The organism is Kitasatospora sp. NPDC018619 (assembly GCF_044391605.1).
Lineage (GTDB): Bacteria > Actinomycetota > Actinomycetes > Streptomycetales > Streptomycetaceae > Kitasatospora.
In genome coordinates this window covers 137,510-194,657 of sequence record NZ_JBISAI010000008.1, presented here as the reverse complement: position 1 = coordinate 194,657, position 57,148 = coordinate 137,510, and the positions used below count along the sequence as shown (strand labels likewise).

The 57,148-nt window shown below is 74.0% G+C and carries 49 protein-coding genes and 1 riboswitch (1 of these 50 only partly in view); of the genes, 16 read left to right on the top strand and 33 right to left on the bottom strand.

The features are described from left to right. Positions 1-1,884, bottom strand: the 5' portion of a protein-coding gene (dnaE, locus tag ACH5AR_RS15085; protein WP_396301823.1) for a DNA polymerase III subunit alpha. The gene continues 1,650 nt to the left of window position 1, outside the view; the window shows 1,884 of its 3,534 coding nt (coding positions 1-1,884); it begins with the start codon at positions 1,882-1,884; its stop codon lies off the left edge, out of view. A 280-nt stretch (positions 1,885-2,164) separates the two neighbouring features. On the opposite strand from dnaE, the gene ACH5AR_RS15080 reads away from it, so the two are divergent. Together ACH5AR_RS15080 and ACH5AR_RS15075 are read left to right on the top strand one after the other, a co-directional pair. Then, positions 2,165-2,737: a TetR family transcriptional regulator gene (locus ACH5AR_RS15080; protein WP_396301822.1), complete on the top strand. Its 573-nt coding sequence runs from the start codon at positions 2,165-2,167 to the stop codon at positions 2,735-2,737. A 38-nt stretch (positions 2,738-2,775) separates the two neighbouring features. Continuing rightward, entirely contained in the window at positions 2,776-3,744 is a 969-nt protein-coding gene (locus ACH5AR_RS15075) for an alpha/beta hydrolase (protein WP_396301821.1), read from the top strand. A gap of 64 nt (positions 3,745-3,808) precedes the next feature. Here ACH5AR_RS15075 and ACH5AR_RS15070 read toward each other — a convergent pair whose 3' ends face one another. The 3 genes from ACH5AR_RS15070 to ACH5AR_RS15060 all read right to left on the bottom strand — a co-directional run bounded on the left by ACH5AR_RS15070 (position 3,809) and on the right by ACH5AR_RS15060 (position 8,213). Continuing rightward, positions 3,809-4,387 carry a dienelactone hydrolase family protein gene (locus tag ACH5AR_RS15070; RefSeq protein ID WP_396301820.1) on the bottom strand — a complete coding sequence of 193 codons (579 nt, stop codon included), beginning with the start codon at positions 4,385-4,387 and terminating at the stop codon, positions 3,809-3,811. A gap of 164 nt (positions 4,388-4,551) precedes the next feature. Then, positions 4,552-5,334 carry an ABC transporter permease gene (locus ACH5AR_RS15065; protein ID WP_396301963.1) on the bottom strand — a complete coding sequence of 261 codons (783 nt, stop codon included), beginning with the start codon at positions 5,332-5,334 and terminating at the stop codon, positions 4,552-4,554. 89 nt (positions 5,335-5,423) lie between these two features. After that, the gene (locus ACH5AR_RS15060; RefSeq protein WP_396301819.1) at positions 5,424-8,213 is read right to left on the bottom strand and encodes an alpha/beta fold hydrolase; all 2,790 of its coding nucleotides are present in this window, start codon (positions 8,211-8,213) and stop codon (positions 5,424-5,426) included. A gap of 97 nt (positions 8,214-8,310) precedes the next feature. On the opposite strand from ACH5AR_RS15060, the gene ACH5AR_RS15055 reads away from it, so the two are divergent. Then, the gene (locus ACH5AR_RS15055; RefSeq protein WP_396301818.1) at positions 8,311-9,330 is read left to right on the top strand and encodes a mechanosensitive ion channel family protein; all 1,020 of its coding nucleotides are present in this window, start codon (positions 8,311-8,313) and stop codon (positions 9,328-9,330) included. 72 nt (positions 9,331-9,402) lie between these two features. On the opposite strand, the gene ACH5AR_RS15050 is transcribed toward ACH5AR_RS15055, so the two are convergent. The 4 genes from ACH5AR_RS15050 to ACH5AR_RS15035 all read right to left on the bottom strand — a co-directional run bounded on the left by ACH5AR_RS15050 (position 9,403) and on the right by ACH5AR_RS15035 (position 12,120). After that, complete coding sequence (locus ACH5AR_RS15050) at positions 9,403-9,861, bottom strand: GNAT family N-acetyltransferase (protein WP_396301817.1); 459 nt, start codon at positions 9,859-9,861, stop codon at positions 9,403-9,405. A 1-nt stretch (position 9,862) separates the two neighbouring features. After that, complete coding sequence (locus tag ACH5AR_RS15045; protein ID WP_396301816.1) at positions 9,863-10,801, bottom strand: RluA family pseudouridine synthase; 939 nt, start codon at positions 10,799-10,801, stop codon at positions 9,863-9,865. Positions 10,802-10,854: 53 nt separating this feature from the next. Further along, the gene (gene lspA / locus ACH5AR_RS15040) at positions 10,855-11,496 is read right to left on the bottom strand and encodes a signal peptidase II (protein ID WP_396301962.1); all 642 of its coding nucleotides are present in this window, start codon (positions 11,494-11,496) and stop codon (positions 10,855-10,857) included. Between the two features lie 165 nt (positions 11,497-11,661). Next, positions 11,662-12,120, bottom strand: a complete 459-nt coding sequence (locus ACH5AR_RS15035) for a TraR/DksA family transcriptional regulator (protein WP_396301815.1) — start codon at positions 12,118-12,120, stop codon at positions 11,662-11,664. Positions 12,121-12,750: 630 nt separating this feature from the next. On the opposite strand from ACH5AR_RS15035, the gene ileS reads away from it, so the two are divergent. Continuing rightward, the gene (ileS, locus tag ACH5AR_RS15030; protein ID WP_396301814.1) at positions 12,751-15,882 is read left to right on the top strand and encodes an isoleucine--tRNA ligase; all 3,132 of its coding nucleotides are present in this window, start codon (positions 12,751-12,753) and stop codon (positions 15,880-15,882) included. A 193-nt stretch (positions 15,883-16,075) separates the two neighbouring features. Here the strand turns inward: ileS and ACH5AR_RS15025 are convergent, their stop codons facing one another. The 16 genes from ACH5AR_RS15025 to rsmH form a co-directional block, all read right to left on the bottom strand. Further along, positions 16,076-17,428: a DivIVA domain-containing protein gene (locus tag ACH5AR_RS15025; RefSeq protein WP_396301813.1), complete on the bottom strand. Its 1,353-nt coding sequence runs from the start codon at positions 17,426-17,428 to the stop codon at positions 16,076-16,078. Positions 17,429-17,487: 59 nt separating this feature from the next. Then, on the bottom strand, positions 17,488-17,769 hold the full coding sequence (locus tag ACH5AR_RS15020) for a YggT family protein (RefSeq protein WP_030060143.1): 282 nt from the start codon (positions 17,767-17,769) through the stop codon (positions 17,488-17,490). A 99-nt stretch (positions 17,770-17,868) separates the two neighbouring features. Further along, on the bottom strand, positions 17,869-18,486 hold the full coding sequence (locus tag ACH5AR_RS15015; RefSeq protein ID WP_224276937.1) for a cell division protein SepF: 618 nt from the start codon (positions 18,484-18,486) through the stop codon (positions 17,869-17,871). A gap of 304 nt (positions 18,487-18,790) precedes the next feature. Next, positions 18,791-19,579, bottom strand: a complete 789-nt coding sequence (locus ACH5AR_RS15010; RefSeq protein ID WP_396301812.1) for a YggS family pyridoxal phosphate-dependent enzyme — start codon at positions 19,577-19,579, stop codon at positions 18,791-18,793. Next, on the bottom strand, positions 19,579-20,310 hold the full coding sequence (gene pgeF, locus ACH5AR_RS15005) for a peptidoglycan editing factor PgeF (RefSeq protein WP_396301811.1): 732 nt from the start codon (positions 20,308-20,310) through the stop codon (positions 19,579-19,581). Before pgeF ends, ACH5AR_RS15010 begins: the two co-directional genes overlap by 1 nt. Continuing rightward, positions 20,307-21,539 (bottom strand): cell division protein FtsZ, encoded by a 1,233-nt coding sequence (gene ftsZ / locus ACH5AR_RS15000; RefSeq protein WP_396301810.1) that lies wholly within the window; start codon positions 21,537-21,539, stop codon positions 20,307-20,309. Before ftsZ ends, pgeF begins: the two co-directional genes overlap by 4 nt. A gap of 364 nt (positions 21,540-21,903) precedes the next feature. Continuing rightward, positions 21,904-22,680 carry a cell division protein FtsQ/DivIB gene (locus tag ACH5AR_RS14995; RefSeq protein WP_396301809.1) on the bottom strand — a complete coding sequence of 259 codons (777 nt, stop codon included), beginning with the start codon at positions 22,678-22,680 and terminating at the stop codon, positions 21,904-21,906. Then, positions 22,673-23,779, bottom strand: a complete 1,107-nt coding sequence (murG, locus tag ACH5AR_RS14990) for an undecaprenyldiphospho-muramoylpentapeptide beta-N-acetylglucosaminyltransferase (protein WP_392869323.1) — start codon at positions 23,777-23,779, stop codon at positions 22,673-22,675. The genes ACH5AR_RS14995 and murG overlap by 8 nt, the downstream gene beginning before the upstream one ends. A 6-nt stretch (positions 23,780-23,785) precedes the next feature. Beyond that, positions 23,786-25,123 (bottom strand): putative lipid II flippase FtsW, encoded by a 1,338-nt coding sequence (gene ftsW / locus ACH5AR_RS14985; RefSeq protein ID WP_396301808.1) that lies wholly within the window; start codon positions 25,121-25,123, stop codon positions 23,786-23,788. 77 nt (positions 25,124-25,200) lie between these two features. Further along, positions 25,201-26,649, bottom strand: coding sequence for a UDP-N-acetylmuramoyl-L-alanine--D-glutamate ligase (murD, locus tag ACH5AR_RS14980; RefSeq protein WP_396301807.1), 1,449 nt, complete (start codon positions 26,647-26,649; stop codon positions 25,201-25,203). Then, positions 26,646-27,707 carry a phospho-N-acetylmuramoyl-pentapeptide-transferase gene (gene mraY, locus ACH5AR_RS14975; protein WP_224281570.1) on the bottom strand — a complete coding sequence of 354 codons (1,062 nt, stop codon included), beginning with the start codon at positions 27,705-27,707 and terminating at the stop codon, positions 26,646-26,648. Before mraY ends, murD begins: the two co-directional genes overlap by 4 nt. Next, on the bottom strand, positions 27,707-29,110 hold the full coding sequence (gene murF / locus ACH5AR_RS14970; protein ID WP_396301806.1) for a UDP-N-acetylmuramoyl-tripeptide--D-alanyl-D-alanine ligase: 1,404 nt from the start codon (positions 29,108-29,110) through the stop codon (positions 27,707-27,709). Before murF ends, mraY begins: the two co-directional genes overlap by 1 nt. Beyond that, complete coding sequence (locus ACH5AR_RS14965) at positions 29,107-30,759, bottom strand: UDP-N-acetylmuramoyl-L-alanyl-D-glutamate--2,6-diaminopimelate ligase (protein ID WP_396301805.1); 1,653 nt, start codon at positions 30,757-30,759, stop codon at positions 29,107-29,109. Before ACH5AR_RS14965 ends, murF begins: the two co-directional genes overlap by 4 nt. 7 nt (positions 30,760-30,766) lie before the next feature. Further along, positions 30,767-32,986 carry a penicillin-binding transpeptidase domain-containing protein gene (locus ACH5AR_RS14960; protein WP_396301804.1) on the bottom strand — a complete coding sequence of 740 codons (2,220 nt, stop codon included), beginning with the start codon at positions 32,984-32,986 and terminating at the stop codon, positions 30,767-30,769. Next, positions 32,983-33,534 (bottom strand): cell division protein FtsL, encoded by a 552-nt coding sequence (locus ACH5AR_RS14955; RefSeq protein WP_396301803.1) that lies wholly within the window; start codon positions 33,532-33,534, stop codon positions 32,983-32,985. Before ACH5AR_RS14955 ends, ACH5AR_RS14960 begins: the two co-directional genes overlap by 4 nt. 133 nt (positions 33,535-33,667) lie before the next feature. Next, a complete protein-coding gene (gene rsmH, locus ACH5AR_RS14950) occupies positions 33,668-34,642 on the bottom strand; it encodes a 16S rRNA (cytosine(1402)-N(4))-methyltransferase RsmH (protein WP_396301802.1) in 975 nt (324 codons plus the stop codon). Positions 34,643-35,188: 546 nt separating this feature from the next. Between rsmH and ACH5AR_RS14945 the strand changes: the two genes are divergently transcribed. From ACH5AR_RS14945 to ACH5AR_RS14930, 4 genes are all read left to right on the top strand, one after another. Next, on the top strand, positions 35,189-35,731 hold the full coding sequence (locus tag ACH5AR_RS14945; protein ID WP_396301801.1) for a beta-class carbonic anhydrase: 543 nt from the start codon (positions 35,189-35,191) through the stop codon (positions 35,729-35,731). A 253-nt stretch (positions 35,732-35,984) separates the two neighbouring features. Continuing rightward, positions 35,985-37,034: an AAA family ATPase gene (locus ACH5AR_RS14940; protein WP_396301800.1), complete on the top strand. Its 1,050-nt coding sequence runs from the start codon at positions 35,985-35,987 to the stop codon at positions 37,032-37,034. A gap of 1 nt (position 37,035) precedes the next feature. Continuing rightward, positions 37,036-38,358 (top strand): DUF58 domain-containing protein, encoded by a 1,323-nt coding sequence (locus tag ACH5AR_RS14935; protein WP_396301799.1) that lies wholly within the window; start codon positions 37,036-37,038, stop codon positions 38,356-38,358. Continuing rightward, positions 38,355-40,763 (top strand): DUF3488 and DUF4129 domain-containing transglutaminase family protein, encoded by a 2,409-nt coding sequence (locus tag ACH5AR_RS14930; RefSeq protein ID WP_396301798.1) that lies wholly within the window; start codon positions 38,355-38,357, stop codon positions 40,761-40,763. The genes ACH5AR_RS14935 and ACH5AR_RS14930 overlap by 4 nt, the downstream gene beginning before the upstream one ends. Before the next feature lie 72 nt (positions 40,764-40,835). Here the strand turns inward: ACH5AR_RS14930 and ACH5AR_RS14925 are convergent, their stop codons facing one another. From ACH5AR_RS14925 to ACH5AR_RS14915, 3 genes are all read right to left on the bottom strand, one after another. After that, entirely contained in the window at positions 40,836-41,225 is a 390-nt protein-coding gene (locus tag ACH5AR_RS14925; protein WP_396301797.1) for a DUF3040 domain-containing protein, read from the bottom strand. A 480-nt stretch (positions 41,226-41,705) separates the two neighbouring features. Continuing rightward, a complete protein-coding gene (locus tag ACH5AR_RS14920) occupies positions 41,706-42,458 on the bottom strand; it encodes a methyltransferase domain-containing protein (protein ID WP_396301796.1) in 753 nt (250 codons plus the stop codon). Positions 42,459-42,487: 29 nt separating this feature from the next. Next, entirely contained in the window at positions 42,488-43,087 is a 600-nt protein-coding gene (locus tag ACH5AR_RS14915; protein WP_396301795.1) for an SAV_6107 family HEPN domain-containing protein, read from the bottom strand. A 557-nt stretch (positions 43,088-43,644) separates the two neighbouring features. On the opposite strand from ACH5AR_RS14915, the gene ACH5AR_RS14910 reads away from it, so the two are divergent. Both ACH5AR_RS14910 and ACH5AR_RS14905 read left to right on the top strand, forming a co-directional pair. Continuing rightward, positions 43,645-44,256: a DUF4126 domain-containing protein gene (locus ACH5AR_RS14910; RefSeq protein ID WP_396301794.1), complete on the top strand. Its 612-nt coding sequence runs from the start codon at positions 43,645-43,647 to the stop codon at positions 44,254-44,256. Between the two features lie 11 nt (positions 44,257-44,267). Further along, a complete protein-coding gene (locus ACH5AR_RS14905) occupies positions 44,268-45,761 on the top strand; it encodes a phytoene desaturase family protein (RefSeq protein ID WP_396301793.1) in 1,494 nt (497 codons plus the stop codon). Between the two features lie 5 nt (positions 45,762-45,766). Here the strand turns inward: ACH5AR_RS14905 and ACH5AR_RS14900 are convergent, their stop codons facing one another. After that, complete coding sequence (locus ACH5AR_RS14900) at positions 45,767-46,636, bottom strand: hypothetical protein (RefSeq protein WP_396301792.1); 870 nt, start codon at positions 46,634-46,636, stop codon at positions 45,767-45,769. A gap of 170 nt (positions 46,637-46,806) precedes the next feature. Continuing rightward, positions 46,807-47,721, bottom strand: a complete 915-nt coding sequence (gene metF, locus ACH5AR_RS14895) for a methylenetetrahydrofolate reductase [NAD(P)H] (protein WP_396301791.1) — start codon at positions 47,719-47,721, stop codon at positions 46,807-46,809. 196 nt (positions 47,722-47,917) lie between these two features. On the opposite strand from metF, the gene ACH5AR_RS14890 reads away from it, so the two are divergent. Then, positions 47,918-49,072, top strand: a complete 1,155-nt coding sequence (locus ACH5AR_RS14890; RefSeq protein ID WP_396301790.1) for a polyprenyl synthetase family protein — start codon at positions 47,918-47,920, stop codon at positions 49,070-49,072. Positions 49,073-49,096: 24 nt separating this feature from the next. On the opposite strand, the gene thiE is transcribed toward ACH5AR_RS14890, so the two are convergent. The 3 genes from thiE to ACH5AR_RS14875 are packed head-to-tail and all read right to left on the bottom strand — an operon-like array spanning position 49,097 to position 51,348. Further along, positions 49,097-49,744 (bottom strand): thiamine phosphate synthase, encoded by a 648-nt coding sequence (thiE, locus tag ACH5AR_RS14885; protein ID WP_396301789.1) that lies wholly within the window; start codon positions 49,742-49,744, stop codon positions 49,097-49,099. After that, complete coding sequence (locus ACH5AR_RS14880) at positions 49,744-50,109, bottom strand: Rv2175c family DNA-binding protein (protein WP_396301788.1); 366 nt, start codon at positions 50,107-50,109, stop codon at positions 49,744-49,746. The genes thiE and ACH5AR_RS14880 overlap by 1 nt, the downstream gene beginning before the upstream one ends. Positions 50,110-50,142: 33 nt before the next feature. Then, a complete protein-coding gene (locus ACH5AR_RS14875; protein WP_396301787.1) occupies positions 50,143-51,348 on the bottom strand; it encodes an NAD(P)/FAD-dependent oxidoreductase in 1,206 nt (401 codons plus the stop codon). Positions 51,349-51,462: 114 nt separating this feature from the next. Then, a riboswitch (TPP riboswitch) is annotated at positions 51,463-51,575 on the top strand. Here ACH5AR_RS14875 and thiO point away from each other — a divergent pair. The 4 genes from thiO (at position 51,570) to pknB (ending at position 55,713) form a co-directional block, all read left to right on the top strand. Further along, positions 51,570-52,754 (top strand): glycine oxidase ThiO, encoded by a 1,185-nt coding sequence (gene thiO / locus ACH5AR_RS14870; protein WP_396301786.1) that lies wholly within the window; start codon positions 51,570-51,572, stop codon positions 52,752-52,754. (Overlaps the previous riboswitch by 6 nt.) Then, on the top strand, positions 52,751-52,975 hold the full coding sequence (thiS, locus tag ACH5AR_RS14865) for a sulfur carrier protein ThiS (protein ID WP_396301785.1): 225 nt from the start codon (positions 52,751-52,753) through the stop codon (positions 52,973-52,975). Before thiO ends, thiS begins: the two co-directional genes overlap by 4 nt. Before the next feature lie 3 nt (positions 52,976-52,978). Further along, a complete protein-coding gene (locus tag ACH5AR_RS14860; RefSeq protein ID WP_396301784.1) occupies positions 52,979-53,776 on the top strand; it encodes a thiazole synthase in 798 nt (265 codons plus the stop codon). 155 nt (positions 53,777-53,931) lie between these two features. Then, the gene (gene pknB, locus ACH5AR_RS14855) at positions 53,932-55,713 is read left to right on the top strand and encodes a Stk1 family PASTA domain-containing Ser/Thr kinase (protein ID WP_396301961.1); all 1,782 of its coding nucleotides are present in this window, start codon (positions 53,932-53,934) and stop codon (positions 55,711-55,713) included. A 10-nt stretch (positions 55,714-55,723) separates the two neighbouring features. On the opposite strand, the gene ACH5AR_RS14850 is transcribed toward pknB, so the two are convergent. Next, the gene (locus ACH5AR_RS14850) at positions 55,724-56,353 is read right to left on the bottom strand and encodes a sulfite oxidase-like oxidoreductase (RefSeq protein WP_396301783.1); all 630 of its coding nucleotides are present in this window, start codon (positions 56,351-56,353) and stop codon (positions 55,724-55,726) included. A 223-nt stretch (positions 56,354-56,576) separates the two neighbouring features. Between ACH5AR_RS14850 and bfr the strand changes: the two genes are divergently transcribed. Further along, the gene (gene bfr, locus ACH5AR_RS14845; RefSeq protein ID WP_396301782.1) at positions 56,577-57,056 is read left to right on the top strand and encodes a bacterioferritin; all 480 of its coding nucleotides are present in this window, start codon (positions 56,577-56,579) and stop codon (positions 57,054-57,056) included. Positions 57,057-57,148 lie beyond the last annotated feature (92 nt).

The window sequence follows — 57,148 nt, the reverse complement described above, 5'->3', positions numbered from 1 at the left end:
GTCGCCGCGGGCGAGGAGTTCGTAGGTCGGCTTGTCGTCCAGGGGCAGATCGAGCAGGTTGATCCTGATGCCCTTGTTCTTCTCGATCGCCTTGACGGCGTCGTCCATGATCGTCAGGTTGCGCAGGCCGAGGAAGTCCATCTTGAGCAGGCCGAGGCCCTCGCAAGTGGGGTAGTCGAACTGCGTGATGGTGACGCCGTCGGTGTGCCGGGTCCAGACCGGGATGTGGTCGGTCAGCGGCTCGGCGGACATGATGACGCCGGCCGCGTGCACGCCGGGCTGGCGGATCAGGCCCTCGATGCCGCGCGCGGTGTCGATGACCTTCCGGACGTCCGGGTCGCTCTCGTACAGGCCGCGGATCTCCCCGGCCTCGCTGTAGCGGGGGTGCGTCGGGTCCGTGATCCCGGAGAGCGGGATGCCCTTGCCCATGACGTCCGGCGGCATCGCCTTGGTGATCCGGTCGCCCATCGCGTACGGGTAGCCGAGGACCCGCGAGGAGTCCTTGATGGCGGCCTTCGCCTTGATGGTGCCGTACGTGACGATCATGGCGACCTTGTCGGATCCCCACTTCTCGGTCACGTAGCGGATCACGTCGCCGCGCCGGCGCTCGTCGAAGTCGATGTCGACGTCGGGCATGGAGATGCGCTCGGGGTTGAGGAAGCGCTCGAAGATCAGGCCGTGCGGGATGGGGTCGAGGTCGGTGATGCCCATCGCGTACGCGACCAGCGAGCCGGCCGCCGAACCGCGGCCGGGGCCCACCGCGATGCCCTGGCCCTTGGCCCACATGATGAAGTCGGCGACCACGAGGAAGTACGCCGGGAACCCCATCTGGACGATGGTGTCCATCTCGTACTCGGCGAGCTTGCGGTGCTCCTCGTCGTACCCGTTCGGGAAGCGCCAGTCCATGCCCTCCCAGACCTTGGCCCGGAAGAACTCCGCCTCGGACTCGAAGCCCTCCGGGATGGGGAAGCGGGGCATCAGGTTCTTGAACGTGAACATGCCCTCGGTGTCGACCCGGGAGGCGACGAGGAGCTGGCTGTTGCGGCACCCCTCCTGCCAGGCGTCCGAGGAGTCCAGGGCGTACATCTCGGCGGCGGACTTCACGTAGTAGCCGGTGCCGTCGAAGCGGAAGCGGTCCGGGTCGGAGAGGTTCTTGCCGGTCTGGACGCAGAGCAGCAGGTCGTGCGCGCCGGCGTCGGCCTCGGTGGTGTAGTGCGAGTCGTTGGTGACGACCGGGGGGATGCCGAGCTTGCGGCCGATCTCCAGCAGTCCGTCGCGGACCCGCTTCTCGATCTCCAGGCCGTGGTCCATCAGCTCCAGGAAGTAGTTCTCCCGGCCGAAGATCTCCTGGTAGTCGGCGGCGGACTTCAGCGCCTCGTCGAACTGGCCGAGGCGCAGCCGGGTCTGCACCTCGCCGGAGGGGCAGCCGGTGGTGGCCATCAGGCCGCCGGAGAGCTCGGAGATCAGCTCCTTGTCCATCCGGGGCCACTTCACGAGCCAGCCCTCGGAGTAGGAGCGCGAGGTCAGCTTGAAGAGGTTGTGCAGGCCCTCCTTGTTCCGGGCCCAGATGGTCTTGTGGGTGTACGCGCCGGAGGCGGAGACGTCGTCGCGCTTCTGGTGCGGCTGGCCCCACAGGATGCGCTTGGTGTTGGAGCGGGACTCGGGGGCGACGTACGCCTCGATGCCGATGACGGGGGTGATGCCGGCGGCGGTGGCCTGCTTGTGGAACTCGGCGGCGCCGTACATGTTGCCGTGGTCGGTCATCGCCACGTGGGTCTGCCCGAGGCGCTCGACCTCTTTGAACAGCTGCTTCAGCCGGGCGGCACCGTCCAGCATCGAGTACTCGGTGTGGACGTGCAGATGCGCGAACGGCTGGTCGCTCAAGGCGGGGCCTCCGGAGACTCTGGTGCTGATCTGGCGGGCCGGCGAACGCGTGGGTCACGGGGGCGCCCCCGGAAATGGGTGTGGCCCGGAACACCTCGCGGGGTCCGGACCATCACTCACACGTTCACGTGTCCACTCTAGCCGCCCCCGAACGCCGCGCCCGTGCGTCCCGCGCACCGCCCCGCGGGCCCCCGCGCGCGGCCGTCGCTCCGGGCGGGCGGGCCGCCTCTCCATCCCGCACCGGTTTACACTTTTCGAGTCAAGTGTTAACTTTGTAGCCATGCCCAAGGTTCCGACCCATGAGCTCGTGCTCGCCGCCGCCTACCGCTGCTTCTGCCGCAACGGTTACCGCCGCACCACGATCTCCGACATCGTCGAAGAGGCGCAGCTGTCGCGCCCGACCGTCTACAAGTACGTCGGTTCCAAGGACGACGCCCTCGTCCAGGGCGTCCGCACCCTGTTGGACCACGCCCTCGCCACGGCGCGCACGGCCACGGCCGCCGCGCCCACGCCCGAGGAGAAGGTCCTCGCCGTCCTCAGCGCCAAGCTGGAGCTCGCCGTCCGGCTGTGGCAGGACAGCCCCGCGCACGCGCAGGAACTGCTGACCGTCGCCACCGCCCAGGCACCCGACCTGATCACCGACTACCTCGACGCCCTGGCCGGGCTGCTCGTCACGGCCCTCCCGGGCCTCGCCCCCGACGCCGCCCGCCAGGCCTCGACCGTGCTGCTCACCTTCACCCGAGGGCTGGAGGACGACCTGCGCGACGCCGAGAGCGCCCGCCGCGCACTCGCCACGGGCGTCCGGATGATCACCCACGGGGCGCTCCCCCGACAGGCACCCCCTCCGGCCTGACCCACCCCCGGCGGGCCGCACCCGAAAGGCCACCGACCATGCACACCACCACCCTCCCGGCCGGCTACCGCGACCAGCAGGCCTGGCGCGACCTCCAGCAGTTCCTGCCCGAGCGCCTGCGGCTGACCGACGCCACCGCGCCCGAAGAGGAGTTCTGGGACTGGCGCGGCCACCGCGTCCACCTCGACCGCTACCGCAACCCGGCGGCGAAGGCCAAGGTCGTCCTCCACCACGGGGTCGGCACCAACGGCCGCCAGATGTCCCTCATCCTCGGCGCCCCGCTCGCCAGGCGCGGCTTCGAGACCGTCGCCCTGGACAACCTCGGCTACGGCCTCACCAGGGTCAAGCCCGGCACCACCCCCTCCTACGACGACTGGGTCGACCTCGTCGTGGACTTCCTCGCGTACGAGCAGTCCCGCGACGACCGCCCCATCGTGCTGTACGGGCTGAGCGCCGGCGGCATGCTCACCTACCACGTCGCCGCCAAGGCCCCCCGCGGCACCCTGCGCGGCATCGTCGGGATGACCTTCCTCGACCAGCGCGACCACCGGGTCCGCGACGAGACCTCCCACGACAAGCTCACCGCCCGTGCCGGCGTCCCCCTCATGGGCCTGCTCGCCAAGACGCCCGCCGCCTCGGCCAGGTACCCGATGAGCCTCGCCTCCAAGATGTCCGCGCTCGCCAACGACCCGGACGCCATGAAGGTGCTCATGAAGGACCGCACCTCCGCCGCCAACTGGGTCAGCGTCCGCTTCCTCGACAGCTACGCCACCTACACCCCCGCCGTCGAGCCGCCGGACTTCGACGCCTGCCCCGTCCTGCTCACCCAGCCCGCCGAGGACCGCTGGACCCCGCACCACCTCAGCGTGCCCGTGCTGTCCCGCATCACCAAGGTCCCCGTCGACACCGTCATGCTCGAGAACGCCGGCCACTACCCCCTCGAAGACCCCGGCCTGCGGCAGATGGAGGACGCCGTCGCGGACTTCGTCACCCGGAACACCGCCTGACGGGCCGGTGCCGGGGCACCCGGGAGGCCGGTCCGCCCGGCCTCCCGCCCGGCCCCGCGGTCCGTCAGGCGTCCAGCTCCGCGAGGAAGTCCAGCGCGGCCGCCCAGGCCCGCTCGGCCGCCTCCTCGTCGTAGTCCGGCAGCTCCGGGTCGGTGAACAGGTGCCCGGCGCCCCGGTAGCGGTGCACCTCCACCTCCGCGCCGGCCCGCCGCATCCGCAGGTACCAGGCGTTCAGCCAGTCCTCCGGCTCGAACGGGTCCGGCTCCGCGATGTGCAGCTGTACCGGGATCTCGGTGGCCGCGTCCTCGCGCAGGTCCGAGGTGCCGTGCAGGAGCAGCAGTCCGCGCGCCTTCTCGTCGGCCAGCGCCAGGTTCTGCGCCACCGCCCCGCCGAGCGAGAAGCCGGCGTACACCAGCCCGCCCTCGGACAGCGGAGCGGCCGCCGCCACGCCGCGCCGCAGCAGCTCGTCGCGGCCGCCGAGCTCCTCCTGGAACTCCTGCGCCTCCTCGACGGACTCGAAGGTCCGCCCGTCGAACAGGTCCGGGGTGTGCACGGTGTGCCCGGCGGCGCGCAGCCGCTCGGCGGCGGCGTGCACGGCGGGCCGCAGCCCGTAGGCGGAGTGGAAGAGGACGATCTGGGCCACGGTTCGGGTCCTTCACCAGGGAGGTCAGCTACCCACCCATGATCCCGCATCCTCCGCCGGGCCCGCCGGTCCGCTGTGCCGGGCCCGGCACACGAGCCCTTAGTAGGGCGTGTCTGACGATTCGCCGCGCACCCGGCGAGAACTGTCAGACACGCCCTAGCTAGCTAGGACACCACGTCCTTGCGCGCGAACCCCCGGAAGGCCAGCGCCAGCAGCACCGCCGCGTACGAGAGCGACAGCGAGACGCCCTGCACCATCCCGCCCCACTCCAGCTGCGGCTGCAGGGCGTCCGCCCAGGCGTACTGCCAGTGCGCCGGCAGCCACTCCCGCAGGTCGCCCAGCGCGGTGACGGCGTCCAGCACCCCGGTGACGATCGAGGCGAACACCGCACCGCCGACCGCGCCCAGCGGCGCGTCGGTCGCCGTGGAGAGCCAGAAGGCCAGCGCCGCGATCACCACCTCGGCGAGGAAGACGAAGGCCACCGCGATGGCGATCCTGGGCAGCGCCTGCCCGGCCGGCAGGCTGACCCCGGCCGGGAGCCTGAGGTCCCCCCAGCCGTACGCCGCCGTGCCGACGACCAGCCCGATCGCGGGCAGCATCACCACCGCCACCGCCGAGAACGCCAGCCCGACCACGAACTTGCGGGCGAGCAGCCGGGCCCGGGGCACCGGCGCGGCCAGCAGGTAGCGCAGCGAGGACCAGCTGGCCTCGGAGGCGACGGTGTCCCCGCAGAACAGCGCGACCGGGATGACCAGCATGAAGCCGGTGCCGACGAACAGCATGGTGACCGCGAAGTTGGCCCCCGAGGCGGTGGCCAGCTCGATGAAGGAGGTCCGGTCCGGGCGCCCCGGGGTGCCGCCGATCTGGAAGGCGGCCAGGATGACGAACGGCATGGCGGCCAGCACCGCGCCGATCACCAGCGTGCGGCGCCGGCGCAGCTGGCGCATCGCCTCCACCCGCAGCGGCAGCGTCCGGCCCGGCCGGTACCCCGGGGCGTGGTCCACCGACTCGGCGCGCTCCGTCGTGGTCACGGCACTCACGCTCCACCTCCGATCAACGACAGGAACGCGTCCTCCAACCGCCGCTGGGGCCCGGCGCTCTCCACCGGCACCTCCAGCCGCACCAGCTCGGCCAGCAGCGCGGCGGCCGTCAGCCCGTCCAGGCGCACCAGCAACCCGCCCTCGACGGCCTCCGCCGAGGCGACCCCGGCCAGCGCGCCGACCTTCTCGACCACCGGCACCGGGTCGTACGGGCCGGCGACGCCGATCACCAGCAGCTCGCCGGAGCCGACGATGTCGGCGACCGGGCCGGCCGTGACCAGCTGCCCGCGGTCCATCACCACGAGGTCCGTGCAGCTCTGCTCGACCTCGGACAGCAGGTGGCTGGAGACGATCACGGTCCGCCCGCCGGCCGCGTACCGGATCATCACCTCGCGCATCTCCCGGATCTGCGGCGGGTCCAGCCCGTTGGTCGGCTCGTCCAGGATCAGCAGGTCCGGCATCCCGAGCATCGCCTGGGCGATCGCCAGCCGCTGCCGCATGCCCTGCGAGTACGTCCGCACCGCGCGGTCGAGCGCCTCGCCGAGCCCGGCGATGGCCAGCGCCTCGTCGAAGCGCGCGTCGGCCTCCGGCCGTCCGGTCGCCTGCCAGTACAGCCGCAGGTTGGCCCGCCCGGTGAGGTGCGGCAGGAAGCCCGCGCCCTCCACGAACGCCCCGACCCGCGAGAGCACCGGCGCGCCGGGCCGCACCAGGTGCCCGAAGATCCGCACCTCCCCGGCGTCCGGCCGGATCAGGCCCATCAGCATCCGCAGGGTGGTGGTCTTGCCCGCGCCGTTGGGCCCGAGCAGCCCGAGCACCTGCCCCCGCTCCACCCGGAAGCCGAGATCCCGTACGGCGTAGCGGTCCTGGGAGCCCCGGTAGCGCTTGCTCAGCCCGCTGATCCGCAGCGGCACGGCGGCCAGCCCGGGGTCGAAGGCTGGCCCGGCGGCGGCCCGGCGGCGGCGCAGCCGCGGCGCCAGCACCAGGGCCGCGGCCACCAGGACGGCGACCACCGGCAGCAGCCAGGTGCGGGTGGGCAGCGGCGCCGCCTCGGTGACCAGCTCCTCGACGGTCGGCACGGTGAGCGCCCCGGCCGGCGCCACCCGGTAGGTGGCCGGCTCGACCGGCGAGGCGTACGCGAGGTCGGTGCTCGCCAGCACCAGCCGCACCCGGTGCCCGGCCGGGAAGGTGTGGTCCACCGTCGGCAGCGCCACCGTGACGGTCCGTCCGGCGTCCGCGCCGGTGACCCGCAGCGGGGCGGCCAGCTGCTGGGGCAGCACCGCCTTGCCGTCCGGGCCGACGTCGTACAGCTTGGCGAACAGCACCGCGTCCGGCCGGTCGGCCGTCACCCGCAGCGGCACCGTCGGCTGCCCGGTCAGGTGCAGCGGCGAGTCCAGCGGTGCCGAGTCGAAGGCGGCGTTCTGCCCGGGGAAGTCCAGCGAGAGCCCGGCGCCCAGCGAGGCGGCCTGGCCGAGCGCGCCGATGCCCGGCAGGGTCGAGATCCCGGGCGGCGCGCCGCCGGGCGGGTTGGCGAGGGTCTGCTCGCCGCCCGCCAGCCCGATGCTCCGCGAGCCGGTCCCGCCCAGCCCCGGGTACCGGTCGGCGGAGGCCCCGCGCAGCACGGCCTGGAAGCCGGTCGAGTCCACCCCGCCGGTGCGGGTGACGCGGAACGCGGGGCCGGTGTCCTTGCCCGGCTCCTTCGCGCCGTCCTTCAGGAAGCGGTCGAACCAGGCCGTCACCCGGTCGTCGACCCGGGCGCTGGTGTCCGTCCCGCCGTCGTGGCCGCCGGCGAACCAGTCCACCGCGACCGGCGCGCCGTTGCCGGCCACCGCCGCGGCGATCCGGTCGCCCTGGTCCAGCGGGAACAGCGAGTCCTGCTGGCCCTGCACCACCAGCGTGGGTGCCTTGAGCTGCGCCGCCACCGAGGACGGGCTGGAGCGCTCCAGCAGCGCGACGGCCTCCGGGTCGGCGTGCCCTGCGGTGGCGACCCGGTCGTACATCGCGCAGAGCGAGTCCAGGAACCGCCCGCAGCCGACCGGCCCGTCCGTGGCCGGCCTCGGCCCGCCGCCCTCCCGCGGCGCCCCGCCGGAGGGCCCGAGGTCCCCGGCCGAGCCGGTGGTGAAGAAGATCCCCGCCCACAGCTTCTTGAAGACGCCGTCCGCCGCGCCCGAGCCCTGCACGCCCTGCGGGAACAGCGCGTCGGCCAGGTTCCACCAGGTGATCCGGGTGGCCACCGCGTCGATCCGGTGGTCGTACGCGGAGGCCAGCAGCGAGACCGCCCCGCCGTACGACGCACCGGTGATGCCGACCTTCGGGTCGCCCGGCCCGTCCAGCTGCACCTCGGGGCGCTGGGCCAGCCAGTCCACCAGGTGCCTGACGTCCTCGACCTCGCGGTCGGGCGCGTTCAGCCCGATCCGGCCGCCCGACTGCCCGAAGCCGCGCGCCGACCAGGTCAGCACCGCGTACCCCTGCCGGGCGAGCTGCTCGGCGCGCTCGCGCTCGCCCTCCTTGGAGCCGCCGAAGCCGTGCGCCAGCAGCACCGCCGGGCGCGGACCGCCGCCGCCGGCCGTGAAGAAGGAGGTGTCCAGCTCGATCTGCTGGGCGCTGCCGGGCGTCTCCGGCATGCTGAGGAAGCGGTCCTCCTGACGGACCGCCTGCTCACCGCCGGACGCCACCGTCGCCGTGCCGGCCGCGGCCACCGCGACGAGGGCCACCGCCCCGGCCAGCAGCCTGCGTCTGACCGCTGTTCCCCGGGCGCGCCAGCGGCGCCGTGCCCCACCGAGCTCCATGGCCGCTGATCGTATCCGCCGTCCGGGTAGGAGTCCGATAAAGCCACCGGCCCGATGCGACCGATTTGCCCCGCTCTGCCCGAGTATCGTACGGCCCATGCTCCGGCCGCTGCTCTCACTGCTCGCCACCGTCGCCGCCACCCTGGCGATCGGCTGGACCGTCGACCAGGCCCTCCAGCGGATCGCCGAGCGCCGGCCCTCGGCACCGGTCTGGCCGCTGCTGCGCCGCTGCCGGATCCCGCTCCAGCTCGCCGTCGTGTCGGCCCTGCTGCTGGCCGCCGAGCCGCTCCAGCGGATCTTCCGCCCGAGCAACGACGACGGCGTCCACCACCTGCTCCTGCTGTTCCTGATCGCCTCGCTCGGCTGGCTCACCGTCCGCGTGGTGGCCGCCGCCCTGGAGGCCCTGCTCGGCCGCTACGAGACCCGCGTCGACGACCCGGCCCGGGTCCAGCGGGTGCGCACCCAGATCAGCATGCTGCGCCGGGTGGCCGGCGCGCTGGTCGTCGTGGTCACGGCGGCCCTGATGCTGCTGACCTTCTCCGCCATGCGCACCGTCGGCGCCAGCCTGCTCGCCTCGGCGGGCATCATCGGCATCGTGGCCGGCATCGCCGCCCAGAGCACCCTGGGCAACTTCTTCGCCGGCCTCCAGATCGCCTTCGGCGACACCGTGCGGATCGGCGACACCGTGGTGGTGGACGGCCAGCAGGGCACCGTCGAGGAGATCACCCTCAGCTACCTGGTGGTCCGGCTCTGGGACTACCGCCGGCTGGTCGTCCCGGTCTCGTACTTCGTCAGCAGGCCCTTCGAGAACTGGACCCGCCGCGACCCGGGCCTGCTGGCCGCCGTCCTGCTGCACCTCGACCACAGCACCCGGGTGGACGACCTGCGCGCCGCACTGCGCACCCTGCTCGACGGGCACCCGCTCTGGGACGGCGGCGAGTGGGCCCTCCAGGTCACCGACACCACGCCCAGCACCATCGTCGTCCGCGCCACCATGACCGCCCGCAACCCCGACGACGCCGCCCGGCTGCGCTTCGACGTCCGCGAACAGCTCATCGCCCACCTGCGCGACGAGCACCCCCACGCCCTCCCGCGCCTGCGCACCACCGACTCCTGAGCGGAGCACGGAGCTCCCCGCACCCCTGTGACCGGGGCACGGGGAGCTCCGACGGCGAGGGCCGCGGCGCCTTCAGAGCGTGCGCGTCATCGTCCGGTGCGGTATCCCGGCGTCGTCGTACACCGGCCCCTGGGCCGCGTACCCCAGCCGCTCGTAGAACCCGAGCGCCTGCACCTGCGCGTGCAGCTCGACCTCGACGGCCCCGCGCTCGGCGCCCGCGGCCTCGATCGCCCGGACGAGCCCCGCGCCCAGCCCCGTCCCGCGGGCCGCCGCCACGACGGCGAGCCGCCCGAGCAGCACGCGCCCCTCGACGCCGGTCAGCTTGAGCGCCTGCTCGCCGAAGATCAGCCGCCCGGTGCCCAGCGCGGCCCCGTCGGCCCCGACGGCCAGCAGGTGCACCGAGGTCGCGTCGAACTCGTCGTACTCCAGCTCCTCCGGCACGTTCTGCTCGACGACGAACACCTCGCGCCGCACGCCGCGCACGAGCTCCAGGTCGGCGTCCGACTCCGCCGTCCGGATCGCGGCCGCCACCTCAGCTCTCCGCCGCGATGATGTCCAGCGCCTTGCTCAGGTCCGCCGGGTACTCGCTGGAGAACTCGACCCACTGCCCGTCCGCCGGGTGCTCGAAGCCGAGCGACACCGCGTGCAGCCACTGCCGGGTCAGCCCCAGCCGCTTGGCCAGCGTCGGGTCGGCGCCGTACGTCAGGTCGCCGACGCAGGGGTGGCGCAGCGCGGACATGTGGACGCGGATCTGGTGGGTGCGCCCGGTCTCCAGCTTGATCGCCAGCAGCGACGCGGCCCGGTACGCCTCGATCAGGTCGTAGTGGGTGACGGACGCCTTGCCGTCGCGGGTGACGGCCCACTTCCAGTCCGAGCTGGGGTGCCGGCCGATCGGGGCGTCCACCGTCCCGCTCATCGGGTCCGGGTGGCCCTGCACCAGCGTGTGGTAGCGCTTCTCGGTGATCCGGTCGTGGAACTGCCGCTTGAGGTCGGTGTACGCCCGCTCGGACTTGGCGACGACCATCAGTCCGGAGGTGCCGACGTCCAGCCGGTGCACGATGCCCTGGCGCTCGGCGGCGCCCGAGGTGGAGATCCGGTACCCGGCCGCGGCCAGTCCGCCGATCACGGTGGGGCCGGTCCAGCCCGGGCTGGGGTGCGCGGCGACGCCGACCGGCTTGTCGACCAGCACGATGTCCTCGTCGTCGTGCACGATGCGCATGCCCTCGACGGCCTCGGCCACGATCCGCACCGGGGCGGCCGGGGCCGGGATCTCGACCTCCAGCCAGGAACCGGCGGTCACCCGGTCCGACTTGCCGGCCACGGCGCCGTCGAGCGTCACCTTGCCGTCGGCGGCCAGCTCGGCGGCCTTGGTCCGGGAGAAGCCGAACATCCGGGCCAGGGCGGCGTCGAGGCGCTCGCCCTCCAGGCCGTCGGGAACGGGGAGGCTGCGGATCTGCGCTGCGGTACTCACCCGTACGAGTATGCCGGAACCGCGGCCCGCCCCCGGCCGCCTCCGGTCCGCCGCTACTTCTCGGCCTGCTCGGCCTTCCCGGCCTGCTGGTGGACGGTCCCGTCCGGGTTGCTGCCCCGGAAGGACAGCAGGACCACCAGGATGCCGCCGCACACGATCGCCGAGTCCGCGAGGTTGAAGACCGCGAAGTGCTGCACGGAGATGAAGTCCACCACGTGCCCGCGGAAGACGCCGGGCGCGCGGAACAGCCGGTCGGTGAGGTTGCCGAGCGCCCCGCCGAGCAGCAGCCCGAGCGCGATCGCCCAGGGCAGGCTGTACAGCCGGCGGGCGATCCGCCAGATCACCACGATGACGGCGGAGGCGATCATCGTGAAGACGACGGTCAGCGCCTGCCCCATCCCGAAGGCCGCGCCCGAGTTGCGGATCACCTGGAAGGTGACGACGTCCCCGACGACCTTGATCGCCGCGTGGTTCTCCAGCCGGGCGACCACCAGCAGCTTGCTGCCCAGGTCGATCAGGAAGGCGAGCACCGCGACGACCAGCAGCACGCCGATCCGCCGCGGGCCCTTGGGCTTCCCGGCCGCCGCGGTGTGCGGGGAGGCCCCGGTCGGTTCGGCCACGGGCACCTCCACGGCACCGGCGGGGGGCGGGACGGCGTCGTCCCGGGTCTGGGGGGAACCTTGCGTACTGATGATCCGCTCCGCTGCCGATGGAGCTCCCCCGGTCCGCAGGAGAGGGGAGGATGGTGGGCCGGTACCGCCCGCCGCGTTCACGGACGCGTCAGACGACGTTACTCGGGCGACGGTACGGGGTCGAGCGTACGGCAAGCCCGACCCCCCGCGTCGCCCCGGTCACCCGCTTCAGCGGCGTTCCTGCTTGGCCTTGCACTGCACGCAGAGCGTCGCCCTCGGGAAGGCCTGCATCCGGGCCTTGCCGATGGCCTGGCCGCAGGACTCGCAGGTGCCGAAGCCGACGCCCTCCAGCCGCTCCAGGGCGCGCTCGGTCTGGGCCAGGCTGTCGCGGGCGTTGTTGGCCAGCGCCAGCTCGCTCTCCCGCGAGATGTTCTTCGTACCGGCGTCCACCTGGTCGTCGCCGGCTCCGTCGTTGGAGTCGCGCATCAGGCCGGAGATGGCCGCCTCGGCGGCGTCGATCTCGCCGCGGAGCCGCTCCAGCTCGCTGATCAGCTCGTCGTGCAGCTCGTGGACCTCCTCGGTGGTCCACGGCTCCTCGCCGGGCCGGACCGGCAGCGTGGCCGGGTCCACGGACTCGGCGCCGTGCGGCGCGGTGACGGTGTCGCTCTTCGGTGCGGTAGTGGTCACGGTCCCCTCCCCTGGGTCGACCGCCACGGCCTTGCGTGCCCGCTTGGTGGCGGTACCCGCGCCGGTTCCCTTCTCAGCCATGGCTTTCGACCCCATCTACGAACGAATCGAGCCGCCGGTTCCCGGCGGCCTCCAGTGCCGGAACGATAATCCCGATCAAAACCGGTCACAACATGACATACCGACGCCCCATAACGTTCCCACCCAGGCAGCCGCCCCAACCGTCACCCCCCGTGCGCTCATGGATTTGTGCCCAGATCGACTCCGCCTAACCTCCCCCTGAACCACCCCGAACCGGACGGTCCGGATCGCCGTGGCGAATTCGGTTTGCGGGGGTCGATACACTGGGCCTGCAAGGCGCAGATGGGACGAGTACCGACGTACGCAGCCACCAGCGACCCGGGGACGGTGCGAGCCCGGGGGTGTGCACGGCGGGAAGATCACCCCGGAGCCGCCGGAAGAACGGCCGCCGCGATGCCGCAGCGGCCCACTAGACCCGGCAGCAAGCCCAAACAAGAGGGCCGCGAACGCACCACCGCGGCCAAGGAGGGTGGTACCGCGGGGCGGCCTGGTCCGTCTCGTCCCTCCGGAGGATCCAGTCCCAGCATCCGCCGGAGGTAGACGCCCGCGATGGCCAGCACCTACAACCCCGTCCCCGCGCAGGTGGATCTGCCTGCCCTGGAGCACCAGATCCTGTCGTTCTGGCAGGACAACAAGATCTTCCAGCGCAGCCTGGAGCAGTCCGAGGGCCGCCCCGAGTGGGTGTTCTACGAGGGCCCGCCGACCGCCAACGGCATGCCCGGCGCGCACCACATCGAGGCCCGCGTCTTCAAGGACGTCTTTCCGCGCTACCGGACCATGAAGGGCTACCACGTCGCCCGCAAGGCCGGCTGGGACTGCCACGGCCTGCCGGTCGAGCTGGCCGTCGAGAAGGAGCTCGGCTTCTCCGGCAAGCAGGACATCGAGGCGTACGGCATCGCCGAGTTCAACGCCAGGTGCCGCGAGTCGGTGACCCGCCACACCGACGCCTTCGCCGAGCTGACCACCCGTATGGGCTACTGGGTCGACCTCGACGAGGCCTACCGGACGATGGACCCGTCGTACGTGCAGTCCGTCTGGTGGTCGCTCCAGCAGATCTTCGACAAGGGCCTGCTGGTCCAGGACCACCGCGTCGCCCCCTGGTGCCCGCGCTGCGGCACCGGCCTGTCCGACCACGAGCTGGCCCAGGGCTACGAGACCGTGGTCGACCCGTCGGTCTTCGTCCGCTTCCCGCTGACCAGCGGCCCGCTGGCCGGCCAGGCCGCCCTGCTGGTCTGGACCACCACCCCGTGGACGCTGGTCTCCAACACGGCCGCCGCCGTCCACCCCGAGGTGACCTACGTGGTGGCCACGGACGGCACCGAGAAGCTCGTCGTCGCCGAGCCGCTGGTCGCCAAGGCGCTCGGCGAGGGCTGGGAGACCACCGGCGAGACCTTCACCGGCGCCGAGATGGAGCGCTGGGCCTACCGCCGCCCCTTCGACCTGGTCGAGATCGAGAACGCCCACTACGTCCTCACCGCCGACTACGTCACCACCGAGGACGGCACCGGCATCGTCCACCAGTCCCCCGCCTTCGGCGCGGACGACCTCGCGACCTGCCGCCGGTACGGCCTGCCGGTGGTCAACCCGGTGCTCGGCGACGGCACCTTCGCCCCCGAGGTCCCGCTGGTCGGCGGCCAGTTCTTCAAGAAGGCCGACGAGGCCCTGGTCGCGGACCTCAGGGAGCGCGGCCTGCTCTTCCGCCACCTGCCGTACGAGCACAGCTACCCGCACTGCTGGCGCTGCCACACCGCGCTGCTCTACTACGCGCAGCCGTCCTGGTACATCCGGACCACCGCCGTCAAGGACGCGATGATCCGCGAGAACGAGGCCACCAACTGGTACCCGGAGACGGTCAAGCACGGCCGCTTCGGCGACTGGCTGAACAACAACATCGACTGGGCGCTCAGCCGCAACCGCTACTGGGGCACCCCGCTGCCGATCTGGCGCTGCGAGGAGGGCCACCTCACCTGCGTCGGCTCGCTGGCCGAGCTGTCCGAGCTCACCGGCACCGACCAGAGCGGCCTCGACCCGCACCGCCCGTACATCGACGCGGTGACCTTCGCCTGCCGCGACTGCGGCGGCACCGCCACCCGCGTGCCCGAGGTCATCGACGCCTGGTACGACTCGGGCTCGATGCCCTTCGCCCAGTACGGCTACCCGTACCGGAACAAGGAGCTGTTCGAGAAGCGCTACCCGGCGCAGTTCATCTCCGAGGCGATCGACCAGACCCGCGGCTGGTTCTACACGCTGATGGCCGTCGGCACCCTGGTGTTCGACCGGAACAGCTACGAGAACGTCGTGTGCCTGGGCCACATCCTGGCCGAGGACGGCCGCAAGATGTCCAAGCACCTGGGCAACATCCTGCAGCCGATCCCGCTGATGGACCAGCACGGCGCCGACGCCGTCCGCTGGTTCATGGCGGCCGGCGGCTCGCCCTGGTCGGCCCGCCGGGTCGGCCACGGCACCATCCAGGAGGTGGTCCGCAAGACCCTCCTCACCTACTGGAACACCGTCGCCTTCCAGGCCCTGTACGCCCGCACCTCGAACTGGGCGCCCTCGGCGGGCGACCCGGCCCCGGCCGACCGCCCGCAGCTGGACCGCTGGGTGCTCTCCGAGCTGAACACCCTGGTCCGCGAGGTCGACGCGGCCTACGAGGCGTACGACACCCAGCGCGCCGGCAAGCTGCTCTCCGGCTTCGTCGACGACCTGTCCAACTGGTACGTCCGCCGCGGCCGCCGCCGCTTCTGGCAGGGCGACGCCGCGGCGCTCGCCACCCTGCACGAGGCGCTGGAGACCGTCACCCGCCTGATGGCCCCGCTCACCCCGTTCATCACCGAGCGGGTCTGGCAGGACCTGGTCGTCCCGGTGACCCTGCAGGCCCCGGCCTCGGTGCACCTGGCCACCTGGCCGGAGGCCGACGAGACGCTGGTCGACACCGAGCTCTCCCGGCACATGGCGCTGGTCCGCCGCCTGGTCGAGCTGGGCCGGGCCACCCGCGCCGAGTCCGGCGTGAAGACCCGTCAGCCGCTGTCCCGCGCGCTGGTCGCCGCCCAGGGCTGGGAGGAGCTGCCCGCCGACCTGCGCGCGCAGATCGCCGAGGAGCTCAACGTCGCCACCCTGGAGTCGCTGGCCGAGGTCGGCGGCTCGCTGGTCGACACCAGCGCCAAGGCCAACTTCCGCGCGCTGGGCAAGCGCTTCGGCAAGGGCGTCCAGGACGTGGCCAAGGCGGTCGCCGCCGCCGACGCCGCCCGCCTGGCCGCCGAGCTGCGCGCCACCGGCGGGACCTCGGTCGAGCTGGACGGCGAGACGGTCACCCTCTCGCCGGACGAGGTGGTCATCACCGAGACCCCGCGCGAGGGCTGGGCCGTCGCCAACGAGTCCGGTGCCACCGTCGCCCTCGACCTGGCCATCACCCCGGAGCTCAGGCGCCTCGGCATCGCCCGCGACGCCATCCGCCAGATCCAGGAGGCCCGGAAGAACTCCGGCCTGGACGTCGCCGACCGCATCGTGCTGCGCTGGCGCGCCACCTCGGAGGAGACCGCCGAGGCCATCGCCGAGCACGGCCCGCTCGTCGCCGAGGAGGTCCTCGCCACCGAGTTCGCCGCCGGCGCGGCCGACTGGGAGTCCGAGACCTTCGCCGACGAGTCCCTCGGCCTCGCCTTCCAGCTGCGCAAGGCCTGACGCCCCGCCGCGGAGCCGCCGTCACCCCCGGGGTGACGGCGGCTTCGCCGTACCCTCCCGCGCGCCCTCACCCACTCCCACGCGCCCCCGGACACGGCGCCCGTGCTCCCCGCGCACCCGCGCGGACACACGAAAGCGCCCCCTCCCGACCGGTGGTCGGAGAGGGGGCGCTTTCGAAGGCCCTACGACAACCTCAGTTGTCGCCGTCCTCGTCGATCAGGAAGCCCCGCATCGGCGCCGGAGCCTGCTGCATCGGCTGCGGCGGCTGCGGACGGACGGCCGCCATCGGCTGGGTCATCCCGGCCGGCTGCATCTGCGGAGCACCGCTGTTGCCACCGGTCGACTGCCCGCCGAAGCTCGGCGCCGAGGAGCTGCCGCCGAAGGCGCTGTTCCCGCCGAAGGACGGCGAGTTGCCGCCGAAGGACGGCTGGTTGCCACCGAAGGACGGCGCACCGCCGCTCATCGCGCCGGCACCGGCCGGAGCCATCGACGAGGCCGCCGGCGGCAGCGACGCGGTGGCGGGGATCCGCGGCGGAGCGAGCGAGTCGTCGGCCTGCGACTCCAGCTGGCGCAGCTGGGTCTCCAGGTACGACTTCAGGCGCGTGCGGTACTCACGCTCGAACGCCCGCAGGTCCTCGACCTTGCGCTCCAGCGTGGCCCGCGCGGACTCCAGCGAGCCCATCGCGACCCGGTGCTTCTCCTGGGCGTCCCGCTCCAGCGCGTCGGCCTTCGCACGGGCGTCGCGCTCCAGGCCCTCGGCCCGGCTGCGCGCCTCGCCGACGATCTTGTTGGCCTCGGAACGGGCCTCGGAGATCGCCTGGTCGGCGGTCTGCTGAGCGAGCGCCAGCACGCGGGCGGCGCTGTCGCCACCCGGCCCCTGCTGCTGCATCGGGGCGCCCATCGGGCCGCCCATCTGCTGCGGGCCGCCCATGGGACCGCCCATCGGCTGCATCTGCTGCTGGCCCATGCCCTGGCCCATCGGGTTGCCCATCTGCTGCGGGCCACCGGGGCCGCCCATGGGCTGGAGCATCTGACCGCCCATCGGCTGGACCAGCTGCTGCTGGCCGCCCATGGTCTGACCCATCTGCTGCTGCTGGGGGCCGCCGGCCGAGGGGAGCTGCGGGGAGGAGCCGGCGGGCAGGCCGAGGGGCTGGTTGCCCATCTGCTGCTGCGGGCCGCCGGGGCCCATCTGCTGCTGGGGACCGCCCGGGCCCATCTGCTGCGGACCACCGGGGCCCATCTGCTGCGGGCCGCCCGGACCCTGCTGGCCGGGGACCGGCGGGCCGGATATGGCGGCCGGCACCGGAGCGCCGCCCTGGCGGGGGGCGTCCTGCTGCGGTTCCTTGCGCATGTTGGCCTGGTTCTGCGCGGCGGCACGAGTCGCGGCGGCCAGCTTGGCGCGCAGGTCCTCGTTCTCCCGGAGGAGGCGGGTCAGCTCCGCCTCGACCTCGTCGAGGAAGGCATCGACCTCGTCCTCGTCATAGCCTTCACGCAGGCGGACGGTCGTGAACTGCTTGTTCCGAACGTCCTCGGGGGTCAATGGCATCTCTTCACCTCAACGTGATCGTCGGCACACCGGCATCCTGTCGCATCGCTCACCTACGACTAGGGGTGCACAAGCGAGATCAGGACATACACAATGATCATCAGTACGAAGAAGGACAGGTCGAGCGCCACGCCCCCGAAACGCAACGGCGGAATGAGCCGCCGAAGAAGCTTGAGCGGCGGATCCGTGACAGTGTACGTGGCCTCCAGGACCAGGACCATGGCCTTGCCGGGCCGCCACGAACGCGCGAACTGGAAGACCCAGTCCATGACCAGTCGTACGAGCAGGAACACCAGGAAGACGGTCAGGGCGTAGTAGAGCACCGCCCACACGATGTCCATCGCGTTTCCCTCTCCCCGGTCCCGAACCCTCGGGCCTGCCGCTCGTCACCTGTCGCTCAACCACTGTTGATCAGATCCACACGTAAAGTCGTGGCCGGGTCAGCTCTGGTTGAAGAACCCACCCTCGGCGATCCGAGCCTTGTCCTCCGCCGTGACATCGACGTTAGCAGGCGACAGCAGGAACACCTTCTGTGTCACGCGCTCGATACTGCCGTGCAGACCGAAGACGAGTCCAGCGGCGAAGTCTACGAGGCGCTTCGCGTCGGTGTCGTCCATCTCGGTCAGATTCATGATCACGGGGGTGCCGCCACGGAACTGTTCCCCGATGGTACGGGCCTCGTTGTAGGTCCGGGGGTGCAGCGTGGTGATGCGGTAGGGCTCTCGTTCGTTCACGACCTTGGGCATGATCACCGGTGCGCTCTTCTCCAGGTTGTGGCGGCGTTCGGGTGTGATGGACGACACGGGGGCCATCCGCGGGGTCTCCTGTCGGATCGGCACCGCCGCGGGCACCGGCTGTGGGGTGATCGAGGAGACCGGGGCCGGCGCGGCGGCCGCCGGAGCCGGGGCCGGCCGGGGGATGTCCTCGGTCCGCTGGCCCGTACGGATCGGTTCGGGGTCCGCGTCGTAGTCGTCGTCGGGGTCGTACCCCTGGCCGTCGTAGGTCTCGTCCTCCACGAGGCCGAGGTAGACCGCCATCTTGCGCATTGCGCCGGCCATGCTCCTGTCTCCTCCGCTCATAGCCACCTCGCTGACGCTCGGTGGCGGCTTCGCGATGCGCGCACCTTCTGCTGGTCGCTCGCCCCGCTCGCTCCGTCAGGACCGGCTCCGTCCCGGCAGCCCGGGCTCGTGACGGCCCCGCCTGCGGAGTCCGCGGCCCTCCACGACGGCGTGTCAGCCCGACGGCCGGTCGGATGCGTGGAGTGGGGGCCGCGGAGCTGCGATCCACGGTTCGCTAGCGCTCCGAAGAGCTGCTAGATTCTGTCCTATTTTGTCCTGCTGTCTGATCTACTACCCGGTGACGTTACCTGAGGGGTGACCTCACTCCGAGTACCGCCGTTCCGACGCGCACATGTGTCGCTCCGGCGGCAATCGCCTGCTCAAGGTCGCCGCTCATCCCTGCGGAGACCATGGTGGCAGCCGGATGGTCCGCCCGTACGGCGGTTGCGATTTCCGCCAGCCGCTCGAAGGCCCGGGCCGGGTCCCCGGCCAGCGGGCCGGCCAGCGGAGCGACGGTCATCACACCGTCCAGTCGCAGCCCGGGCGTGTCGGCGATGGCGTCGGCCAGTTGCGCGACGTCCTGCGGCGCGACCCCCGCCCGGTGCCCACCCTCCCCGTGCGCCTTGTCCAGCGCCACCTGCACCAGGCAACCCAGCTCCGGGCGCTCCGACTTCAGCACCGCCGCGGAGAGCGAGGAGACCAGCCGGAGGCGGTCCACCGAGTGCACGTGGTTGGCGTACCGGACGACCGAGCGGACCTTGTTGGTCTGCAGCTGGCCGACGAAGTGCCAGTCAAGAGGAAGGTTTCTGCACTGCTCCGCCTTGGGGGCGGCGTCCTGGTCGCGGTTCTCCGCGACGTCCGTCACGCCGAGTCCGGCCAGCAGCGCGGTGTCCTCGGCGGGGTAGGTCTTGGTGACGACGACCAGGGTGACCTCCTCCCGGGCGCGCCCGGCGGCCGCGCAGGCGTCCGCGATCCGGCGCTCGACCACGTCGAGGTTGGTGCCGAGTTCCTCGTAGCGGGCCCGCTGGCCCTCCGTCAGCGCCGCGGCGAACTCGGCGCCGCCCGGGAACGGTCCGTAGATGTCGTTCGTCATCAGTGATCAGAGCCCAACCAGACGTAGCTCGCGAGCCGGCCGGTGCGCTGCTCGCGGCGATAGGAGTAGTGATCGGCGGATTCGAGGGTGCAGACCGGTGAGCGCACCACGTCCTTGACCCCCGCCGCGGCCAGCTGGGCCGCGACCCCCTCCGGCACGTCCAGGGCCGGGGTCCCCCAGGAGGTCTCGGCGAAGGCCTCCGGCACCACCGCGGCGACCTCGGCGCGCAGTGCGGCCGGCACCTCGTAGCAGCGCCCGCAGACCGCCGGCCCGGTGGCGGCGGTGATCCGCGAGGGCTCCGCGCCCAGGTCGACCATCGCCCGGACGGCCGCGGGCACCACCCCGGCCGCCAGCCCGGGCCGGCCCGCGTGGGCCGCGCCCACCACGCCCGCCACCGGATCGGCCAGCAGCACCGGGGTGCAGTCGGCGGTCAGCACCGCCAGCGCGAGCGGCCGGTCGCAGACCACCGCGTCCACCGTCGGGGCCTCGCCCGCCGGCTGGCGCCCGGTCACCACCGCGACGTCGGCGCCGTGCACCTGGTTCATCCACACCACGTCGGCCGGGTCGATCCCCAGCCGCCGGGCGGCCAGCGCCCGGTTCTCCCGCACGGCCGCCGGGTCGTCCCCCACCGCGCCGCCGAGGTTGAGCTCCCCGTACGGCGAAGTGCTCACCCCGCCCCACCGGGAGGTGAAGGCGAAGTGAGCACCCGCGCGGACCGAATGGTCGATCACTTAAGGAAGTCCGGGACGTCGAGCTCCTCGGCCGGGCTCTCCACGAACGGCTGCCGGGCCGGCTGCACCTGCGGCGGCACCGGGGCGGCGGCGGTCGTGGTGGCCGGGGCCTCGGAGGCGCGGCCCGCCGGGGCGGCCGGGGCGTCGCCCTCCGAACGGGACGTCACCGAGCCGATGGTCCCGTACGGGCGGCCGGCCGGGCGCTCCGGGGCGGCCGGCGGGGTGGCCGGGCGCTCCGGGGTGGTGGACTTGACCACCGGGTCGCGGACGATCGCCGGCGGCTGACCGCCGTCGAAGCCGGCCGCGATGACGGTGACCCGCACCTCGTCGCCGAGCGCGTCGTCGATGACCGCACCGAAGATGATGTTCGCCTCGGGGTGCGCGGCCTCGCTGACCAGCTGGGCCGACTCGTTGATCTCGAACAGGCCGAGGTCGGAGCCGCCCGAGATGGACAGCAGCACGCCGCGGGCGCCGTCGATCGAGGCCTCCAGCAGCGGCGAGGAGATCGCCATCACGGCGGCGGCCTTGGCGCGGTCCTCGCCGCGCGCGGAGCCGATGCCCATGAGCGCCGAACCGGCGTCCGACATGACGGACTTGACGTCGGCGAAGTCGAGGTTGATCAGACCGGGGGTGGTGATCAGGTCGGTGATGCCCTGGACACCGGAGAGCAGGACCTGGTCGGCCGAGCGGAACGCGTCGAGCACGCTCACCTGACGGTCCGAGATGGACAACAGTCGGTCGTTGGGGATCACGATGAGGGTGTCGACCTCTTCGCGCAGGGCGGCGATGCCGTCCTCGGCCTGGTTGGCCCGGCGGCGGCCCTCGAAGGTGAACGGGCGGGTGACCACGCCGATGGTCAGGGCGCCCAGCGAGCGCGCGATGTTGGCGACGACGGGCGCGCCGCCCGTACCCGTGCCACCGCCCTCACCGGCGGTCACGAAGACCATGTCGGCCCCCTTGAGGACCTCCTCGATCTCCTCGCGGTGGTCCTCGGCGGCCTTCCGGCCGACCTCGGGGTTGGCGCCGGCGCCGAGGCCCCGGGTGAGTTCACGGCCCACATCGAGCTTGACGTCGGCGTCGCTCATCAGGAGGGCCTGCGCATCGGTGTTGATCGCGATGAACTCGACGCCCTTGAGACCGACCTCGATCATCCGGTTGATGGCGTTGACACCACCGCCGCCGATTCCGACGACCTTGATGACTGCGAGGTAGTTCTGCGGTGCTGCCACGTCGAAGGCCTCTCGCCTCGAATTTCCGGGTCGGCCCGACCCGGGGCGGGGCCGTACCGACGGATGTCGATGGGTAGGGAGCCTGGTTTCTGACAGAATGTCCGAAATGCCGACCGCCGACCCCAACCCTAAACTTGACCTTTAGGGTTAGTTCTGTGCCTCCGTCACATCACCAGGAAACACAGTCTGGTGACACAGGACACTAGGTGGCTCCAGGCACGCGTTTCAACGAACACGCCGAGCTTCCCTTTTTCTTTTGAGCCTATGTGATCATCGGCCGGCTTAGGAAACCGGGGGTGACCACCAAGAGTCGGGCTGACACTTCGAGGCGTCAACCCCTCCCTCAGGCAGAGAACCTACCGGATCATCCCGACACCGCCGGCGCCTCGGGCGCCGTCACGTCGAAGTTCGTCCCCTTCTGGTTCATCAGGGCGACCAGGACCCGGGCCTTGCGGTCGGTTTGCTCCGGGCTCCCCCACCGCACCGTCACACCCCCGCTGAGCTGCAGCTGGATGTCGTCGTACGAGTGCACCAGCACCGAGCCCGCCCGCTTGGCGACCTCCGGCGGCAGCCCGGCGGCCACCGTCACGGCCCCCTGCACCAGCTGCGCACGGGAGATCACCCCGTCGACGTCGTTCGCCTGCTGACTGAGCCGCAGCTCGACCACCGGCACGCCCTCCGGCGGGGTCGGCTCGGTGGCGAAGCTCACGCCCCCGGCGTCCACCTGGGTGAACCGGCCGTCGTCCCCCTTGACCGCGGCCACCGCCTTGCGCTGGACGACCTTCACCCGCAGGGTGTGCGGCCAGCCGCGCCAGACCTCGGCCCGGGCCACCCGGGGGATCGCCTCCACCCGGCTGCGCACGCCGTCCAGGTCCACTCGCGCGAGCGGCCCGTCGCCGAGCCGGCCGACCGCCTCGCGGACCTGGTCCGCCGTCAGCGTGTCGTCGCTCGGCCCCTGGACGGCGACGGTGCGCACGTCCAGGACCGAGGAGAAGAACACCAGCCAGGCCAGCACGCCGAGCAGCGCGGCGCCGAGCGCGCCCAGCACCACGATGCCCCGCCGGGAGAGCCGGAGGCGGGGAGCGGACTCCTCCTCCTCCAGCTCCTCCTCCAGCGGGTCGGCGAGCCGGCCGTCAGCCACGGCGGCGACCGCCGCGGTGGGCCTGGATGGCCTCGTAGACCATGCCGACCAGCAGGTCGTCGGCGTCCCGGCGGCCGAACTCGGCGGCCGCCCGGCTCATGTCCCACAGCCGCTGCGGGTCGGTGAGCACCGGCAGCACGTTCTGCAGCACCCAGTCCGGGGTCAGCTCGGCGTCGTCCACCAGCAGGCCGCCGCCGGCCTTGACCATCGGCTGGGCGTTCAGCCGCTGCTCGCCGTTGCCGATCGGCAGCGGGACGAAGGCGGCGGGCAGGCCGACGGCCGCCAGCTCGGCCACCGTCATGGCGCCGGCCCGGCAGAGCATCATGTCGGCGGCCGCGTAGGCGAGGTCCATCCGGTCCAGGTACGGCACCGGGCGGTAGGGCGGCATCCCGGGGACGTCGGCCACCTGCGGCAGCTCGTTCTTCGGGCCGACCGCGTGCAGGATCTGCACGCCGTACTGCTGGAGCCGCGGGGCGATCGCGGTGATCGTCTCGTTGAGCCGGCGCGCGCCCTGGGAGCCGCCGGAGACCAGCAGGGTGGGCAGGCGCTGGTCGAGGCCGAAGTACTGGCGGGCCTCCGGGCGGGCCGCGCCGCGGTCCAGGGTGGCGATGGTCCGGCGCAGCGGGATGCCGATGTACCGGGAGTCGCGCAGCTTGCTGTCCGGCGTGGAGACGGCGACGAAGTCGCTGTAGCGGGCGCCGATCTTGTTGGCCAGGCCCGGGCGGGCGTTCGCCTCGTGCACCACGATCGGCACCCCGGCGCGCTTGGCGGCCAGGTAGGCGGGCATCGCCACGTAGCCGCCGAAGCCGACCACGGCGTCCGCGTTGACCCGCTCGATGATCTCCTGGGCGGCCCGGACGGTGCCGCGCAGCCGGCCGGGGACGGTGATCAGCTCCGGGGTGGGCTTGCGGGGCAGCGGGACGGCCGGGATGAGCTCCAGCTGGTAGCCGCGCTCGGGGACCAGCCGGGTCTCCAGTCCGCGCTCGGTGCCCAGGGCGGTGATCCCGACGGACGGGTCGTGCCTGCGGAGGGCATCCGCGAGGGCCATGGCCGGCTCGATGTGACCGGCGGTCCCCCCGCCGGCGAGTACGACATGCACCGAAATTCACCGCTCCCTGCGTGCCGGCCCCGGGGCCGGGCGCGCTGTGGTTCGTCGTCGTGGCAGCACCCGGGCCAGTTGTCTCCTGATCCGGGAGTTCTTGCTCCGGGCGGCCAGGGCCGCCTTCGCGCCGGAGGTGCTGCGCGCCAGGCACAGCAGCACACCGATCGCGGACATGGCCGACAGCATGGCGGAACCGCCGTAGGAGAACAGCGGGAGCGGGACGCCCGCGATGGGCAGCAGTCCCAGCGCCGACCCCAGGTTGATCATGGCCTGCGCCATGATCCAGGTGGTGGCGGCTCCCGCGGCGTACCTGACGAAGGGGTCCTTCGTACCGATGGCCACACGGATACCCGCGTAGCCTAGTGCCGCGAAGAGACCGAGCACCGACAGCGTCCCCACCAGACCGAGTTCCTCGCCGGTCGCGGCGAAGATGAAGTCGGTGTGCGCCTCGGGCAGCTGGCCCCACTTCTCCACGCCGGCGCCGAGGCCGGTGCCGAAGCCGCCGCCGTTGGCGAACGCGAAGACGCCGTGCAGGGCCTGGAAGCAGGCGCCCTCCGGGTCGAGCTTGGTGACGCCGATGCAGCCCAGCCGCTCGGCCCGGTGCGGGACGGTGACCACCAGCGCGGTGCAGACCACCACCGCCACCCCGAGGGTGGCCACGAACAGCCGCAGCGGCGCGCCGACCATCCAGAGCAGCGCGAACACCATGGCGACCAGGATCATCGAGGTGCCCATGTCGCCGCCGAACATGATCAGCGCGAGCAGCAGCAGGGCCCCGGGCACCAGCGGCACCAGCAGGTGCTTCCAGGAGTTGAGGGTGCCGGCCTTCTGCTTGCGGGCCAGCAGGTCGGCGCCCCAGAGCACCAGCGCGAGCTTGGCGAACTCCGAGGGCTGGAACTGGAAGAAGCCGAAGTCCAGCCAGTTCTGGTTGCCGTTGATCCGCACCCCGACGCCGGGGATGGCGACCAGCGTGAGGGCGCCGATCACCGCGATCATCACCGGGTAGACGACCACCCGCAGCACCGCCACCGGCACGGAGGCGAAGCCGATCAGCAGGACCAGGCCGAGGATGGCCGCGATCAGCTGCTTGAGGAAGTAGTACTGCGCCGAGTGGTGCTGGTTCAGGGCGAGGATCTGCGAGGCCGAGAAGACCATCATCAGGCCGAGCACGACCAGCAGCAGGGTGCTGCCGAGCACCAGCAGGTACGGGGTGAGCGGCCGGTCCAGCCAGTACCGGACCCGGGCCCGCAGGGCCCGGAGCCGGGCCAGCGGACCGGCCGACTTGTACTTGGTCGTGGTGGCGGAGATCACTCTCATCGGCTCGGCGGCGTCCTGCTTCACGACCCCGGAATCCGCTCTGCCCTGCCCCGCCACCGCTCCCCGCTCACTTTCTCCGTCCGAGGCCCGCGCCGGGCCGTCTACTCGCCCGCCAGCTCCCGCACGGACGCCGCGAAGAGGTCGCCGCGCTCGCCGTAGTTGGTGAACATGTCCATCGAGGCGCAGGCCGGCGCCAGCAGCACCGTGTCACCCGATCGGGCGAGCGACGCGGCCGTTCGAACGACCTCGGCCATCGCCACCGCGCCAGTCTGGCCCTCGGCCGCCTCGATCACCGGCACATCCGGAGCGTGTCGCTCCAGCGCCTGGCGGATCAGCGCCCGGTCCTCGCCGATCAGCACCACCGCGCGCAGCCGGTCGGCCGCGCCGCGCACCAGGTCGTCGAAGGTCGCGCCCTTGGCCAGGCCCCCGGCGATCCAGACGACCGGCCGGTAGGCGGCCAGCGAGGCGGCCGCCGCGTGGGTGTTGGTGGCCTTGGAGTCGTCGACGTACGTGACCCCGCCGACCGTGCCGACCTCGGCGATCCGGTGGGCGTCCGGGCGGAAGGCCCGCAGGCCCTCCCGGACGGCCTTCGGCTCGACGCCGTACGCCCGGGCCAGCGCCGCCGCGGCGAGCGCGTTGGCGATGTTGTGCGGGGCCGGCGGGCGGACGTCCTCGACGGCGCCCAGCTCGGCCGCGTTCCGGGCCCGGTCCGGGACGAAGGCGCGGTCCACCAGCAGCCCGTCCACCACGCCGAAGTCCGACGGGCCGGGCGCGCCGAGGCCGAAGCCGATCGCCCGGCAGCCCTCCTCGACGTCGGCCTCGCGGACCAGCGCCTCGGTGGCCGGGTCGGCCAGGTTGTACACGCAGGCGACGACGTTGCCCTCGTAGATCCGGCCCTTGTCGGCGGCGTACGCCTCCATCGAGCCGTGCCAGTCGAGGTGGTCGGGCGCCAGGTTGAGCACCGCCGCCGCGTACGGGCGCAGCGAGGGCGCCCAGTGCAGCTGGTAGCTGGAGAGCTCGACGGCGAGCACGTCGTACGGCTCCTCGGCGAGCACCGCGTCCAGCACCGAGACCCCGACGTTGCCGACCGCGGCGGTGCGCCGGCCGGCGGCGGTGAGGATCGAGGCGAGCATCTGGACGGTGGTGGTCTTGCCGTTGGTGCCGGTGACGGCCAGCCAGGGGGCGGGCTCGCCGGTGCCGGGCAGCGGCGAGCGCAGCCGCCAGGCCAGCTCGACGTCGCCCCAGACCGGCACCCCGGCCGCCGCCGCGGCGGCGAACAGCGGGCTGTCCGGCGCCCAGCCGGGCGAGGTGACGACCAGTCCGGTGCCCTCGGGCAGGCTCGCGCCGTCGCCGAGGCGCACGGTGACGCCCAGCGCCTCCAGCTCGGCGGCGCGGGCGGCCAGGCCGGGGCCGCTGCCGCCGTCCACCACGGTGACCCGGGCGCCGAGGCCGTGCAGGACGCGCGCGGCGCTGATGCCCGAGACGCCGAGTCCGGCGACGGCGACCGGCAGGCCGGCGAAGTCGGGGTTGCTCGACTGGGGGTCGGTCATCCGGTCACCCATCCCGCGTAGAACAGGCCGAGGCCGACGGCGACGCACAGGCCCTGGATGATCCAGAACCGGACGACGATCAGGACCTCGGTCCAGCCCTTGAGTTCGAAGTGGTGTTGGAGCGGCGCCATCTTGAAGACGCGCTTGCCGGTCATCCGGAAGGAGCCGACCTGGATGATCACCGAGAGGGTGATGATCACGTAGAGGCCGCCGAGCAGGGCGAGCAGCAGCTCGGTGCGGGAGCAGATCGCCAGGCCGGCCAGGGCGCCGCCGAGGGCGAGCGAGCCGGTGTCACCCATGAAGATCTTGGCGGGCGAGGTGTTCCACCACAGGAAGCCGAAGCAGGAGCCCATCAGGGCGGAGGCCACGACGGCGAGGTCCAGCGGGTCCCGGATGTCGTAGCAGTTGGCGGTCGCGGTGATCGCGTAGGCGCAGCTCTGGGTGTGCTCCCAGATGCCGATGAAGGTGTAGGCGCCGAAGACCATCACCGAGGCGCCGGTGGCCAGGCCGTCCAGACCGTCCGTCAGGTTCACGCCGTTCGACATCGCGGCGATCATGAAGTACGCGAAGATGACGAACAGGACGGGGCCGATCGCCCACTTGAAGTCCCGGACGAAGGACAGGCTCTGGGACGCCGGGTTCAGCCCGCGGTCGTCCGGGAACTGCATCGCCAGGACGGCGAAGCCGAGGCCGACGATCGACTGGCCGGCCAGCTTCGCCTTGGCCCGCAGGCCCAGCGAGCGGCGCTTGACGACCTTGATGTAGTCGTCCAGGAAGCCGACCAGGCCCAGGCCCGCGGTCAGGAAGAGCACCAGCAGCCCGGAGGCCGTCGGGCTCTCGCCCGTTATCGCCTTCGTGGCGAAGTACGCGATCAGGGTCGCCAGGATGAAGGCGATGCCGCCCATGGTGGGCGTGCCCTTCTTGCTGTGGTGCGCCTTGGGGCCGTCGTCGCGGATGTACTGGCCGTAGCCGTGCTTCGCGAGCAGCTTGATCAGGGCCGGGGTGCCGAGCAGCGACAGGACGAGACCGATCATCCCGGAGAAAAGGATCTGCTTCATTATTCGGCCGCACCGTCCGCCAGGAGGGCCTCGGCCACCTTCTCCAGCCCCACCGAACGGGAAGCCTTCACCAGGACCACATCCCCCGGCCGAAGCTGACTGCGCAGCAGCTCGACCGCCGCGTCCGCGTCGGACACCAGCACCGACTCCTCACCCCACGAACCTTCGTTCCTCGCGCCGAGTTCCATGCAGGCCGCCTCGCGTCCGCCGACCGCCACCAGCTTGGTGACGTCCAGCCGGACGGCGAGCCGCCCGATGGCGTCGTGCTCGGCCAGGCTGTCCTCGCCGAGCTCCCGCATCTCGCCGAGCACCGCCCAGGTGCGGCGGCGCTCCGGGCCCCGGCCACCGATCGAGACGAGCGCCCGCAGCGCGGCCCGCATCGAGTCGGGGTTCGCGTTGTAGGCGTCGTTCACGACGGTGACACCATCGGCCCGGTCGACGACCTCCATGCGCCAGCGGGACAGCGCACCCGCTTCGCCCAGGGCTGCCGCGGTGTCGTCGACGGACATCCCGAGCTCCACCGCCACCGCGGCGGCGGCGAGGGCGTTCGAGACGTGGTGCTCACCGTACAGGCGCAGCTGCACGGGCGCGGAACCGGCCGGGGTGGTGAGCGTGAACGATGGACGCCCGGTGGCGTCCAGGCGAACGTCCGTGGCCCGGACGTGGGCGTCCGGGGATTCCCCGAACAGGACCACCTTCGCCCTGGTACGGGAGGCCATCGCGCGCACCAGCCGGTCGTCCGCGTTGAGGATCGCGGTGCCGTCCGCGGGCAGCGCCTCGACCAGTTCGCCCTTGGCCTCGGCGATCGCCTCCTGGGAGCCGAACTCGCCGAGGTGGGCGGTGCCGACGTTGAGGACCAGGCCGATCCGGGGCGGGGTGATCGAGGTGAGGTACTCGATGTCACCCTTGTGTCGGGCGCCCATCTCCATGACCAGGTGCCGGGTGCCGGCCTCGACCCGCAGCGCGGTCATCGGGTGGCCGATCTCGTTGTTGAGCGAGCCGGGCGGGTAGACCGTCTCGCCGCGGCGCTGGAGCAGCTGGGCGATCAGGTCCTTGGTGCTGGTCTTGCCGGCCGAGCCGGTCAGCGCGACGACGGCGGTGTCCTCGGCGCGGGCGACCACGGCGCGGGCCAGCCTGCCGAGCGCCTCCACCACACTGTCGACCAGGACGGCGGGCACGCCGACCGGGCGGGAGGCCAGCACCGCGACGGCGCCGGCCCCGACCGCCCCGGCCGCGTACTCGTGGCCGTCCGCGTGCTCGCCGACGAAGGCCGCGAACAGGCCGCCGGGGACCACCTTCCGCGAGTCGACCTCGACCGGGCCGGTGACCAGGGCGTCCGGGTCGGCGCCGTCCAGCGTGCCTCCGACGGCGGCGGCCACCTCGGCGAGGGTCAGTGCGATCACTGCTGCTCTACTCCTCGGTCGCCCCGTGCGGCCGTGGTCCGCGCGATGGATTCGCGCAGCACCTCCCGGTCGTCGAAGGGGCGGATCTCGTCTCGTACGTACTGGCCGAGCTCGTGGCCCTTGCCGGCCACCAGCACGGTGTCCCCCGCCCGGGCGCGCGCGACGGCGAGCCCGATCGCCTCGGCCCGGTCGGGCACGACCAGGACGTCCCCGCGCTCGGCCTCGGGCACCGCGGCGGCGCCGGTCAGCATGGTGGCGAGGATCGCCAGCGGGTCCTCGCTGCGCGGGTTGTCGCTGGTCAGCAGGGCGGTGTCGGCGAGGCGGGCGGCGATGTCGCCCATCGGGCCGCGCTTGTGCGGGTCGCGGTCGCCGCCGCAGCCGACGACGACGTGCAGCCGGCCCTCGGTGACCTCGCGCAGCGAGGCGAGGACGGCCCGGAGGGCGTCCGGCTTGTGCGCGTAGTCGACGACGGCGACGAACGGCTGTCCGGCGTCCACCCGCTCCAGCCGGCCGGGCACGCCGGGGACGGCGGCCACGCCGGCCACCGCCCGCTCCAGCGGGAGCCCGGCGGCGACCAGCACGGTGATCGCGGCGAGCGCGTTGGCGACGTTGAACGGGCCGGGCAGCGGGACGGAGGCGGCGGCCTCGGCGCCGTCCGGGCCCAGCACCCGGAAGGTGGAGCCGACCGGCCCCAGCTCGACGTCCACGGCCCGCCAGTCGGCCCCGGCGGCGCCGGTGGCCGAGAAGGTCGTCACCGGGATCTCGGCCTCGGCGGCGAGCCGGCGGCCGTAGTCGTCGTCCAGGTTGACCACCCCGTGGCGGGACTTGCCGGGCTGGAAGAGCCGGGCCTTCGCCTGGAAGTAGTCCTCCATGTCCGGGTGGAAGTCGAGGTGCTCGGGGGTCAGGTTGTTGAACAGCGCGACGTCGTACGCGACGCCGTCGGTGCGGCCGAAGACCAGGGCGTGGCTGGAGACCTCCATGGTCACCGCGTCGGCGCCGCGCTCGGCCATCACGGCGAGGATCGCGTGCAGGTCGGTGGCCTCGGGGGTGGTGCGCTCGCTCTTGATCCGCTCCTCGCCGACCCGCATCTCGACGGTGCCGATCACGCCCGGGCCGCGCCCGGCGCCGCGCAGACCGCCCTCGACCAGGTACGAGGTGGTGGTCTTGCCGTTGGTGCCGGTCAGCCCGATCATCAGCAGCTTCCGGGAGGGGCGGCCGTAGACGATCGCGGCCAGCTCGCCCATGACGGCCCGCGGCCGGTCGACGACCAGCAGCGGCAGGCCGGTGGCGGCCGCGAGCTCGGCGCCGGCCGGGTCGGTGAGCACCGCCACCGCGCCGGACTCCGCGGCCTTGGCGGCGAAGGCCGCGCCGTGGTGGTTGGCGCCCGGGAAGGCCACGTACACGTCACCCGGGCGCACCGCGCGGGAGTCGTGGGTGACGCCGCTGACGGCGCCGCCCTCGACGGGTGGCAGGCCCAGTTCGACGGCCAGCTCGGCGAGCGGCAGGGCGGTGGTCCCGGTCGGGCGGGGCGGACTCACGGTGGTTTGATCGGGTTTCGGCACGGCGGGAAGGCTATCCGCCGAAGGGTGCCCAGGGCCAAACCGGCCCTGCGCCGCGCCGCGCTCCGCTCCGGCCCGCTCGTTGCTCATCGTTCGCTCACGGCTTCCAGTCGACGGCCAGGTTGGGTGCCGGGCTGCTGCTCGGCGGGACCTGCATGGTCTTCAGGGTGAACTCCATCACCTGCTTGAACACCGGGCCGCACAGCTGGCCGCCGAAGTGACCGTTGACCGGGCCCTGGAGGGTGCAGGAGACGGTGTACCGGGGGGCGTCGGCGGGGGCGAAGCCGATGAAGGAGGCGGTGTAGCCGTCGTAGCCGACGCCGTTGGCGGCGCCCCGGTTGGCGGTGCCGGTCTTGCCCGCGACCCGGTAGCCGGGGATGGCGGCCTTGCCGCCGGTGCCCTGCTCGTCGTCGACGACCGACTCCAGCATCGAGGTGAGCGTCCTGGCCGTCTCCGGGCTGACCACCCGGGTCTGCTCCCCCGGCGCCGTCGGCGTGTACTTGCCGTTCGGGTCGGTGACGCCCTGGACGATGCTGGGCGCGACCCGCACCCCGCCGTTGGCGATGGTGGAGTAGACCGAGGTGGCCTGGAGCGCGTTCATCTGCATCGGGCCCTGGCCGAAGGAGATGTTGTACTTCTCCGAGGCGACCAGGTCCTCCGGCTTCTTGAGCTTCCCGGCCGTCTCCGCGGGGAAGCCCAGGCCGGTCGGCTGGGCCACGCCGAACTTGCGCAGGTAGCCGTCCAGCACCTGGTTGGCCTTCAGCTGGTCGCCGTCGCCGAGGGCCTCGACCGCCTCGATGGTGCCGATGTTGGAGGACTTGGCGAGCACCCCGGCCAGGGTCAGGTACCAGGTGTCGTGGTCGACGTCGTCCTTGAACTGCTGCCCGGCCCGGACCAGCCGGTTGGGCACGGTGACCTTGGTGTCCCAGGTGGCCTTGCCGGAGTCCAGCACGGCGGCCAGGCTCATCAGCTTGGCGGTGCTGCCGGGCTCGTACGCGTCGGCCAGGGCGGGGTTGCCGAGGTCGGCCTGCCTGGACAGGCTCAGGTCGTTGGGGTTGAAGCCGGGCGCGCTCGCCATCGCGAGGACCTGGCCGGTCTTCACGTCCTGGACCACCACGTAGCCCTTCTCCGCGCCGGAGTTGGCCACCTGGTCGGTGATCGCCCGCTGGGCGGCCCACTGGATGTCCCGGTTGACGGTCAGCCTGACGTCGCTGCCGGGCACCGCCGGGTCCAGCGAGCCCCCGGCGGTGGGCACCAGCCGCCCGCCGGACTGCGCGTAGCTGCTGTGGCCGTCCTTGCCGGCCAGCAGCTTCTGGTACTGGAGCTCCAGGCCGCCGGCGCCCTCGCCCTCGGCGTTGACGAAGCCGACCAGGTTGGCCGCCAGGCCGTCCGCCGGGTAGATCCGCTTCTGGGTCTCCCGGTTGAACACCCCGGCCAGCGGGTTGGCGCACTCGTTGTCCATCCGGGTGCGTCCGCCCTGGTCGGCGGGCTTGCCGAGAAGCTTCTTCTGGGCCTGGCAGGCCCGCGAGCCGGCCTGCTTCTCCAGTCCGGACTTGAGGTCGCTGATCTGCTTCCTGGCGGCCGGGGTCTGCTGGGCCGCGAGCCGCTTGTAGCGGCTCTTGGGGGTGTGCAGGTCGGCGGCGAGCTTCTCCCTGGGCACGCCGAGGATCGGCGAGAGCAGCGCGGCCGCCTGCTCCGGCGCGTCCGGGATGCCGGTCGCCTCCGGGGTGAACATCGCCGGGTCGGCGGTGATGTCGTACGCGTCCACGGTGGCCGCCAGCGCGACCCCGTCGGAGGACGTTATCGAGCCGCGTTCGGCGGTGATCGGGATGTTCAGGTAGCGGTTGGTGTTGGCGTCGGCGGCCAGCGCGTCGGCGTCCACCAGCTGGAGCTGCACCAGCCGGCCCGCGAAGACGGAGAACACCAGCGACAGCACGAGGGTGATCGCCCGCAGCCGGCGCCTGGGCTCGGCCAGCCGGAGCGCCCTGGGGCGCGGCGAGGGACGGCGCTTCGGGCGCACCGCCGCCTGGCTGCGGGCCGGCGGGCGCCCCTCCGGGCGGCGCTGCTGCGGGGCCCGCGGGGTGCGGCCGGCCGAGGCCGACCTGGCGGGCTGGGCCTTGGCCGACTGGCCGCGGGCGGACTGGCCCTTGGCGGGCTGGGGCTTCGCGGGCTGGGCCTTGGCCGACTGGCCGCGGCCGGCCGCCGACTGGGCGCGCGGCGCGGCACCGCGGGGCACCGGACGGCGGCCGTTGCCGCCGCCGCTGCCGGAACCGCCGGAACCGGAGCCGGATCCGCCTGACTGTCGCGGGGAGGTCATCGGCCCGCACCCCCGTTCGGCTTCGCGGCCGCCGCGGGCGAGGCCGGGTTGAGCTGGATCACCGAGTCGCCGGCGGAGGCCGCCGGGGTCGGCACGGGCGGGGCCGCGGACGGCGGCGGGGCGGCCGGCGACGGCGCGCCGCCCGGCTGCGGCGCGGCCGGTGACGGCCCGGCAGCGGGCTGGCCGGCGCTCGGCTGGGCCCTGGTCGGCCACGGCTCGGCGGTGGAGCGCTTGACCGGCGGGCTGTCCTGGGCCGGCCCCGGGGTGCCGACCACCTTGCCCTGGTTCGGGACGTCCAGGAAGGCCATCCCGCCGGCCGGGACCATGCCCAGCCCGGCGGCGCGCCTGGCCAGCGCGTCCGGCGCGGAGCTCTGGTCGATCTCGTGCTGGAGGCTCTGCTGCTCGTCCGTCGCCACGGTGGTCTGCTTCTGCAGCCGGGACAGCTCGAAGGAGCCCTCGTTGAGGGCGGTGTTCAGCGCGAGCAGGCCGAGCAGCCCGGCCGCCAGCAGCACCACGATCAGCACCGCGAACGGGGTGCGCCGCTGCACCGGGCGCCTGCCCGGCCGGACCGTGATCCGCGCCCTGCCCTGCCCGGGGAGTCCTCCCCGCCCCGCCCGGACCTCACCGGCCACCGGCCCCACTGCTCTCCTCCGCCCTTCGGACCCCGCCGGGGCCGGTTCGTCAGCCCCGCTTGCTTCGGTCCCTGATCCTCTCCGCCACCCGCAGCCGTACGGGCGCGGCGCGCCGGTTCTCCTCGATCTCCTCCTCCGTGGCCAGCTCGGCACCGCGGGTGATCAGCTTGAGCCAGGGCTGGTGCTCCTCCGGGATGAACGGCAGCCCCGGCGGGGCGGTGCTGGTGGCACCGGCGGCGAAGTACTGCTTGACGAGCCGGTCCTCCAGCGACTGGTACGACATCACCGCGATCCGGCCGCCCGGCGCGAGGACGTCCAGCGCCCCGGGAATCGCCCGGTCCAGGACCTCCAGCTCGCCGTTGACCTCGATCCGCAGCGCCTGGAACGTCCGCTTGGCCGGGTTCCCGCCGGTCCGGCGGGTCGCCGCCGGGATGGCGTTGCGCACCAACTCGACCAGACGCGCGCTGGTGGTGAACGGTTCCTTCTCGCGCTCGCGCAGGATCACCGCGGCGATCTTCCCGGCGAACCGCTCCTCGCCGTACACCTTGAGGATCCGGGCCAGGTCGCCGTGGCTGTAGGTGTTCAGCACCTCCGCGGCGCTGATCCCCCGGGTCTGGTCCATCCGCATGTCCAGCGGCGCGTCCTGGGCGTACGCGAAGCCGCGCTCCGCCTCGTCCAGCTGCATCGAGGAGACGCCGAGGTCGAACAGGATGCCCTCCACCCGGTCGATGCCCAGGCGCTCCAGCACCTCGGGGATCTCGTCGTAGACGGCGTGCACCAGGGTCGCCCGGTCGCCGAAGCGGGCCAGCCGCTCCCCGGAGAGCTTCAGCGCCGCCGGGTCGCGGTCCACCGCGACCAGCCGCACCTCGGGGAACTGGGTCAGCAGCGCCTCGCTGTGCCCGCCGAGGCCGAGGGTGGCGTCCACCACGACGGCACCGGGGCGCGAGATCGCCGGGGCCAGCGCGTCCATGCACCGCTGGAGCATCACCGGAACGTGCTTGGGGCCCGGATCGTTGGTGGTCATGCGCGGTGGCGCCCTTCCTCGGTGCGGAGCAGCCCGACGTCCGGGAGCTGGGACCATTCTCGCCCACCGCGCCCCGGCACGACGAAGCGGCCCGTGGTCCCCGCCCGCTCCTGGGGAAGGTCGTGACCGCCCGGCGCCGGGGAAGGTGCGCCAGGTGGGCACGGAGCGGGAGGAGGCCACGGGCCGCTTCGACCGGGCCGCGGAGGCCGGAAGGCCCCGTTGACGGGCCCCGGCGGGTGTGCTCCACTGCGCCGCAAACTCTATCGCGCGGGCCCTGCCAGTCAATGGTCCGCTCCGGCGCACCACCCGGGCGGCGGTACGGATCACCGCAGGTCGCGGCCGTGGAGGCGGATCGCCGACGGTTCGGACCGGGGGCCTTCGGCGACGGGCGCGCGCCCCCTGCCCGCCACCGCGTGCGGGGGCGGGCCGGCCGGCCGCGGACCCGCCCCGGACGCCCCCTGTTGTGGCGATGCGCCCGACAACGGGCCGCTGTTCTGTAGCTCTCCGCGCCACCGGGCGGCCCCGATCCGCACTAACGTCGCCCCCATGACAGTGACCCCCGACCGGCCCTCGCCGAACGCCGCTGCCGCCCCCGCCCGACCCACCGTCATCGACCGCTTCGTCACGGCCAACCGCAGGTACGCGGTGACCTTCCGGGACGGCGGCATGGACGCCCGCCCGGTGCAGCGGATCGCCGTGGTCGCCTGCATGGACGCCCGACTCGACCTGTTCGCCGCGCTCGGCCTCGAACTCGGCGACGCGCACGTCATCCGCAACGCCGGCGGCGTCGTCACCGACGACACCATCCGGTCCCTGACCATCAGCCAGCGCGCCCTGGGCACCCGCTCCGTGGCGTTGATCCACCACACCGGCTGCGGCCTGCTCGGGCTCACCGAGGACTTCCGCCGCGAGCTGGAGCTGGAGGTCGGCCAGCGTCCCCAGTGGGCGGTGGAGGCCTTCGTCGACCTGGACGGCGACGTGCGCCAGTCCATGCAGCGCGTGCGCACCTCCCCCTTCCTGCCGCACACCGACGACGTCCGCGGCTTCGTCTTCGACGTCCACACCGGCCTGCTCCGCGAGGTCGGCTGAGCCACCCGCCCGACCCTGCCCGGCCGACGCCGTCCGGGCATTCGGGCGCTTCCGAATGGTGACTTCCGGCCGCCGCCCGGGGGAGAATGCGCCTGCCGGTCGGACCCCGAACCACCTGGGGCGGCCAGGCCGCGGGCCGCCTTCCCGGCGCCGGCTCCTCCTTCGGAACCGCCCCCGGGACGGCCGCGTCAAGCATGGGGTGGGGTCCGGCCTCGGGACGGGGCGGGCACAGCGTGCCAGGGAGCGTAAACGGGTGACGAGCTACAACGACCAGGCCGGACTCGGCAGTCCTTCGGGGGGCGGGAAGCAGAGGACCACCGGGTTCCGAGAGGTCGGGCTCCCCGAGCTCGCCGCGGTCGTCGACCGCGTGCGCGCCAACGTCGAGAGCGTGATCGAGGGCAAGCCGGACGCCGTGCGGATCGCCCTGACCGTCCTGCTCGCCGAGGGGCACCTGCTGCTGGAGGACGTGCCCGGCGTCGGCAAGACGATGCTCGCCAAGGCGCTCGCCCGCTCGCTCGACGCCACCGTGCGCCGCATCCAGTTCACGCCCGACCTGCTGCCCTCGGACGTCACCGGGACCAACATCTACGACCAGCAGCGGCACGACTTCGAGTTCCGCCCCGGCGCGATCTTCGCCCAGGTCGTGGTCGGCGACGAGATCAACCGCGCCTCGCCGAAGACCCAGTCGGCGCTGCTGGAGTCCATGGAGGAGCGCCAGGTCACCATCGACGGCACCAGCTACGAGCTGCCCTCGCCGTTCATGGTCGTGGCCACCCAGAACCCGGTCGAGATGGAGGGCACCTACCCCCTGCCGGAGGCCCAGCGCGACCGCTTCATGGCCCGGATCTCGATCGGCTACCCGAGCCCCGAGGCCGAGCTCGCGATGCTGGACGTGCACGGCGGCGCCAGCCCGCTGGAGGACCTCCAGCCGGTCGCGCACGCCTCCGACATCCTCAAGCTGATCGACCTGGTGCGCACCGTGCACATCGCCGACCCGGTCCGCCGCTACGCCGTCGACCTGGTCGGCGCCACCCGCACCAGCCCCGAGCTGCGCCTGGGCGCCTCGCCCCGCGCGACCCTGCACCTGGTCCGGGCCGCCCGCGCCGCCGCCGCGCTGGACGGGCGCGACTACGTCACCCCGGACGACGTCCAGCGCCTGGCCGTACCGGTCCTGGCGCACCGTCTGATGCCGACCGCCGAGACCCAGCTCAGCCGGCGCACCTCCGAGCAGATCGTGGCCGACCTCGTCGCCCGGCTGCCGCTGCCGCGCCCCCAGGGCGGCCCGGCCGGCCGGAGGGGCTGAGGTGGCCCAGTCCGACTCGGCCTCGGGGCTGCGGGCCGGGTTCCGCGGCCTCACCACCCGGGGGCGGTCCTTCCTCGCCGCCGGGGTCACCGCGGTGGCCTGCTCCTACCTGCTCGACCAGGACGCCCTGCTGCGCGTCGGCGTCCTGCTCGCCGCGCTGCCGCTGGCCGCGGTGGCGGTGGTCGCCAACACCCGCTACCGGGTGGCCAGCGGGCGCCGGCTCAGCCCGCGCCGGGCGGTCGCCGGCCAGGAGGCCAGGGTGCACCTGCGGGTCGACAACGTTTCCCGGATGCCCACCGGGGTGCTGCTGCTGGAGGACAAGGTCCCGTACGTGCTCGGGCCGCGCCCGCGCTTCGTGCTGGACCGGGTCGAGCCGCGCGGCCACCGCGAGGTCTCCTACCGGGTCCGCTCCGACCTGCGCGGCCGCTACCCGCTCGGGCCGCTCCAGCTGCGGCTGGCCGACCCGTTCGGGATGTGCGAGGTGACCCGCGCGTTCACCGCCTCCGACGTCCTCACCGTCGTCCCCCAGGTCCAGGCGCTGCCGGCGGTGCGGCTCAGCGGCGAGTGGATCGGCCAGGGCGAGAGCCGCAGCCGCTCCCTGGCGCTGGCCGGCGACGACGACGTGATCCTGCGCGAGTACCGGCCCGGCGACGACCTGCGCCGGGTGCACTGGCGCTCCAGCGCCCGGTACGGGGAGCTGATGGTGCGCCGCGAGGAGCAGCCCCAGCAGGCCCGGGCCACCGTCGTGCTGGACACCCGGGAGATCGCCCACCGGGGCAGCGGCCCCGCCTCCTCCTTCGAATGGGCGGTCAGCTGCGCCGCCTCGGTCTGCGTGCACCTGCTGGAGCGCGGCTACCAGACCCGGCTGCTCGACGACACCGGGCGGTCGGTGCCCGCCCCGGGCGCGGGCGGCGGGCACGGCGGGGCCGACGCCTCCGGGCTGATCCTGGACGCCCTCGCCGTCGCCGACCTGTCCGACGGCGGCACCCTCTCGCGCGCCGAGGACCCGCTGCGGGCCGGCGGCGAGGGCCTGCTGGTCGCCGTCCTCGGCGAGCTGGACGACGCCCAGGCCGCCCGGCTGGGCCGGCTGCGCAGCCGGGCCGGCGGGGCGATCGCCTTCCTGCTGGACACCGGCACCTGGGCCGGCCTGCGGATGCTCGCCCCGGACACCGGCGGCGACGGGTTCCGGGCGAGGGTGCGCCAGCTGCGCGAGGCCGGCTGGACGGTCCTCCCGGTGCGCGCCGGGGACTCCGTACCGGACCTGTGGCGGGCCGCCGACGGCAGCCGGACGACCGCCCCCTACCGAGAAGAGGCCGGCGCGTGACCACCCGGGCCAAACTGACCGCGTACTCGGCGCTGGCCACCGCCCTCGCCTCGCTCTGCATGATGCCGCTGCTCACCACCCGCAGCTGGCTCACCCACGCCTTCCTGGTGATCGCCGTGATCGCCGCGGTCGGCGCGGGCCTGCGCCGCGCCCCGGTGTACCGGTGGACGGTGCCGGCCGGGCAGCTGCTCGTGCTGCTCCTGCTGCTGCTGCTCGGCTTCTCCGGCGGGGTGCTGCCCGGGCCGACCACGCTGCGGGCCCTGGCGCAGGTCCTCTCGGCCGGCCTGGACGACATACAGCAGTACGCCATCCCGGCTCCGCCCACCGCCGGGCTGCGGCTGATCCTGGTCTCGGCGGTCGGCCTGATCGCCGTCGCCGTGGACGCCGTCGCGGTGACGTACCGGCGCTCGGCGCTGGCCGGGCTGCCGCTGCTGGCGCTCTACTCGGTCGGCAACGGCCTGTCCGGGGAGCACGGCAGCTGGGTCTGGTTCGGCCTCGCCGCGGCCGGCTACCTGCTGCTGCTGTTCGCCGAGGGCCAGGACCGGGTCTCCCGCTGGGGCCGGGTGTTCTACGGCGGGTCCCGCAGCTCCGCGGAGTCCGGGCGGGTCAGCCCGGGCGGCCGCCAGGTCGGCGTGCTGGCCCTGGCGGTGGCGCTGCTGCTGCCGGTGGTCCTGCCGCACTGGAGCTCCGGGCTGCTGCACCCCGGCTCCGACGGGTCCGGGGGCAAGGGCGCCGGGGGGAGCCTGTCGACCAGCCTCGACCCGCTGGTCAGCCTGGAGGCCGCGATCTCCAAGCCGACCGACGCGGAACTGCTCCGCTACACCCTGGAGGGCCCGCTGGCCGACCAGACCTACCTGCGGACCGGCTCGCTCGACCAGTTCGACGGCACCAACTGGAAGCTCGGCAGCAGCACCGTCACCGACTTCCGGGCGACGCTGCCCGCCCCCGAGGGCCTGCGCGAGACCCAGCTGCCCCGGATCGAGGTCGACGTCGACGTCACCGACCGGCTGGAGGGCAGCTGGCTGCCGATGCCCTACCCGGCCGCCAACGTCCAGGTCCCCAATCCGGGCGAATGGCGGCTCGTCCCGCTGACCCGCACCGTCCTGCCCGCCGGCGACAAGGCGATCCGCGGCCTGAAGTACCACGTCAGCGCCCTCGACGTACGGCCGACCGCCACCGAGCTGCGGCTCGCGGCCACCGCCCCGCAGGACATCAGGGAGCGCTACACCGCTCTGCCGGCCGACCTGCCCCCGGTGGTCGCCGACCAGGCCAGGGCCGTCACCGCCGGGGCCAGGAGCGACTACGACCGGGCGACGGCGCTGGTCAACTGGTTCACCGGGCCGGGCTTCACGTACGACACCTCCGTCCACGGCGGCACCGGCAGCGACGCCATCTCCGTCTTCCTGCGCGACCGCCGGGGCTTCTGCGTGCACTTCGCCTCCACCATGGCGGCGATGGCCCGGGTGCTGAAGATCCCGGCCCGGGTGGCCGTCGGCTTCACCCCCGGCGACAACAAGGGCGGCGACGTCTACGCGGTGACCGGCCGGATGTACCACGCCTGGCCCGAGCTGTACTTCGAGGGCTACGGCTGGCTGCGCTTCGAGCCGACCCCGAGCCGCGGCGTCCCGGCCCGCTACAGCGAGGCGTCCGGCACCCCGACCAGCGCGCCGACCTCGCAGCCGACCGCCGCCCCGCAGACCGCCTCGGCCGCCCCGGTGCCCAGCGCCGGCCCGGACTGCACCCCCAAGCAGCGCCAGCTGGGCGAGTGCGGCCCCCAGGGCAGGACCGTCGGCGCGGCCGCCGAGGAGTCCTGGCTGCTCTCCGGCCAGGTGCTCGGCACCCTGGCCGCGGTGCTGGCACTGATCGCACTGCTGCTCGTCCCGATGCTCTGGCGCACCGCCGTGCGCCGTCGCCGGCTGGGCGGCGGGCGGCGCGGGCCCGGCGCGGGCCCGGCCGACGCCCGGGTGCTGGCCGCCTGGGAGGAGCTGGTCGACTCCGCCTGGGACCTCGGAATTCCCCCGGACGAGTCACGCACGCCGCGGTCGGCGGCCCGCCGGATCACCGAGGAGGCGCACCTGGACGAGGAGGCGGCGGCGGCCACCGGCCGGCTGGCGCTGGCCACCGAGCGGGTGCTCTACGCCCCGGCCGGGCAGCCGGCCGCGGAGTCGTCGGCCGCCGACGTCCGTGCCGTCCGGCGCGGGCTGCGGGCGGCGGCCGGCCGGCGCGGGCGCACCAGGGCGCTGCTGCTGCCGGCCTCCTCGGTCCAGCTGTGGTGGCGGGCCTCCGACGCCGGGCGGGCGGCCCGGGCGGCCGTCGCCACCGCCGTCGGCCGGGCCGGCGAGCGGGCCGGCGCGCCGGTGCGCAGGGTCCTCACCCGGCGCAAGCGGTCCACGCCGGAGACCTGAGCCGGACACGGAGCCGGGGCGGGCAGTCGACCGACTGCCCGCCCCGGCTTTCGTACGTGTCGGCCGAGCGGCTCAGAAGCCCCCGGCCTGCTCGTCCCGGCGGCGCTGCCAGCGCTGCTCCACCCGGTCCATCATCCCGGCCTTGCGGCGCGGGGCGGCGGCGGGACGGGCCCCGGCGCCCTGGCCCGCGGGCCCGCGGCGCCAGCCGGTCACGGCGAACACCGCACACCCGAGCATCACCAGGAAGCCCACGACGCTGACCCAGATCTGATCGGGCACGACCATGCCGCCCATCAGCAGGCCGATGCCCACCACGAAGCCGGCGACGGCCAGGTAGACCCGCCGACGGGTGTAGGTGCGCAGCCCGGTTCCCTCAAGCGCAGACGCGAATTTGGGATCTTCGGCATACAGCGCTCGCTCCATCTGGTCGAGCAGTCGCTGCTCGTGCTCCGAGAGCGGCACGGAGTCCTCCTACTCGTCGGTCGCGGGTGCGACCGGTCCGCCCACCCCGGTCGGGGAGGCAAGTCCAATCAGCCTTGGGGCACACGGTCGGACGCCCGTGCGGGGGACCCGGCCCGTGTCGTCCATATGCCCCACGCGTCCGGCTGTCATGCTTTCCGGCTTTACCCAGATCATACGGTCCGTGGGCCCGTTACGGGGTGGTCTGCGCCGCGTGGGACGGGCCACTTCGAGCGGGGACGGCCGCACCGGTGTCAACGCGCCACGCCCCGGACAAGTGCCCGACCGGATGGAATCATGCCGGACCTGGGGAGGTTTCCCGCCGGACGGCCCGGCGCGGCCGGGAACGGGCCGCGCGCGGGGCGGCGCACGGCCGGGTGAACGGCGCGCCTGCGGGACGCGAACCGCCGCCGTACGGTGTGCGGAGGATCCGTACGACGGCGGCAGAGTTCGTGAAGGGGCGGACGGGCCCCGAGGGGCGCGTCAGGCGAGGGTGGCCAGCAGGTGCAGCTGGGTCGCCACGGCGTGGAAGGCGGGCTGCGCGGCGGCCGCCTCCTCCAGCTTCAGCAGCGCGTCCAGCGCACCCGGCTCGGTGTCCACCAGCACACCGGGGACGAGGTCGGCGAAGACCCGTACGCCGTGCACCGACTCCACCCGCAGGCCCGCGGCCTCGGCCAGCCGGCCCAGCTCCTCGCCGGTGAAGCGGCGCGGCATCGGGTCCTGCTCGCCCCAGCGGCCGTCGGCGGCGGAGAGCACGGTGCGGGCCTCGGTGAAGTGGCCGGCCAGCGCGCGGGCCAGCACGGCGCCGGTGCGGTTGGCCGCCAGCAGGCTGACCAGGCCGCCCTGGCGCAGGGTGCCGGCCAGGCTGCCGAGCGCCTCGGCCGGGTCGTCCACGACCTCCAGCACGCCGTGGCAGAGCACCGCGTCCACGCTGCCGGGGGCGACCAGCTCGGGCAGGGTCTGGGTGTCCCCCTGGACGGCGCGCACCAGGTCCGTCACGCCCGCCTCGGCGGCCCGGCGCTCCAGCGCGAACAGGGCGTCCGGGCTCGGGTCGACCACGGTGACGCGGTGGCCGAGCCTGGCGACGGGCACCGCGAAGTTCCCGGTACCCCCGCCGGTGTCGACCACGTCGAGCACCGGCTGGTCCAGCTCGGCCGCCCGCTTCTCCAGGGCCGTCCGGACCACCTCCCACACCACGGCGGTACGCAGGGCACTGCGGGGACGCGTCGGGTACAAGGTGGGGCTCCTTGGCACGTGCAGTTCGATCAGGATGCCTCCACCTTAGAGCCTGCCCCCGGCGGCCCGCCGGGGCCGCCCGGCGGACCGCCGCCGTCCAGCGGCAGCCGGGGCGGGGGCGGCGCGGCGTGCAGGCCGAGCAGGCGCTCGACCAGGCGCAGGAAGAGGGCGGAGTTGCGGACCAGGTCGTCGGCGTCGCGGGCCGACGCGGCACCCCTGATCCCGGCCTCGGCGGCGGCCCGGCGGCGGGCGCCGGCACCGTAGTAGAGCGCCCACTCGGCGAGCTCCGGGGCCACCTCGGGCAGCACCTCCCAGGCGCTGCGGATCGCCTTGCGGCGGCGCGGGCTCTTCTCCGGGCGCCCGCGCACCGCCAGGACGGCCGCCACGGTGCGCAGCGCCGCCAGGTGGGCGGTGGCGTAGCGCTCCAGCGGGTCCTCCAGGGCGCGGGCCCCGGCGAGGGTGCGGTGGGCGTCGGCGAGCAGGTCGAGGGCGGCCGGCGGCGCGGCGGCCCGGCGCAGCACGGGGTGGACGTCGGCTCCGGCGCGGCGGCCGGCGGACGGCCCCGGCAGGTGCGGCAGGGCGGCGGAGTGGAGGCGGGCGGTGACGGGCTCAGGACGGCTGACGGTCATGGTCTCCCCCGTTCCGAGGCAGCGCGCGGACCGGGTGGTCCGTGCCCTTCCATCGTGAACGGCACCACTGACAATCCGGCCGGTGCTCCCGCACCCCGGCAACGGGCGTGGCGGCGGCGGGCGCGGGACTCCCCCGGTTCCGCGCCGCCGCCGTGCCGTCGCTCCCCCGAGCCCGGCGGTGCCCGCGGCCGGTCTCCCCCGGCCCGCTCCGCCGCCCCGTGCCGGCGGTGCGGGGACCGACGACCAGCCCCGTGGCGGACCGTCCGCCGCCTCCCCGGGGTCGGTACGGCCCAGGGACGGACGGATCCGCCTCCCGGGCGGGCCGGGCGCCCGACGCGCCGCCCTCCCGGGTGCCACCACTCTCCCGTCCGCGCAGGTCGGCGGCCATCCGCTGAGGTACTCAACCGCGGATCTGAGTATCCGTACTCAGGCCCGTCCGCCGGCCGCCGGAACCGGCGGACGCCCCCGCGGCGTCCCGGGTGCCGGTACGGTACGGCGGGGCCGGGCCCGCCGGGCCCGCCGGGCGACCGGGACGCGACGACGAGGAGGGGGACGGGATGACGGTCCTACCGCTGGTCTTCACCAGCGGACTGGCCAGCGGCATCAACGCCTACGCGGTGGTGCTGCTGCTCGGCCTGCTGGGCAGGTTCGCCGGCGCGGACTCGGTGCCGCAGGCGCTGGAGCGCACGGACGTGCTGGTCGTGGCCGGCGTGCTGTTCGCGCTGGAGGCGGTGGCCGACAAGGTCCCGTACGTGGACAGCGTCTGGGACGTCGTGCACACGGTCGTCCGGCCGGTCGCCGGCGCCACCGTCGGCGCGCTGATCGCGGGCAACGACCCGGGCTCGCTCGGCGAGGTCGCGGCCGGCGCGATGGGCGGCACCTCGGCGCTGGTCAGCCACCTGGTGAAGGCCTCGCTGCGGATGGCCGTCAACACCTCGCCCGAGCCGTTCAGCAACATCGTGGTCAGCATGGCCGAGGACCTTTCGGTGGCGGGCCTGGTCACGCTGGCGATCTTCCACCCCTGGCTGGCCGCCTCGGTCGCCGCCGCGGTGCTGGTCGCCGGCCTGCTGCTGGTCCGGCTGGCGGTCACCAGGATCCGCGCCTTCCGGGCCCGCCGCCGCGAGCGCAGGGCCGCCCGGGCGGCGGGGGCCGCGGAGGGCGGGTCTTAGGATCGGGTGCCATGGCAAGGATCGTCGTCATCGGCGCAGGAATGAGCGGGCTCGCGGCAGCCTCCCGGTTGGCGACCCTCGGCCACCGGGTGACGGTCTGCGAGGCGGGCGGCACGTACGGGGGCATGGTCGGCCGGTACGAGCGCGACGGCTTCGCCTTCGACACCGGGCCCGGCCTGCTCACCCTCCCGGCCGTCTACCGCGACCTCGCGCTGAAGACCGGCAGGGAGCCGCTGGAGCAGCTGGTCGAGCTGGCCCCGGTCGACCCGGAGAGCCGGCACCTGTTCCCCGACGGCACCGCCGTCACCCTGCCCAACGCCTCCCGCGGCGGCGTCAGCCAGGCCCTGGACGCGGCCTTCGGCGCCGGGGCCGGCGCCCGCTGGAGCGAGGTGGTGAACCACGGCCGCACGGTCTGGGAGGCCACCCGCCGCCCGCTGCTGGAGGAACCGCTCCCGGCCGACCCCGAGCTGTTGCGCACCGACCCGTACCCCGTCCCGCCGCGCACCGGCCTGGCCCGGCTGCGCCGCCCCCGCCCGTGGACCCTCGACGACGTGGCCCGGCGGCAGCTCGGCGGCCACCCCGGCCTGACGGCCCTGCTGGGCGAGCCCGCGCTGCGGCACGGCCTGCTGCCGGGCCAGGCGCCGGCCGGGGCCACCGTGCTGTCGTACATGGAGCAGTCCTTCGGCGTCTGGTACGTCCGGGGCGGGCTGCGCGCCCTCGCGGACGCGGTGTTCCGGCGCTGCGAGGCGCGCGGGGTCGACTTCCGCTTCGACACCCCGGTCACCCGGGTGGTCGTGGCGGACGGCCGGGCGGCCGGGGTGGAGACGGCGGACGGCCGGATCGACGCCGACCTGGTGGTCTCGGCGATGGACGCCGCCGCGCTGTTCCGCCACGGCATCGCCGAGTGGCCGGGGATGCCGGCCGGGGAGTGGGAGCCGTTCGAGGTGCCCGGCCGGTTCAGCGTGCTGCTCGCGCTGCGCGGGGCCCGGCCCGAGGGCACCGTGCACCGGACGGTGGTGCACGCGGCCGACCCGGCCGCCGAGGAGAACGCCCTCACCCTGTCCGCGCCGCTCTGCGAGCGCCCCACCGTGCAGGTGCTCCGCCCGGACGACCCGGCACTGCGGCCCGACGACGCCCACGAGAGCGTGGTGCTGACGGCGACCGTCCCGGCGCAGGAGGAGGACGTCGACTGGACGGCCCCCGGCCTCGCCGACCGCTACGCCGACCGGCTGCTCGCCCATGTCGACGCGGCCGGCCTGGGCCTTCGCGAGCGGGTGCTCTGGCGGGTCGTGCGCACCCCGGAGGACACCCGCCGGGAGACCGGCGCGCTGTTCGGCTCCGTCCCCCGCCCGGTGCTCGCCGGTTCGTACGCGGGGCTGCACGCCGCCAACGAGTCCCCCGTGCCCGGCCTCTACCTGGTCGGCGGCAACGCCCACCCCGGCGGCGGGCTCGCCCGTGTCGGCATGTCGGCCTGCGTCACCGCCGGGCTGATCGGCCCGGCGTAGGGCGGTCAGCCCTGGTGCCAGGTGTTCTGCTGCTGGTAGCCGTGGTTCTCGTCGTGGACCGGCTGCTGCGGGATCCCCTGGACGTGCTGCTCGGGGTGCGGCTGCCACTGCTGCTGTTGCTGCTGCTGCTGCTGTTGCTGGGCGTTCGGGTCCCAGGCCTGCGGCTGCTGGTGGTAGCCCGCGTACGGGTCCTGCTGCTGGTAGCCGCCGTACGGGTCCTGCTGGTGCTGGGGGTAGCCGCCGTAGGCCTGCTGCTGGTCGTAGGCGAAGGCGGGCTGCTGCTGGGTCTGCCACTGCTGCTGGTCGTAGCCGGACTGGTAGGCGGCGGCGTACGGGTCCTGGGGCTGCGGCTGGGGCTGCTGCTGCTCGTAGTACCCGGGGGCGTAGACGCCGTCCTGGGCGAGCTCCTGCATCTCGAAGGCGGCGGTCTGCTCGACCTCCGGCACCTCGTCGGGCACCGGCTCGGGGGCCGCGGCCGGGGCCGGTGCCTCCTCGACGGCGCTGACCTCGCCGACCCGCCTGCGGGTGGCGGCCGCGGCGGCCACCGCGGCGGCGCCGCCGGTGAGGGCGCCGAGCAGCGGCACCCTGGCGAGCGGGCCGGGCAGGCTGCCGTCGGGCTTGCGCAGCGACCAGCCGCTCCGGTGGCCGCGCTTGACCGCGAGGGTGACGAAGGCCTGGCCGACCGCGAACAGCGCGGCGCCGGCCCCGATCACCACGACCGAGCCGAGGGCCATCCCGGCGGCCACGCCCAGGAACCCGGCGAGCGCCAGGACCCGCCAGTGCAGCGGCGCCCGGTTCTGCAGCAGCACCTCCGCGAGCAGCCAGAGCGCCACCACCGCCAACGCGGCGTACAGCAGCAGGTATCCGATGCCCATCCGCCCGCTACCTCCAGTCGCGTGCCCGCGCGTGTGCGCCGCGCGTGTGCGGCGACTGTACCGGTTCAACGGCCGGGGTACCGCATCGCGTTCCCGGCGCCCCGGGCGCCCGGCCGCACACGACCGGCCCGTCACCCCCGGCGGGGTGACGGGCCGGTGAACACCCGGCGTCAGCGCTGGTGCAGCCCCAGGTTCTGGTAGATCTCCAGGGTCGCCGTCGAGTGGTTCAGCGTGATGAAGTGCAGCCCGGGCGCGCCCTCGGCGAGCAGGCGCTCGGCCATCGCGGTGGCGTGCTCCATGCCGACGGCCCGCAGCGCCGCCGGGTCGTCGATGGCCGCCCGCAGCCGGGCCTCCAGCTCGGCGGGGAAGGCCGAGCCGCTGAGCTGCGGGAAGCGCTCCAGCTGCTTGGCGTTGGTGACCGGCATGATCTCCGGGATGATCGGCGTCTCGCAGCCGGCGGCCGTCACCCGGTCGCGCAGCCGCAGGTAGTCGTCCACCTCGAAGAACATCTGGGTGATCGCGTAGTCGGCGCCGGAGCGGATCTTCGCCACGAAGTGCCGGATGTCCTCGTCCCAGTCGGTCGAGCGCGGGTGCATGTTCGGCGAGGCCGCGACGCCGACGCAGAAGTCGCCGATCCCCTTGATCAGCTCCACCAGCTCGTACGCGTAGGTGACGCCCTCGGGGTGCCTGACCCACTCGCCCATCGGGTCGCCGGGCGGGTCGCCCCGGACGGCGAGGACGTTGCGCACGCCCTGGTCGGCGTACTGGCCGATGATGTTGCGCAGCTCGGCGACCGAGTGGTCCACGGCGGTGAGGTGGGCGACCGGGGTCAGGGTCGTCTCGGTGGCGATCCGGCCGACCATGTTGACGGTGCGCTCGCGCGAGGAGCCGCCCGCGCCGTACGTCATGCAGACGAAGTTGGGGTCGAGCGGCTCCAGCCGCCGGATGGCGTCCCAGAGCTTCTGCTCGCCGGCCTCGGTGCGCGGCGGCATGAATTCGAAGGAGAAGGAGCGCTTTCCGGCCGCCAGGAGTTCGCGCACCGTCAGTGCGCGATCCGTTCTCGTGGAAGCGATACCGAGTGCCATGCTGGCAGGCTATCCGGCGTGCGAAGGGGCCGGACAACCGGATTCCAACTATTGAGACAACTGATGGGCAACGTTCCGGTTCGCGCCGGACCGCGGCCGGGCCCCGCCCCCGGCGCCCCGGCTGGGCCGCTCGCACACCCGTTCCCGGTCGCACCGCTACGCTTGCTGCACCCCAGCGAACCAGCGGAGCCCCATCGTGACCTCGTCCAGCACCCGGCCGGCCAACCCCGGTTCGGCCACCAGTGCGGCCAGCAGTGCGGCCAACCCGATGGACGTGGAGGACGTCCGCACCCGTGTCAACGCGGCGCTCGCCGCGTTCATGGACGGCCAGTCCGTGCTGCTCGACAAGATCTCGCCCCGGCTGGCCCCGGCCGCCGACGCGCTGCGCGACTTCCTGCTGGACGGCGGCAAGCGGCTGCGCCCGGGCTTCTGCTACTGGGGCTGGCGCGGCGCCGGCGGCCCGGCCCGGGGCGCCACCGGCGAGGCGATCGCCAACGCGGCGGCCGCGCTGGAGCTGCTCCAGGCGAGCGCCCTGGTGCACGACGACCTGATGGACCGCAGCGACACCCGCCGCGGCCTGCCCTCGGTCCACCGCCGCTTCGAGGCGCTGCACCGCGCCAGCGGCTGGCGCGGCGACCGCGAGCAGTACGGCGCCTCGGCCGCGGTGCTGCTCGGCGACCTGCTGCTGATCTGGTGCGACGAGCTGTTCCTGCGCTCCGGCCTGGAGCCCGCCGCCGTGCTGGCCGCCAAGCCGGTGTTCGACCTGATGCGCACCGAGGTCATGCTCGGCCAGTACCTGGACGTGCTGGAGCCGGTGGCCGGGGACTCCACGGACGAGGGCGCGCTGGACCGCGCGCGGACCGTGCTGCACTACAAGTCCGCGAAGTACACCATCGAGCGGCCGCTCCAGGTCGGCGCGCTGCTGGCCGGGGCCGGGCCGGAGCTGGTCGAGGCGTACGGGGCGTTCGGGCTGCCGCTGGGCGAGGCCTTCCAGCTGCGCGACGACCTGCTCGGCGTCTTCGGGGACCCGTCCGTCACCGGCAAGCCGGCCGGGGACGACCTGCGCGAGGGCAAGCGCACCCTGCTGGTCGCGCACGCGATGCGGGGCCTGTCGGCCGCCGACGCCCGGCACCTGGACGAGCGGCTCGGCGCGCCGGACCTCGGCGCCCCGGAGGTCGCCGAGCTGAGCGCGCTGGTCGCCCGCAGCGGGGCGCCCGAGCTGGTGGAGCTCCGGATCGAGGAGCTGATGCGGCAGTCGCTGGCCGCGCTGGAGGCGGCGCCGCTCGCCGACGAGCGGGCCCGGACGGTGCTGCTGGCCCTGGCCGAGGCCGCCACCGTCCGCAAGCACTGACGGACGGCGGCGGCCCCGGGGCGGTCAGAGCGCGGCGCGCACCCGGCGGGACAGCTCGGCGGCCGCCGCCCCCGGGTCCTGCGCGGCCGTGAGGGCCCGCACCACGACGATCCGGCGGGCGCCGGCGGCCAGCACCTCGTCCAGGTTGCCGAGGTCGATCCCGCCGATCGCGAACCACGGCCGGTCGGCGGCCCGCCCGGCCGCGTACGAGACCAGGCCGAGGCCCGGCGCCGGGCGGCCCGGCTTGGTCGGGGTCGGCCAGACCGGGCCGGTGCAGAAGTAGTCCACGCCCGGCTCGGCGAGCGCCGCGTCCACCTCGGACTCGGCGTGGCAGGAGCGGCCGATCAGCACGTCCTCGCCGAGGATCGCCCGGGCGGCCGGCACCGGCAGGTCGTCCTGGCCGAGGTGCAGCACGTCCGGCCGGGCCGCATGGGCGACGTCGGCGCGGTCGTTGACGGCCAGCAGCCGGCCGTGCCGGCGGCAGGCGTCGGCGAAGACCTCCAGGGCCGCCAGCTCCTGCCGGGCCTCCAGGCCCTTGTCGCGCAGCTGGACGATGTCCACGCCGCCCGCCAGCACCGCGTCCAGGAACTCGGCGAGGTCGCCCTGCTCCCGGCGGGCGTCGGTGCACAGGTACAGCCGCGCCTCGGCGAGGCGGGCGCGCAGGTCCGCCATCAGAGCGCCATGGCCTGGGCGCGGCGCTTGACCTCCGTGGCCCGGTTCTCCCACAGCGCCTGCACCGGGGTGCCGGGCAGCGAATCGTCCTCGGTGAACATCCACCGGATGATCTCGTCGTCGGTGAAGCCGCTGTCCCGCAGCACGGTCAGCAGGCCGACCAGGTGCTTGACGGGGCCGGCCTCGTCGACGAACGCCGCCGGGACCTGGAGGGACTTGTTGGGGCCGCGGCGGACGGCGATCAGGTCACCCTTCTTGACCATGTTGCGGACCTCGGTGACGAGCACACCCCACCGCTCGGAGATGTCGGGCAGGTACAGCCACTCGGGAACCAGGGCTTCGGTCTTGGCATCGATCTCACTCACGGCACCAGACTGCCACCTCGACGCCGCCCGGCGCTAAGCGGCGGCCCCCTTGAGCGGCACGGAGGGGTCCGCGGCGCGGGCCCGGTCGAGCGCGGCGCCGCGCTCGACCAGCTTCCGCCCCTGGGCCAGGTCGCGCGGCCGGTCCACCGCCAGCACCGCGCTCGGCACGCCGTCGCGCAGCCAGAGCACCGACCAGTCGGCGTCCCGCGGGCCGCCCCGCCAGAGCAGTTCGTCGCCCTCGGCGTGCCGCCCGGCGTACTGGACCATCCGCCCGAACTGCTCCGACCAGAAGTACGGCACCGGGTCGTAGGCCGGCGCCTGCACGCCCAGGACGGCGGCGGCCGCCGCCTCGCCGGAGCGCAGCGCGTGGTCCCAGTGCTGGACGGCCAGCCGGGCGCCGGCCCGGGCCGAGGGGTAGCTGACGCAGTCGCCCGCCGCGAAGACGCCGGGCACCGAGGTGCGCAGCCGCCCGTCCACCACGACGGCGCCGGCCGCGTCCAGCCCGACCCCGGAGCCGGCCAGCCAGCCGGTCGCCGGGCGGGCCCCGATGCCGACCACCACCTCGTCGGCGGGCAGGTGGGAGCCGTCGGCCAGCAGCACCGCGCCGGGCTCGACGGCGGACACCCCGACGCCGCAGCGCAGCTCCACCCCGGCCTCGGCGTACCAGGCGGCCATCGCCGCGCCGACCTCCGCCGGCAGCGCGCCGGGCAGCGGCGCCGGGCCTGCCTCGACCACCGTCACCCGGCAGCCCGCCGCGCGGGCCGCGGTGGACACCTCGGCGCCGATCCAGCCCGCGCCGACCAGCACCAGCCGCAGCCCGGGGCGCAGCAGCGCGCGCAGCGCCAGGGCGTCGTCCAGGGTGTGCAGCAGGTGCGCCCGCTCGGCGCCGGGCAGGGCGCGCGGGACGGCGCCGGTGGCGATCACCAGCGCGCCGTACGGGAGGTCGCCGGCGTCGGTGTGCAGCACGCCGGGGGTGAGGCCGGTGGCCCGGCGGCCGGTGAGCAGCTCGATGCCGAGCCGCCCGTAGTCGATGTCCAGGGCGGTGGAGTCGGCCTTGCCGAGCAGCACGTCCTTGGAGAGCGGCGGGCGGTCGTACGGCGCGTGCGGCTCCTCGCCGACCAGCGCGATCCGCCCCTGCCAGCCGCCCTCCCGCAGCTTGAGGGCGCACTGCGCCCCGGCCAGCCCGGCTCCGACGACGACCACCCGGTCCGTTGCGCTCAGCTCTGCCACGCACGTCACTGTACCCAGCGGCCCGCGGGCGGCCGGAGGGCCTCCCGCCCCGGCCCTCCCGCCCCGGCCGCACGTCCGCCCCGCGTACGGGCCTTCGGCCGGGCCGGGCCCGGCGTTAAGGTGGGGGCACCACACGGGAGCCCGGCGGACCGGGCTGAGAGGCGGGCTGGCACGGCCCGCGACCGTCCGAACCTGATCCGGGTCATACCGGCGAAGGGAGAAGAGCAGCTTTGTCACGCTTGCTACCGGGCGCCCGCACGGACGTCCTGGTGATCGGCGGAGGCGTCATCGGCCTCGCCGTGGCCTGGCGCGCGGCGCAGCGCGGCCTCGGGAACGTGGTCGTGGTCGACCCCGCGCACGGCCGCGGCGCCGCCGGGGTCGCGGCCGGGATGCTCGCCCCGGTCACCGAGCTCCAGTACGGCGAGGAGCCGCTGCTGCGCCTCGGCATGGCCTCCAACGAACGGTACCCGGACTTCGCCGCCGAGCTGACGGAGGCGAGCGGCGGCCTGGACACCGGCTACCGGCGGTGCGGCACGCTCGCCGTCGCCCAGGACGCCGACGACCGCGCCGAGCTGCGCGAGCTGCACGCGTTCCACCAGCGCCTCGGCCTGGACTCGACCTGGCTGACCGGCCGGGAGGCCCGCAGGCTGGAGCCGATGCTCGCCCCGGGCGTGCGCGGCGGCCTGCACGTCGCCGACGACCACCAGGTCGACCCCCGCCGGCTGCTCACCGCCCTCGCGGCCGCCTGCGAGCGCGCCGAGGTCCGGCTGCACCGGGCCGAGGCGGTCGAGCTGCTGGTCGCGGGCGGCCGCGCGGCGGGCGCCCGGCTGAGCACCGGGGAGACGGTGGGCGCCGAGCGGGTCGTCCTCGCCGCCGGCCCGCACAGCCACCGGCTGCCCGGCCTGCCGGCGGGCGTGCTGCCGGCGATCCGTCCGGTCAAGGGCCAGATCCTGCGGCTGCGCGTCCCGGAGTCCTACCGGCCGTTCCTCTCCCGCAACGTCCGCGCGGTCGTCCGCGGGCAGCACCTGTACGTCGTCCCGCGCGAGAACGGCGAGCTGGTGATCGGCGCGACCACCGAGGAGCAGGGCTACGACACCACCGTCACCGCCGGCGGGGTGTACGAACTCCTGCGCGACGCGCACGAGTTGGTCCCCGGGATCACCGAACTCCCGCTCGTGGAGACCTCGGCGGGCCTGCGCCCCGGCTCGCCGGACAACGCCCCGCTGCTGGGCCCGACCGCGCTGCCCGGCCTCGTCGCCGCGACCGGCCACTACCGCAACGGGGTGCTGCTCACCCCGGTGAGCGCCGACCTGGTCGCCGGGTACCTGGCCACCGGCGAACTCCCGGAGCTGGCGCGGCCGTTCACTCCCACCCGGTTCTCCCCCGACTCCCCCGTCACGAAGGCCCGCCCATGACCGAGACCGCCCTGAACGACATCGCCCTGACCGTCAACGGCGAGCCCCGCCGGGTGCCCGCCACGACCACCCTCGCCGAGCTGGTGGCCTCCGTCAGCGCCGCCAACACCGGTGTCGCCGCCGCGCTCAACGAGGCCGTGGTGCCGCGCGGTTCGTGGCCCGGCACGGCGCTGCACGGCGGCGACCGGGTCGAGATCCTCACCGCCGTGCAGGGAGGCTGAACCATGGCCGACGACCTTCTGACCATCGCCGGGGAGACCTTCTCCTCCCGGCTGATCATGGGCACCGGCGGCGCGCCGAGCCTGGAGGTCCTGGAGCGCGCGCTGCTCGCCTCCGGCACCGAGCTGACCACCGTCGCGATGCGCCGGGTCGACGCCACCACCCAGGGCTCCGTGCTCGACGTGCTGACCCGCAACGGCATCCGGGTGCTGCCCAACACGGCCGGCTGCTTCACCGCCGGCGAGGCCGTGCTGACCGCCCGGCTGGCCCGCGAGGCGCTCGGCACCAACTGGGTCAAGCTGGAGGTGATAGCCGACGAGCGCACCCTGCTGCCCGACCCGGTCGAGCTGCTGGACGCCGCCGAGACGCTGGTCGACGACGGCTTCACCGTCCTGCCGTACACCAACGACGACCCGGTGCTGGCGCGCAAGCTGGAGGACGTGGGCTGCGCGGCCGTCATGCCGCTGGGCTCGCCGATCGGTTCGGGCCTGGGCATCCGCAACCCGCACAACTTCCAGCTGATCGTGGAGGGCGCCGGCGTCCCGGTGGTCCTGGACGCGGGCGCCGGCACCGCCTCCGACGTGGCGCTGGCGATGGAGCTGGGCTGCGCCGCGGTGATGCTCGCCTCCGCGGTGACCAGGGCTCAGGAGCCGGTGCTGATGGCCGAGGCGATGCGGCACGCCGCCGAGGCGGGCCGGCTCGCCCACCGGGCCGGCCGGATCCCCCGCCGCTTCCACGCCGAGGCCTCCTCGGCGATGGCCGGCCGGGCCGACCTGGACACCCGGGAGCACCCCGCCTTCTGAGCCCGCGTCCCGGGGCGTCGGCGCGGGCCCCGGGCGCGGGACGCGGGACGCGGGTCCAGGCACCCCCCGCGTGTCACAAGCCGGGCACAGCCAGGCCCCCGGGCGGTGTCCTCCGGCCCGGCGGCCGGGCACCCCACTAGACTCTCCGGGTGGACATGGCACTGCACGACCCCCTGATCGGCACGCTGCTCGACAACCGGTACCGGGTCGAACAGCGCATCGCGACCGGCGGGATGTCCACCGTCTACAAGGGCACCGACACCCGCCTGGACCGGGTGGTCGCGCTCAAGGTGATGCACCCCTCGCTGGCCGGCGACGAGGGCTTCACCGCCCGCTTCATCCGCGAGGCCAAGGCGGTCGCCAAGCTCACCCACCCCAACGTGGTCAACGTCTTCGACCAGGGCGCGGACGGCGGCCACGTCTTCCTCGCCATGGAGTACGTGCCCGGCCGCACCCTGCGCGACCTGCTGCGCGACCGCGGCGCGCTGTCCGTCCGGGCCGCGCTGGACGTGCTGGAGCCGGTGCTCGCGGCGCTCGGCGCCGCCCACCGGGCCGGGCTGGTGCACCGCGACGTCAAGCCGGAGAACGTGCTGATCACCGAGGGCGGCCTGGTCAAGGTCGCCGACTTCGGCCTGGTCCGGGTGCTCGGCGCGGCCGACGGCGCGCCCACCTCGGCCACCACCGCGACCGGCGGCACGGTCCTGGGCACCGTCTCCTACCTGGCCCCCGAACAGATCCTCCCGGACGCCCCGACCGACCAGCGGGTGGACGTCTACGCGGCCGGCATCCTGCTGTACGAGATGCTCACCGGCCGCCGCCCGCACACCGGCGACAACCCCGTCCAGGTGATGTACAAGCACCTGCACGAGGACGTCCCGGCCCCCTCGCTGGTGGCCCCCGCCGTCGGCCCCGCGCTGGACGCGATCGTGGCCGGCGCCTGCGCCCGGGCCGCCGACGCCCGCCCGTACGACGCGGTCGAGCTGCTCGCCGCCCTCCAGCGGGTCCGCCGCACCCTGGCCCCGGCCGAGCTGGACGCCGAGCCGCCCGCCTCCACCCACCCCAGTCCGCGCTACCCGACCAGCGAGCCGACCTCGGTCATCCAGCCGCTGCCCCGGCCCGCCGACGCCCCGCCGACCGAGCGCACCAGCGTGCTGGACATGCCGCCGGAGCTGATGGACGAGCTGCTCGCCGAGCCGCGCCCGTACGACGAGCCGGCCCCGGCGCCCCGGCGCCGCCCGGACCGGCCGCGCCGCCGCCTGCCCCGCAAGGTGCTGCTCTGGGCGGCCGCCGCGGCCGCCCTGGTGCTGGCGATCGGCGGCGCCACCTACGGGATCTCCGAGGGGCTGTACGGCTCGGTGCCGGGCGTGCTGGGCAAGGACCGGGCCGAGGCCCAGCGGGTCCTGGACAAGGAGGGCCTGCACGGGAGGTTCGTCGAGGTGTTCAGCGAGTCCGTGCCGTCCGGCCAGGTGATCTCCACCGACCCCGGGGTGGGCGCGCGCACCCGCAAGAGCGACAGCGTGACCGTCACCGTCTCCAAGGGCCCCAAGCGGATCGCGGTGCCGGACCTCACCGGCCGGAGCGCCGCCGACGCGGCCACCGCCCTGACCGCCGCCCAGCTGACCAGGGGCACCGTGACCGAGACCTACGACGACACCGTGCCGGAGGGCTCGGTGATCAGCAGCTCGCCGGCGGCCGGGCAGCTGCTGCAGGAGAACAGCGCGGTCTCGCTGGTGGTCAGCAAGGGCATGGTCCCCGTCCCGAACGTCACCGGGATGAGCAGGGACGAGGCGCAGAAGGCGCTCCAGGCGGCGGGCTTCACCATGCAGACCACCGGCTGGGACGTGTTCGGCGCGGTCACCTCCTCCGGCCAGAGCCCGGCGGCGGGCGAGCGGCGCCCGCAGCGCAGCGTGGTGACGGTGAAGTTCTCGCTGTTCTAGGCCGGGTGCCTCAGCGCAGCGGCCCGTCGCCGGGCTCCTCCTGGTAGGAGTAGCGCTGCTCGCGCCAGGGGTCGGCGAGGTTGTGGTAGCCGCGCTCCTCCCAGAAGCCGCGCCGGTCGGCCCGCATGTACTCCACCGCGCGCACCCACTTGGGGCCCTTCCAGGCGTACAGCCCCGGCACCACCAGCCGGACCGGGAAGCCGTGTTCCGCGGTGAGCGCCTCGCCGTTGCGGTGGGTGGCGAGCAGGGTGTGCGGGTCGGCGAAGTCGGCCAGCCGCAGGTTGGCGCTGTAGCCGTACTCGGCCCAGACCATGACGTGGGTGACGCCCGGCGCCGGGGGCACCAGGTCGAGCACGGCGGCGGCCGACACGCCCGTCCACCGGTTGCCGAGCACCGAGAACCTGGTCACGCAGTGCAGGTCCGCGACGACGGTGGTGCGCGGCAGGGCCTCGAAGGCCTCGAAGTCCCAGCTGTGCTTCTCCGCCGAGGCCGTCGCGCCGAACACCTGGAGGTCCCAGGTCAGCGGCTTGAAACGGGGCACCGGGCCGTAGTGCAGGGCGGGCCAGCCGCGCTGCGCGCGCTGTCCCGGCGGGAGCCTCGGGTCAGACGGCGGAAGCGGTTCGTGTTTCGACTGACCCATGGACCCATGGTGACAGACGGCGGACGAGCCTCCGTGCGCGCCCCTTTGTGAAGGCGCGCGCCCCTGCCCGTACGGACCAGCGGTCGACCGCCCACCAGCGCGTTTCACCATGAACCGGATATTCCGCCACAGGTCGTAGTGAGTGTGAACTTACTGGAATTTCCTCCCAAAGCGGTGCCACTATGCGCAGCACACCGGCAGCACGAGCGCAGGAGGCAGCACCATGCAGAGCGATCCCGAGGTCATCGAGTTCCTCAACGAGCAGCTCACCGCCGAGCTGACCGCGATCAACCAGTACTTCCTGCACGCCAAGATGCAGGAGAACTTCGGCTGGACGAAGCTCGCCAAGTACACCCGGCACGAGTCCTTCGACGAGATGAAGCACGCCGAGACGCTCACCGACCGGATCCTGTTCCTGGAGGGGCTGCCCAACTACCAGCGGCTGTTCCACGTCCGGATCGGCCAGACGGTCAAGGAGATGTTCGAGGCGGACCGCCAGATCGAGGTCGAGGCGATCGACCGGCTCAAGCGCGGGATCGTGGTGATGCGGGCCAAGAACGACGTCACCTCGGCGAACATCTTCGAGGACATCCTGGCCGACGAGGAGCACCACATCGACTACCTCGACACCCAGCTGGAACTGCTGGAGAAGCTCGGCGAGGCGCTCTACATCGCCCAGGTCATCGAGCAGCCGGAGTCCTGAGCCCCCGGGGCCCCCGGGGGGGGGGGGGGGGGGGGGGGGGGGGGGGGGGGGGGGGGGGGGGGGGGGGGGGGGCGCGCCCCGCGGGGGGCCGC

Bases quoted from the DNA above. Each gene is read 5' to 3' on its own strand.
- thiE (WP_396301789.1), bottom strand. From the start codon at position 49,744: ATGGCGGACCTGCGCGCCCGCCTCGCCGAGGCGCGGCTGTACCTGTGC.
- rsmH (WP_396301802.1), bottom strand. From the start codon at position 34,642: ATGACCACCAACGATCCGGGCCCCAAGCACGTTCCGGTGATGCTCCAG.
- metF (WP_396301791.1), bottom strand. From the start codon at position 47,721: ATGGCACTCGGTATCGCTTCCACGAGAACGGATCGCGCACTGACGGTG.
- ACH5AR_RS15015 (WP_224276937.1), bottom strand. From the start codon at position 18,486: ATGGCCGGCGCAATGCGCAAGATGGCGGTCTACCTCGGCCTCGTGGAG.
- ACH5AR_RS14860 (WP_396301784.1), top strand. From the start codon at position 52,979: ATGGCCGACGACCTTCTGACCATCGCCGGGGAGACCTTCTCCTCCCGG.
- ACH5AR_RS14945 (WP_396301801.1), top strand. From the start codon at position 35,189: ATGACAGTGACCCCCGACCGGCCCTCGCCGAACGCCGCTGCCGCCCCC.
- ACH5AR_RS15055 (WP_396301818.1), top strand. From the start codon at position 8,311: ATGCTCCGGCCGCTGCTCTCACTGCTCGCCACCGTCGCCGCCACCCTG.
- ACH5AR_RS14915 (WP_396301795.1), bottom strand. From the start codon at position 43,087: ATGACCGTCAGCCGTCCTGAGCCCGTCACCGCCCGCCTCCACTCCGCC.
- mraY (WP_224281570.1), bottom strand. From the start codon at position 27,707: ATGAAGCAGATCCTTTTCTCCGGGATGATCGGTCTCGTCCTGTCGCTG.
- ACH5AR_RS14965 (WP_396301805.1), bottom strand. From the start codon at position 30,759: ATGAGCAACGAGCGGGCCGGAGCGGAGCGCGGCGCGGCGCAGGGCCGG.
- ACH5AR_RS15010 (WP_396301812.1), bottom strand. From the start codon at position 19,579: ATGACGAACGACATCTACGGACCGTTCCCGGGCGGCGCCGAGTTCGCC.
- ACH5AR_RS15080 (WP_396301822.1), top strand. From the start codon at position 2,165: ATGCCCAAGGTTCCGACCCATGAGCTCGTGCTCGCCGCCGCCTACCGC.
- ACH5AR_RS15075 (WP_396301821.1), top strand. From the start codon at position 2,776: ATGCACACCACCACCCTCCCGGCCGGCTACCGCGACCAGCAGGCCTGG.
- ACH5AR_RS14910 (WP_396301794.1), top strand. From the start codon at position 43,645: ATGACGGTCCTACCGCTGGTCTTCACCAGCGGACTGGCCAGCGGCATC.
- pknB (WP_396301961.1), top strand. From the start codon at position 53,932: ATGGCACTGCACGACCCCCTGATCGGCACGCTGCTCGACAACCGGTAC.
- ACH5AR_RS14905 (WP_396301793.1), top strand. From the start codon at position 44,268: ATGGCAAGGATCGTCGTCATCGGCGCAGGAATGAGCGGGCTCGCGGCA.
- ACH5AR_RS14850 (WP_396301783.1), bottom strand. From the start codon at position 56,353: ATGGGTCAGTCGAAACACGAACCGCTTCCGCCGTCTGACCCGAGGCTC.
- ileS (WP_396301814.1), top strand. From the start codon at position 12,751: ATGGCCAGCACCTACAACCCCGTCCCCGCGCAGGTGGATCTGCCTGCC.
- thiS (WP_396301785.1), top strand. From the start codon at position 52,751: ATGACCGAGACCGCCCTGAACGACATCGCCCTGACCGTCAACGGCGAG.
- bfr (WP_396301782.1), top strand. From the start codon at position 56,577: ATGCAGAGCGATCCCGAGGTCATCGAGTTCCTCAACGAGCAGCTCACC.
- ACH5AR_RS14900 (WP_396301792.1), bottom strand. From the start codon at position 46,636: ATGGGCATCGGATACCTGCTGCTGTACGCCGCGTTGGCGGTGGTGGCG.
- ACH5AR_RS15025 (WP_396301813.1), bottom strand. From the start codon at position 17,428: ATGCCATTGACCCCCGAGGACGTTCGGAACAAGCAGTTCACGACCGTC.
- ACH5AR_RS14960 (WP_396301804.1), bottom strand. From the start codon at position 32,986: ATGACCTCCCCGCGACAGTCAGGCGGATCCGGCTCCGGTTCCGGCGGT.
- ACH5AR_RS15020 (WP_030060143.1), bottom strand. From the start codon at position 17,769: ATGGACATCGTGTGGGCGGTGCTCTACTACGCCCTGACCGTCTTCCTG.
- ACH5AR_RS15060 (WP_396301819.1), bottom strand. From the start codon at position 8,213: ATGGAGCTCGGTGGGGCACGGCGCCGCTGGCGCGCCCGGGGAACAGCG.
- ACH5AR_RS15065 (WP_396301963.1), bottom strand. From the start codon at position 5,334: ATGCGCCAGCTGCGCCGGCGCCGCACGCTGGTGATCGGCGCGGTGCTG.
- murD (WP_396301807.1), bottom strand. From the start codon at position 26,649: ATGACCGACCCCCAGTCGAGCAACCCCGACTTCGCCGGCCTGCCGGTC.